This is a genomic window from Nitrospirillum pindoramense (assembly GCF_007827955.1).
Taxonomy (GTDB): Bacteria; Pseudomonadota; Alphaproteobacteria; order Azospirillales; family Azospirillaceae; genus Nitrospirillum; species Nitrospirillum amazonense_B.
Window position 1 is genome coordinate 226,544 of sequence record NZ_VITR01000010.1, and the last position, 57,671, is coordinate 284,214.

Genomic DNA, 57,671 nt, shown 5'->3' on the forward strand with positions numbered 1-57,671 from the left:
GTCGCCTGGTCGGACAGCAGGTGGTCACGGAACCCGCCCACCGTCAGGTGCGACACCGGGGCGAAGGCCGCCGCGTCGTGCCGGTCCAGGATCAGGCGGGTGACCTCATCCGCCTCATAAGGCACCAGCGCTTCGGTCAGGAAGGTCTTCAGCGGCAGGTCGGCCAGGCACATCTTGGCCGCCACGTTCTCCTCCGCGCTGGCGGCGGCGATACCGGCCAGCCGGTCGCCGGACCGGGGGGGCGTCGCCTTGGCCATCAGGTCCTTCAGATCGGCGAAGGTCCAGGTGCGGGGCCCCACGGTGATGCGGTACGGCGCGCGTCCAACCAAACCCGTCTCCCCCAAGCGACATCACCCACGACGTGATCATGACATCGAACATGGACGCCGAGAAGCGTCGAGCACCGCCTCGCGACTACTCGTTAAAGTTATATTAATGATGATTTTTTTCTCTATAAGTTGATAATGTCACGCATACACCCGCAAAGCCTGGCCCTGGTTCGCCGGCCCATCCACAAGTGACAGGGGGAAAGCATGCGTGTCCATTCTTCAACCGCCACCTTGGCCGTGCTGCTCGGCATCGGCTTGATGCCCACGGCCGCGATGGCGCAGATCGTTCCTGTTGATATTCCAGCCTCTTACGCCATCGGCACGCAGGGGGCCACCCTTCAAGGCTGGGTGACCAACAACAACCAGGACCAGCTGCGTCAGCACAGCTGGACCGTCTGGGCCGGTCTGAATGCGGCGTCGGGCACCACTTATGATGGCAAGGAACTGCCGGTTTGGGAAACCTGGCTGGGCACGGAAGAGGTGTTCGCCACACCGCAATCCAAGCTGACGGCGTCGGGCGGCGACAAAATGGCGGAACCGGCGCGGCATTTCAGGCGCCCTCATCAGTTCGCCCACCTGGCCCTGTTGCGCGGCAACGCCCTACCCAACGACCCAGCCAGCAGTACCCAAGTGGTCTCGTTCAATAAGTTCAGCCCCGCCGCGGCGAAATTCATCCGGTCACCGCAGTACATCGCGGGCCTGCAAGGGACCTATGAGGTCAACTCCCAAACCGCGTTGAACAAGATCAACGCGGCTTGGCCCAGCGGCACGCCCACCGAGAACCGCAGCATCAGCGAATTCCCGGTGGAGGCCCTGGAACTGAAGCCGGTGATGAGCGTGGTGAAGGCCTCGGGCCTGACGCCGATGCCGCTGTGGCAGGGACCGGCGCAATCGACCGATGCGAAGAACCCCACCCCGGAGACCTGGAAAGTCTGCGTCGCCATCGACCCGGCCGCCACGGGGGATGAGATCATCCCGGCCGGCAAGAAGCTGAGCAAGGAACAGATCGCCGCGTTGGATGCCTCGGCCAAGGCCGCCAAGCTGTCCTGCACCGTGCAGTACTACGCGCCGGTGACGGTGCTTTATAACTTCAAGCTGACTGAGGAAGAGGCGCAGTCCTTGAGCAAGGCCCAGCAGGTCAAGGCGGCCGCAGGCGACTATGGCGTGCTGGTGGCCATGCATGTCAACACGAAGGAAGTGCCGTTCTGGGCCTGGCAGACATTCTATTGGCAGCCGGGTGCCGATACGCCCAACAAGTACCCGGGCAGCAAGCAGGGGCAGCCCGCCAGCCTGCCCGCACCGTACCGCAACTACGCCATGTGCACCAACTACAGCCAGCAGGTGCCGGCCGTGGCCGCCAGCGGGCAGAAGCAGAAGATGGACGTGTGCTTCAACCCCTATCTTGAGACCGATCCGGGTATTCCCGATGGTATCCAGTCGAATTGCATCAGCTGTCATGCCTTGGCCGGCGTGGGCAAGGGGCCGACCTATCCCGCCAACTACAAGCAGCCCATCAACCTGTTCGCCGACAAGCAGTACTTCACCGACCAGGCCACCCGCGCCGACTTCTCCTGGGCCATCGCCGACGCGCCGAAGTAATCAGACGACAATCGGGGGGATTCGGGGGCGCCAACGGCGCTCCCGGCCCCAGCGGCGCAAGTGGTCCTGACGTGGCGCGGGGCGAAACGGCCGCGACAACCGCGATGTTATTGTGTACCAATCCCTTGGTAGACATGACATTGCCCGAGGATAGCCGCCCATGACGATCCATGAGGATGAAGCGCCGGCCCCGGCGGCGCGTTTTCCTGCCCTCATCCTCTTCATCGTGCTGGTTCTGGGCATAGGCCTGACCCTGGGCTATCTGACAGCGCCGGCCGAGTGGTATCGTAACCTGGCCAAGCCCGGCTTCACCCCGCCGAACTGGGTGTTCGCCCCGGCCTGGACCCTGCTGTATGTCTTGATCGCCGTGGCCGGCTGGCTGACGTGGCGGCGGGATCGCGATAGCCGGCCCATGCGCCTGTGGTGGATCCAGATGGTGCTGAACTTCTGCTGGTCCCCCATCTTCTTCGCCGCGCATTTGCCCGGCCTGGCCCTGGCCATCGTCCTGGCCTTGCTGGCCAGCATCCTGGCCTTCATCGGCACCGCCTGGCGCCAGGACCGCACAGCCGCCCTGTTGTTCCTGCCTTATGCCGCCTGGGTCACCTTCGCCAGCGCGCTGAACGCAGGTATCTGGTTCCTGAACTAAAAGCCCGGCCACCGGCGGGAGCCTCCGCCGCCCGTGCGACAAATTCTCCCGCCCGCGCTCCGCGCGTGACCGTCCTTGGGCGATCCATAGGATAGGGGCTGTCCTTCACTTCGGGGTGCAGCGCGGTCCATGCGACGTCTCCTGCCGCTTCTTCTTGGTATTGGCCTGATTTGCGCGACGGGGCGGGCGGCGGACATCGGGGAGGCGCCCCTCCCATCCGCCCAGGTCGCCGAGGTTGTGGCCGCCATCAGCCGGCTGCTGCACGACCACTATCCTCTGCCTGACATCGCGGCACGCTACGAAAGGGGCCTGGAACGCGGACTCAAGGCCGGTCGATTTGAGGGGAAGGGGCCCTGCGCCCTGGCGGAGACGCTGACCCGCGACCTGCGGACCGAACATGAGGATCGGCACCTGACCATCCGGTGCGGCGCCGGCCATGCCGATGACCGCGAGGTTGAAACGGGCCCTTACCACGGCATCGCCGCCGTGCAGGTTGACCCTGATCTGCCGGTCGCCACCATCCGCTCTCCCGGGCCCTGGGTCGCGAATGAGGATGGCTTCGCCAGCGCCGCCGCCGCCATGGCCCTGGCCGCGCGGTCGCATTACGTCATCATCGACGTGCGCGGCAATGGCGGCGGCAATGGCGAGATCGGAGTGTTCCTGGCCACCTACTTCTTTCCGGTGGGACAGCAGCGCCTGCTGGTGCGGGGCGTCCACCGCGATCCGGCGCGGGAAGAGCAGGAATGGACCTACGGCTATGTTCCCGGACGGCGCCTAACCGACGCGAAGCTCTACATCCTGGTCGACGGCCATACCGGATCAGCGGCGGAGGGGTTCGCCTTCGGCCTGCAACGCGCCGGACGGGCCACCATCGTGGGCCAGACGACGGCGGGCGCCGGCATCGCCGGTCATTGGGAGGATCTGCCCGGCGGCCTGTCGCTATTCCTGCCCATCAAGCTGTTGCGGGCGCCGGATGGTAGCGCAGGCTGGGAAGGGGTGGGGGTGCGGCCCGACGTAGTGACGGAGCCAGGGCAGGAAATGACGACCGTTTACAACCTGATCCGCGCCGATTGGCCCACGGCGCGGGAGAATCCGGATTTCGTCCAGGTGATCACCCTGCCGCCGGAGCGCCGACCGTCCCCGGACACCACGGCCCCACCTTGGGACGCGGGCCAGCCGACCTTGCCCCAGGTGGAGCGCTGCCGGAGCATTTCGCCCGACCCGGAGGACGACACCGTGCGGCTCATGACCAATGTCTGCAACCAGCCCATCCTCCTGGAGGAACGCCGCAGCGCCGCGCCGGCGTCTTTGCGCCTGATCACGCTGGAAAGTGGACAGAGCCTGGCCTCCAAGATCACGCCACCCGGCGGCTGGTGGATCATGGCGGTCTGTCCCCAGGGCTATCGCAGCGGCGTGCCGGTGACGGCGGAGAACATCGGCCCCATTTCACGCGGCGCCTATGCCTGCGTGAAGGAGTAGGTGCTTATAAAAGGTTACAGAGTGTTTCTGTGATTCCCTTTGAGGGTGATGGTACCGTTGGACCGCGACAAAACGACAAGGGGTATGGTCTATGCGCCGTTCAGTCCTTTCCATCCTGGCGCTGACTGCGGCCCTGGCCCTGCTGATGGCGCCGCAGGCGGGCAGGGCGGCGCAATGTACCCCCGTTCCCGGTGTCGACACCTTCCTGGACTCGGCCAAGACGTATTTCGTGGTGGGTGATCTCCACGGCACGGCGGAAATTCCGGCCATGGTCGCCGATATCGCCTGCGCCGCCGCGGTCAAATTCCATAAGGTGGTGTTGGCCTTGGAGTTTCCCGTGACCAACGCGGAAGCGCTGAGCAATTTCAGCCGCCATCCTGAATCCCCGGCGGCGGCCTTGCCGTTTTTCGCGGCGGACCCCGGCGGCATGGCCGATGGCCGCAGCAGTGTGGCGATGGCACGGATGCTGGAGCATGTCCGCACCCTGGCTGGTCCCGACATCGCGGTGTCGTTCGTGCCTTTCCAACCGGTGCCGGCTTCCTCGGACCCGGGCCTTTATGAAAAGGCCATGGCCGTTGGGATCATCGCGGCGCACCAAGCCCATCCCGATGCCAAAATATTGATTTTTGTGGGAAGAACCCATGCTCGCAAGGCGCCCACGGACCGGAACGGCGCATTGCTTCCCATGGCGGCGACTCTCCCGGCAAGGGAAACCGTCAGTCTGGATGTCTCACCAACGGGCGGCAGCGCCTGGAACTGTCGCGGCACGTCCTTGACGTTGACCGATGTGAAATGCGGTCCCAACCCGCTGGGTGAAGCAGCGGACATTCCGCCCGCCGGCATCACGATGATATCCGGCGCGGCTTATGATGGCACCCTATCCGTCGGCAAACCGTTCTCCGCTTCTCCACCCGTGGCCCCGCCGGCGTCATCACAGTCCGTTATCGGCCGGCAGGGCGGCTGACAATTCCAACTTGGGGAGGCTGACATTTTAACTTTGCGCCCACATATGAAAAGCCGATAAGATACGTTATGGAAAAATGATGCATTGATGGATGGCGTACCGGGGCGCTTGAACTGCGGTGGCCTGCGCCCTGGAACCACCTGCGCCTCCAAGCGATTGGACGCGCAAGGATGATTGCGACCAAGGAGCGGCCATGCCCAGTGACATCACCCGATCGACCGTCCAAGGGACGCCGATCCACCTGACAACGGTGGAAGACGCCCCGGTTGAGGTGGTCCGTGCGCCCCTTTATCCCATGCTGGTGCCGTTTCCCAGCGCCTGCTTCATCGGCGCTTTTTTCACCGACCTGGCCTATTGGCGCACGGCGGAGATGATGTGGGCGGACTTCTCAGCCTGGCTGTTGTTCGCCGGCGCCGTCCTGGGCGGCATCGCCCTGATCGCGGGGCTGATCGATTTGGCCCAGCGCCGCTATCTCGTGATCCAGGCACCCGCCTGGGCGCCAACCTGGCCGCATGTTCTGGGCAACCTGTTGGCGCTGGGCTTGGCCGTCCTGAATTGCTTCGTCCACAGCCGCGACGCCTGGACCTCGGTTGTGCCCCAGGGCCTGATCCTGTCAGCCCTGGCGCTGGTCGTGGTGCTGACCAGCAACTGGATCGGCTGGTCCGTGCTGGTGCAGCGGCGCCGTGTCGTGGAGGTGCGGTCATGATCGCCCGCCGTCTTCGCCCCCTCATCCTGGCAGGTGCCGCCGCCTTCAGCCTTGCCGCCTGCGACGATGGCAGCAAAGGCACCGATCCCAACGCCCAGGTCGGCGCCAACCCGACGCTGCCGAAACCGGAGCAATACCTGCTGCCCCCCCTGAAGGTGGCCAAGGTGGTGGATTGGAAGGATGGCGAGAGGCCGGCCGTGGCCCAGGGCCTGAAAATCCAGGCGCTGGCCACCGGCCTGCACCATCCGCGGTCCCTCTACGTCCTGCCCAATGGTGACGTGCTGGTGGTGGAATCGGTGGCGCCGGAAAGTGAGCCGGTCAAGCGGCCCAAGGACCTGATCATGCATTGGGTGGAGTCCATGGCCACGTCCGGCGGCGAAACCAAGGACAGCAACCGCATCACCCTGCTGCGCGACGCCGATGGCGACGGCGTGCCGGAAACGCGCACCGTTTTCCTGGACCATCTCAATTCCCCCTTCGGCGTCGCCCTGGTTGGCGGGGATCTCTATGTCGCCGACACCGACGCCATCCTGCGCTATCCCTATACCGAGGGTGAAACGCGGATGACGGCGGAAGGCACCCCCCTGACGCCCCTGCCCGGCGGCCCCATCGACCATCATTGGACCAAGAGCCTGCTGGCCAGCCAGGACGGCACCCGGCTTTATGTCGGCGTCGGGTCCAACAGCAACATCACCGAAAACGGACTGGAGGCGGAAAAGAACCGCGCCGCCATCTGGGAGGTGGACCGCGCCACCGGCCGATGGCGCATCTATGCCGATGGCCTGCGCAACCCCAACGGCCTCAGCTGGGAACCGCAGACCGGCACGCTGTGGGCGGTGGTGAACGAGCGTGACGAACTGGGCCCCAACCTGGTGCCGGACTACATGACCTCGGTGAAGGACGGGGGCTTTTATGGCTGGCCCTACAGCTATTACGGCCAGCATGTGGACCCCCGGGTGAAACCGCAACGCCCCGACCTGGTCGCCCGCGCCATCGTGCCGGACTATGCCCTAAGCACCCACGTCGCCCCGCTGGGCATGGCCTTCTCCACCGGCACCAGCCTGCCCAGCACCTACCAGGGCGGTGCCTTCGTCGGTGAACATGGTAGTTGGAATAGAAATATTCCAAATGGTTACAAGGTGATCTTCATACCATTCAGCAACGGACAGCCGAATGGCCAACCGATGGACGTGGTCACCGGATTCCTGGATGCGGAGGGCCATGCCCATGGGCGTCCGGTGGGCTTGGCCATCGACAAGACCGGGGCCCTGCTGATCGCCGATGACGTGGGCAACACCGTCTGGCGCGTGACCGCCCAATAGGCCCGAAATGAGAAAAAGAGGGGGGCCGGCAGCGGATGAAACCGGCCCCCCTTCCAGCGGGAGGATTATCGCGTCGCCCGTTGGAACTCATGAACTTCAATGCCTTAAAACGAAACCTTCACACCGCCGTAGAAGGTGCGCGGCGCGCCCAGGGTCAGGGTGCGCGCATCGCTCAGCTGCCGACCCAGCACGTCGCTGGCGCCGCTCAGCTCAAAATAGGTGCCATAGCTGGCATAGCGTCGGTCGAACAGGTTGTTGATGCCGCCGAACACCTGGATGTCCGGCAGGATTTGATAGGACGTGCGCAAATCCATGGTCCAATAGGGCGTCAGCGGCGCGTTCTGGTTGGCGTCGTCACCCACCAGGTACTGGCTGCCGTAGTACTGCACGGCGGCGCCCACGGTCCATTCCTGGGTCACCAGCACATCGCCGCCCAGCTTCACCTGGTGGCGGGGTATGGCCGGAATGCGATCGCCGCTATGGACGGTGATGGTGCCATTGTCATCCGCTGACGGGTTGTTGGCCGAGGCCAGCACGCCGTCGAACTGATAGGTCGCATCCACGAAGCTGTAGTTCAGGTAAACCTGCCAGCGTTCGCTGGCGAAGGTCAGGCCGGCATCGACACCTTGCCGGCGGGTGGACGGCACGTTGGTGTAATAGCCACGGCCCTGGATGCTGCTGGCCAGCGCCACGATGTCGTTGTCGCTGTCGGTGCGGAACAGCCCCACGGTCCAATCCAGGCGCCCATTGGCCACGCCCTGGGTGCCCCGCACGCCGGCCTCATAGGTGTTGGCCACCACCTGGCGCAGCGGCGGATCGGCCACCAGGGAATTTTCCAGCAGGCAGGGGCGCAGCGGGTCGGCGCAGTCCAGTTCCAGCGGCGTGGGCGCGCGGTTGGACTGGGAATAACCGCCATAGACACTGAACCCGCCGCCCAACTGATAGGTCAGGCCGGCTTGGGGATTCCAATGGGTGTAGCGGTGATCACCGTTCAGCTCGGGAGCGGCGCCGCTGCGGTCGCGGGTGCTGATGTCGGCCACGTTGAGGCGCAGACCGGCGGTCAGCGACAGGGCCGGCGTCAGGTCCAGCGTGTCGGTGACATAGGCGCCGTAATAGTCGGTGGTGCCGGACAGCCAGACGGGGGCATAGCCCAGGTTGCCCAGGGTGCGGATGATCAGGCCGGCGCCGGCGATGTCATCCGCCGCGTCGCCCTGGGTGGTGACCGACAGGTCGGGGTTGATCACCCCCAGGGTGCTGGTGGCGGTGAAGCGGATATCACTGTGGTCGATGCTGCCGCCCGCGGCGAAGCGGTTGGGCAGCCCCATCAAGGGCCGGTCGCTGGTCAGTTGCAGCGACCCACCGACCGAGGTGGTGTCCGTGGAGGTGCGGTCGAGGGTGCCGTAATTGGCGTCGCCATCATAGGCGAAGGTGTGTCCGGCCAAGTCGGTGATGACGAACTGATTGCGGAACGCCGTGGTCTTGCCCCCCGCCGGCGTGCCGAACGCGTCATCCTCCAGGCACAATTGACCACCGTAGGAGGAGCGGCGGCTGCAGCCTTCGAAATTGCCGTCGTTGCCATCCACATGCTTCTGACCCAAATGGCGGCCATAGACATTGCCCTGTATGGACCAGCCGGGGGCCACGTCGGCCTTGCCGTTCAAGGCCAGCATGCCGCTGTCGTTCTTGGTGGTCTGCGGCCAAGTGTAGACCGATGTCTGGTCCGCCTGGATCATTTCCAGCGGCGTGGGGCCGACGACGCCCAGGCTGGACCGCGCGGCGGCGGCGACCAGATGCACCTCCGCCACGTCGCTGCGCCAGCCGGCGTCGGCGTAGAAGCGCTCCACATCCGAGGCGGACTGCTTGCGCCAACCATCGTCGCGCGTCGCTTCCGCCGCCATGTAGAGCCCGAAATTGCCGGACTGCCATCCGAACTCCGCGGAGCCCTGGGCACGGCCGTTGCTGCCGCCCAGCAGCTCGGCGCTGCCGCCCTGGACGGTGAAGCCGTTCTTCATCTCCAGGGTCACCGCCCCGCCCAGGGCGTTCAAGCCGTAAGCCGGGTTGTTGGTGGCCAGCGTCAGGCGGTTGATCGCCACCTCCGGCGCCAGATCCCAGTTCACGGTGTCGCCGAAGGCCTCGTTCAGGCGCACACCGTTCTGATAGACGGCGATGCCCTGGGGCGTCCCCTGAAGGGGGGAGACGGTGAAGCCGTGATAGTGGATGTCCTGGAACAGGGCGTTGCCCTGCGTGTCCGACAGCGCCAGCCCGGGCACCCGCTGGGCCATGCCGTCCAGGATGGAGACGGAATGGATGCGGGCCAGATCGTCCGCCGACAGGGTGGCGGCCGCCGCCGGCACCTTGTCCAGCGGCACGTTGGCCCCCGGCAGGGGCGTCACGCCGATGACGATGATGTCGCTGAGCGTGGGTGGCGCGCCGTCGGGCGCTGGATCGGCCTCAGCCGCCAAGGCAAGGGTGGAACAGGTGGCGCACAGCAGGGCCAGCAGACCGGCCGGGACGTTTTTCATTATGGGGCGCACCGGAAGGATGGAGCTGATGAAAGGCTAGTCGCAAGTATCCGGCCCGGCCATAGGCCCCCTTCCCGATTTTCCCGGGAAAAATTCCCGATATCGCGGCGACTGTTGCATGAGAGCGGCAAGCGCCTGTTAGATAGGGTTGGGAGGCGCCGTCCAACGCTGGGCGGCGACATCATCACGGGACCGCTGGGGAACCAACCTCATGTCGCTACGCATCCGCCTGGTCCTGAGCATCGCCCTGCTGTTGCTGGTCAGCCTGGCCACCGGGGCCACCGCCGCATGGCTGCGGGCCGAACATTCCGTGCGCACGGAGATGGAGGCCGCCTTGTCCGTGGGGCAGCACACGGTGGGCAGCGCGCTGGCCCATCTGGCCGGCCGCGCGGCACCGGCGGACCGCAGTGATGAGGAGGTCACCGCCCTGCTGACCCGCCTGGTCGGTGCCTTCAACGGCGACCGCCATCTCAAGGTCAGCCTGCACCAGCCCGGGGCGGGCCTGATCGCCTCCTCCTCCCTGGCCGTGCCGGACCACCCCGCCCCCGCCTGGTTCGTGGCCTCGCTGGACGTGCCGCAATTGAGCGCCGAGGTGCCCTTGCCCGGCTTTTCCGGCCAAGGCCTGTGGCTGCGCCTGGAAACCGACCCAGCGGGCGAGGTGTCGGAGGTGTGGGGGGAACTGGGCGACGACGCCGTGATGATGGTGCTGTTCAGCGCGCTGGCCCTGCCCATGGTCTACTGGACCCTGGGACGGGCGCTGCGCTCCGTCGACCGCCTGTCCAAGGCCTTCGCGCATGTGGCCCAGGACGCCAGCGCGGAAGCGGCGCGGCCGGTGGCGGAGGCTGGTCCGCCGGAGTTGCGCCGCCTGGCGGAGGGCTTCAACCGCATGATCGAGCGCCTGGCGGCGGCGGAGGCGCGCAATCGCCGCCTGCACGAGCAATTGCAGACCATCCAGGAGGAGGAGCGCGCGGACCTCGCCCGCGACCTGCATGACGAGGTTGGGCCCTATCTCTTCGCCATCAACGTCGACGTCACCGGCCTGCTGGCCGCGGCGGAGCGGGCGGGCGACCCGGTCATGCGGGACCAGGCCCGTTCAGCCCGCGAGGCGGTGGCCCATGTGCAGCAGGAGGTGAAGGCCATCCTTGGCCGCCTGCGTCCGCCGGGCCTGAGCGACCTTGGCTTGGGCGCCGCGCTGGAAAACCTGGCGGCGTTCTGGCGCGCCCGGCGGCCCGATGTCGCCATCACCGTGGCCGTAACGCCTGGCCTGCACCTGGGCGAGGCCGGCGACACCGCCATCTATCGCATCGTGCAGGAAAGCCTGAGCAACGCCATCCGTCACGGGCGGCCCCGGGACATCACCGTCACCGTCGCCCCCCGCGTCGATGGCCTCACCGTCGAGATCGTGGATGACGGCGAGGGTCTGCCCGCCGACTCCCCGTCTCACTCCAGCGGCACCGGCTATGGCTTGCGCGGCATGGCCGAGCGGGTGGCCGTGCTGGACGGCACGCTGGAGGTGGGCAACCGGCCGGAAGGCGGCGTGCGGGTTCGCGCCCTGCTGCCCTTGGCTGCTGGGCATACCACCCTGTCGGCCCGCGAGGCCGCCTGAATGACCCTGACTGCGGAAGCCTTGGCATGAAACTGCTCCTGGTCGATGACCACGCCATCGTGCGCTCCGGTCTCAAGCGGCTGCTAGCCCCCCTGCCCGGCGCCATGATAGCGGAGGCCGCCACCGGCCGGGACGCCCTGGTGCGCTACCGGGAGGACCGGCCGGACATCGTGCTGCTGGACCTCAACCTGCCCGGCGTGGGCGGGCTGGAGCTGCTGCAGCGCCTGTTGATCGAGGACCCGTCGGCCTGCGTCCTGGTCTTCAGCATGCATGCGGAGGCGCTCTACGCCTCCCGCGCGCTGGCGGCCGGTGCCAAGGGCTATATGAGCAAGAACGCCGATCCCGACGAACTGCTGGCCGCCATCCGCCGGCTGGGCGAAGGTGGGCGCTATGTGGAGAACGAGATCGCCCAGGAACTGGCGGTGCATGGCATGGCCGCCGGCAACCCCACCCAGCGCCTGACGGAACGGGACCTGGAAATCCTACGCCTGTTGGGCGAGGGCCGGGCGCTGGCGGAAATCGCCACCGAGCTGGGGGTGGGCTACAAGACCATCGCCAACACCTGCACCGCCATCAAGGCCAAGCTGGGCGTCGCCCGCACCGCCGACCTGATCCGCCTGTCCATCGAGATGGGGGTGAGCTGAACGCCCCCTCCGTGCGTATCCTGCCATGACAGCCGGCGTGATGGAGGCCGGTATGATGGAGGAAAGCACGATGCTGACGCGGCGACAGGTGGGGATTCTGCTTCTGCTGGGCGGCGCGTTCTGGCTGTCGGCCCTGGCCTACCTGCGCGGGTTGCCCCAGTTGCTGACAGACCCGCTGTGGAACCCGCTGAATTTCGCCAGCACCGTTTCAGTCGCGTGGACCAGCGCCTATCTCATCCGCCGCCTGGCCGGGCTGGCGCCGGACCAACTCATGGCCGGGGTGGGCCTGGTGGGTGCCGTGGTCATGGTCGCCGACGGTGTGGCCTTGAACTGGTTCCCCCGCGCCTATGGGCCCGACGACACAGTTAGCCGCCTGGCCGGCGCCTGGCTGCTTTGGGGTTATGGCTTCAGCCTGGGCGCCGCCCTGCTCATGGCGCGGCACGCCGCAGTCAAGCATCGCTGATCACGCCCGCCAGGGGGTCGGGCGGTTCCAGCGAGGCGGTGTCGGCCACCGGCCAGTCCGTCATCAGCCGCTGGCGCCAGGCGCGGGGAGACTCCCCGCTTTGCCGCTGGAAAAAGCGGGAGAAATAGGCCGGGTCCTCGAAGCCCAGCTCATAGGCCACGACGGCGATGGTCCGGCCGCTGTAGAGGATCAGCCGCTTGGCTTCTGTCATCAGCCGATCCTGGATCAGGCCGATGGCCGGCCGCCCGGTCACCGCCAGGCAGGCGGCCCGCAAGGTGGAGGAAGAAGTGCGCAGCTCCGTCAGGTAGGCGTCGAGCGGGCGGTGGCTGCGGTAATGCTGGTCCACCAGCGCGCGGAAGGCCGCGACCAGCGCCACCTGCCCCGACCGGCCGCCACCGCCGCCGGAGGCCAGGGCCGGCCGCGCCACGCGCAGCAGGGCGGCCATCAGCACCAGCATATTCCCCTCCGCCGCCACGCGGTGGCCAGGGGCCTGCCCGCGCAATTCGGCCAGGACGCCATCGGCGGCGGCCAGCACGGCGGCGAACGCCCCCTCTTGCCCCGCCATGGCCAGGCAGGCAGCCTCACCGCCCAGGGCGGCGAAGGCGGGATCGCGCCGCGCCAGGCCGCGCAGGATGCGGTCGGACAGGGTGACCACCCAGCCGATGGTGCCCCGGGCGAAGGCGAAGCCATGCACCACCCCGGCGGGCACCAGGATCAAGGTGGGGCCGTCGAAGGTCCAGGTGCGCTGGTCCGCCTGTACCTGCCCGGCCCCCTCGCGGATGGCCAGAAACTGGACCAGGTCGCCATGCTGATGGGGGCGGATGCGCCAATCCACCAGGCTGCTGCGGTCCTCGATCAGCTCCACATGCAGGAAGCGGTCCTCCGCCGTCGCCGGCGCCTCGCCGTACAGGGAGAAGACGGGGATGTCCGGTCGGGTCATCGCCCCGCCCCTGCCCATCGCGGACTGGCGGAAAAATGCCCATCCATGATCAATATGGTCAATAACATGTATTGCTCTGGCCGTTACATCGCATGGCACCTGATGTGGGCCGTTGATGGATACCCTGCCCAATCATTGCGAAAAAATCCAATTTTTGTGGGGCTGCGTCCATTCCGGGACGGGGTCCCCCGCCCCTATCGTTCCGGGGTGGGCCGCCCCGGCGTGGGGTGCGGCCCGGAATAAGAACGCTTCAGGCTCGGGAGGGCCATTTCCATGTCAACCACCCCGTCCATCCGCACCCAAGTCGGCATCATCGGCGCCGGCCCCGCCGGGCTGTTCCTCTCGGAACTGCTGCACCGCCAAGGCATCGACAGCGTCATCCTCGAATCCCGCACCCGGGAGGAAATCGAAGGCACCATCCGCGCCGGCGTGCTGGAACAATGGACCGTCGACCTGATGCACCAGCTGGGGGTGGGGGAGCGCATGACGCGCGATGGCCATTTCCACACCGGCATCACCCTGCGCTTCAAAGGCCAAAGCCATCACCTGGACATGGTGGAGCTGACCGGCGGCAAGAAGGTCACCGTCTATCCCCAGCATGAGGTGATCAAGGATTTGGTGGCCCACCGCCTGGCCCAGGGCGCCCAGATCCATTTCGGCGTGCGCGACACGCGCCTGCACAATGTGGAGACGGAGCGTCCGTCCATCACCTTCGCGCGAGCCGACGGCACCCCGGCCGTGCTGGAGTGTGACTTCATCGCCGGCTGTGACGGCTTCCACGGCCCCAGCCGCCAGGCCATACCGGCGACGCAGCGCCAGGAATTCCAGAAGATCTACCCCTATGGCTGGCTGGGCATCCTGACGGAGGCGCCGCCCTCCCACCACGAACTGATCTACGCCCGCCACGACCGGGGCTTCGCCCTGCTCAGCACCCGCTCCCCCGAAATCCAGCGCCTGTACATCCAGTGCGATCCCAAGGACGATATCGCCCAGTGGTCGGACGCGCGCATCTGGTCGGAACTGCACCAGCGGCTGGAAACGACAGACGGCTGGAAGTTGACCGAGGGGCCCATCATCCAGAAGGGCATCATCGCCATGCGCAGCTTCGTCTGCGAGACCATGCGCCATGGCCGCCTGTTCCTGGCGGGCGACGCCGCCCACATCGTGCCGCCCACGGGCGCCAAGGGCCTGAACCTGGCGGTGGCCGACGTGCTGGTGCTGTCGCGCGCGCTGGAGAAGTTCTACGCCCGGAACGACAGCAGCGGCATCGACAGCTACGCCGCCACCTGCCTGGCGCGCATCTGGAAGGGCGAGCGCTTCTCCTGGTACATGACCACCATGCTGCACACCGACGAGGCCGCCGGCGCGTTCGAGCACCGCATCCGTGAGGCCGACCTGGAATACGTCGTCAGCTCCCGCGCCGCCGCCACGGCGCTGGCGGAGAATTACGTCGGCTTGCCCATCTGAGTGGAGGGGGCCGGTGGTACAACCGGCCCCTTGCCCACCAGGCCTTTCCTGCGGCTATCATGGCCCTCGCCATCATCATAGCCGCATGGGGCCCGCGCGCATGGATATCGACACGCTGGAAAACATCCTTGCCACCGGCGAGGTCCGCGACGGCCGCTTCACCGCCGCAGACTGGCGCGACCTGGACGCCACCGGCTGCCGGTTCGATAACTGCGTGTTCGAGGATGTGCGCTTCACCGCCGTGGACTTCAGCGACGCCCGGTTCCGGGAGTGCCGCTTCGTCCGCTGCCGCCTGTCACATGTGAAACTGCGCGACGCGGTGCTGGAGGATTGCCGCTTCGTGGACCCTGCGGACAAGACCGCTGGCTGCACCCTGGCCTTCAGCGATTTGCGGGCGGCGCGTCTCACCCGCTGCGACCTGTCGTTCTGCACCCTGGACCGCTGCACCCTGTTCGAGGTGGAGGCGGATTCCTGCGTCTTCTTCGCCGCCCGCTTCCATCTGGTGGAGTTCCACCACGCGCTCAGCCGGGCGCGCACGGTGCACCGCGCCATCTTCCGCGACTGCACCTTCGAACTGGCCGACCTGTCGCGCCTGTCCTTGAAGGACGCTGTGATCACCCGTTGCCGCCTGCGGGAAACCGACCTGCACGCGGCCGACCTGACCGATGCGGATGTGCGCGGCAGCGACCTGTTCCAGGCCACCCTCACCGATGCCAAGCTGGACGGTGCCGACCTGCGCGGGGCGGAGATCAGCGGCCTGGATCTGAGGCAGCTGGCGGGATTCCACGGCCTTAAGATCGGGCCGGAGCAACAGCCCATCCTGCTGGCGGCCACGGGCATCGACGTGTGCGGCGACGACGCCTGAACCAAGCCCCGCCAAGTTCCCCTCGATATTTAAACGCGTTAACCTACCCACGGATATGGTAAAACGCCCCCTGGGGAAAACGGCCGCGACGGGGAACCGCGCGGCTGATGGGGGAAAGAATTGCAGACGAAGAGCTTTCACTTCGGTGAGTGGCTGGTCGACGCGCAGGCCTGCACGATACGTCATGAGCAATCGGCGCAAACGCTGAAGGTTGAGCCGCGGGCCATGGACGTCCTGCTGGCGCTGTGCGACCGCGCCGGCCAGATCGTCAGCGCGGAGGACCTGCTGCACCTGTGCTGGGATGGCCTGGCGGTGGGGGAAAACCAGGTCCACAAGGCGATCACCCAGTTGCGCAAGCTGCTGGGCGACACCGCCGGCGACCCGCGCTACATCGAGAACATCCGCAAGCGGGGCTATCGCACCCTGGCGCCGGTCATGCCCGTCGCCGCCGATGGCACGGCCGCGACCGTGGACAGCTGGATCGACGCCTCCCCCTTCGTCGGCCTGGACGCGTTCGACGAGGCGCACGCCGCCGTGTTCTTCGGCCGGGACGCGGCCATCGCCCAGTTGCGCGATACCGTGGCCGCCCAGGCCGCCGCCGGCCAGGGCATGGTGGTGGTCCTGGGCCCCAGCGGCAGCGGCAAGACGTCGCTGGTGCAGGCGGGGCTGTTCCCCTGCCTGCGCGCGGCGGGCGCGCCCTTCCCCTTCCTGGGCGCCAGCATCCTGGATCTGGGCGATGTCGACGGCATGCCCCTGCCCACCGCTCTGGGCGGCGCGCTGCTGGATCTGGAGGTCGACGGCCGGCCGCTGCTGGAGGGGTTCAGCGCCGACGCCATCGGCGCCGCCTTGTCGGGGAATGACCGCCCGGCCTTCCTGGACCCGGTCACCGCCACGGCGCAGCGGGGCCGCGCCATCCTGTTCATCGACCGGCTGGAGGCCGTGTTCGCCATCGATGTGGCGCGGCGGCGGCAGTTCTTCACGGCGCTGGGCCACCTGGCGGGCAGCGGCGCCATCCTGGTCATCGCCGCCTGCCGCAACGACTTCTATCCCGACGTCGCCCGCGAACCCCTGCTGCTGACCGCCAAGGCCCAGGGTGGCCATTTCGACCTGGCGCCCCCCACGCGCGCCGAGATCATCCACATGATCCGGCTGCCCGCCATCGTCGCCGGGCTTCGTTTCGGAACCGATCCGGAAACCGGCGCGCAGTTGGACGACATGCTGTGCGAGGCGACGGCGGACCAGCCGGACGCCCTGCCCCTGCTGCAATACACCCTGCATGAACTCTACCTGCAACGCAGCACCAGCCGGGAACTGACCGTGGCCGCCTACCGCGCCCTGGGCGGCCTGGGCGGCGCCATCGGCAAACGGGCGGAGGCCACGCTGGACGGCCTGCCGGCCCCGGCCCGCGCCGCGCTCAGCCGCGTGCTGTCGCTGGTCGTCACCGTGGGCGCCCAGGATGAGGCGGCGCGCAGCCGCCGCATCCCCTGGGGCACCCTGGCCACGGCGGAGGAGCGGACGCTGGTCGACACCTTCGTGCGGCAGCGCCTGTTCGTCGCCCAGGTCTATGAGGGGGAGCCGGTGTTCGGCGTGGCCCACGAGGCCATGCTGCGCCAATGGCCCCGCGCCGCCGCCTGGATCGCCGACCACCGCCGCTTCCTCCAGGCCCGCAGCCGGATGGAGGAAGCGGCGCGGCGCTGGCTGGCTGACGGGCGCCGCAACGACCTGCTGCTGCCCCGGGGCCGGCAGTTGGAGGAGGCGCGCGACCTGGCCGGCTTCACCCCCATCCCCTTGGACACCGACGTCCGCGCCTATATCGACGCCTCGGTCCGGCGGGAACGGCAGGCCGAGCGCCGCCGCTTCGGCCTCACGGCCGGCTTCGCCGCCATCGCCGTCCTCGCCGGCGGCCTGGGCCTGGTCGCCCGCCAGGCCGAGAAGACGGCGCAACAGCGCAAGCATCAGGCCGAGGACCTGATGAACTTCATGGTCGGCAACTTCGCCGATAAGCTGCGCCCCCTGGGCCGGCTGGAGCTGCTGTCGGACATCGGCGAAAAGGCCCTGAGCTATTTCAGTCAAGAACCCTTGTCCGACCTGACGCCGGAGGACCGCGCGCAGCAGGCGAAAGCCCTGCAGACCCTGGCGGAGGTGGCCCGGTCGCGCGGCGACCCCAAGTCCGCGCAAGCCGCCCTCGCCAAGGCGAAAAGCCTGCTTGACGCGAACCTGGCCCAAGGCCTGGAAAGCCCGGAGTTGCTGAAGGATCTGGGCGCGGTGGCCTTCTGGATGGGGCAGATCAGCCTGGACCAACGCGACATGGGTAAGGCCGAGTCCTATTTCCGAGACTACGAGCGCTACAGTAACCGCATGCTAGACCTAGCCCCCGACAATGTCGATGCATGGGTCGAGTTGTCATACGCACGCACCAACCTGGGTTCAGCGCTTAAAGCACAAGGCGACAGCCGTTCCGCCATAGCGCTGTTTGAATCTTCATTGACGCTAAAGCGGCGCGCATTAGACCGGCGTCCGCAAGATCGCAGCCTACGCAGCGGTATTGCCAACACCCTGTCATGGTTGGGATCAGCGCATGAAGCGGAGGGGAATCTGCGTGTCGCCCTCACTTTTTTTGATCAGGAGAAAGAACAGTACCAGTCTCTGAGGGCCATCGCTCCATCAGAGTTGCTATGGACATTTCGTTTGGTCACGTCATTGTATCGACACATGCAATTGCTCTACGCGTTAGGTGAAACTGATACTGCTGCAAGGGATTTAGAACAGGCGCAAAGTCTTATCCAGGATCTGACAGCACGTGATGGAAGCAATCAGCTTTGGCAGCAAACCGAAATAAAGATCAGTGTATTTTCAGCCGAAATTCATAAGGCGCGCGGTAATCTTCGAGAAGCCCTATCCACAGAACGTGCACTTGCCTTAAAATTATCCAAATTCAATGCACAATTTCCCGGAAATGCCGAGTGGCAACTCGCAGAAACGTCAAATAATATATTTATAGCCGACACTTTACTTCGCATGAGGCAGCCAGAGGAGGCTGATAAAATTTTGAATTTAACTATTCAAAAATTAAATTCCATGCCAGGTGGCATACACGAAAGTTTGGACTATCGACAACAACTAGCGCGTAGCCTATTTCAGCTAGCCATGTCCCATAGAATTAGGAATGAAAATGTTGCAATGGAAGAAATTTGCAAAAAAGCCGCGCCAATTTCCCATTTAGCAATTGAAATGTCGCCTAATGATTACTATAATATAGACACTTGGGTGCGCGTCAATTTGTGCATTGGAGAGGTTGGCTCTGTCTCAGGGTACATCTCGAAGCTCAATGAAATTGGATATCGTTCCCCAAGCTACGTTCTAACCTTGCGAGAATTATTAAAATGAGGGGAAAATGGCAACATACACTATATATGTCAATATAACGCAAGATGGTGAAGATTATATTTGGACCTATGATGGTTCCGGGGTTCATAAAAATACCGGTAATTTGCACATACCCAATCAGGACCCCGCTACAATCATCTATCAACTCGATGACAGTTCCCGAGAGAAATTCAATCTTGTTTATGCAAATCTGTCACCAACTCGGTGCATAACGGCTCAAATATCGGCAATTACCTATGATGATTCAAAAATAACTATCCATGACTTAAATATTCCTGGCAACACAGGAACCACTCCATTTGGATTCATATTGGTCGCCCGTCCAAAGAATAATATTATTCACGCTATTCTGAGTCCAGACCCTGAGGTTGACAACAACCCGCCAATCAGGCCGCCGATGTGCTAAGTGAATTAAGTCACGGGTACCTTTGTCGTTCAATCAGCCTAAAATCCGCCCCCTGGCGTCATAGCCGGGGGGCTTTCTATTGGAAGTCCAAGCCAGCAAAAAGAAACGACCGCGCCCCATTAGGGGCGCGGCCAAGAGTACGACTTAAGAACGCTTTATTGTCCAGCGGAGGAGCGCGATGGCGGAAGTCTCACCTCCAACCGGGCCAGGGTGTCGGCCCAGGCTGACACGGGCAGGCGCCGGGTCAGGTTGGCTCCGAGCCCGGTGGTCTGGCGCCCTCCACCCGGAACACCGCGCGGTCCCTCATCACCCGGACCGTCTACGCCCAAGCCGTGACAGATGTCCTTGACGGCGGCGATGGCGGTCAGCGCCGCCGTTCCCGGGCCGGTCACCTCCGTCAACATATCGATCATCAACGCCAACTGGCCGGCGCGGCGGGTCGCGGGGTCGGCCGTCCGCCACCAGTCGAGCAAAGGGCGCGTGGCCGCGCGCAGGGCCGGCGGTGGTGACACGGGGGCGGGCCCCGGCAGGGACACCGCCCAGGCCAGGCCCAGCGTGGCCGCCCCCTCCCCGCCATCCGGCGTCGCGTCCCCCGCCATGGCCAGGACATCGACCAGGGTGACCACCAGGGCGCCCGTGCCGCCCGCCGTCGCCGCGTCCACCGGCGGCGGCAAGGCCGCCAGGGTGGCGCGCAGGGTGGCCGCGATGGCCTTCAGGTCCAGGGCGGCGCGGATGTCCGCCTCCGGCAAATCACGGGCCAGGGCCTGGAGCTGGCGGATGTAGCTGGCGCCCAACAGCAGTTGGTTGGCCAGAACATCGCAAAGCGCGCACAGCGCCGCGACCGACAGATCGCCCCGCTGGGGTGGCATCAGCCCCCGGCACCGCCGCGCCAGGGCGACCAGGCCGCCGGTGATCAGGCCGTCATAGAGGCTGCGCCACAGCGAGGATTGCCACAACCCATACTCAAGGGCCAGGGCCGGCGCCTGGCCCGCCACCCAGGCCGGCAGGGGGCTGAACCGGATGGCGAACAGGCCGCGCGCCAACAGGATCAGGTGATTACACAGGGCGACGACGCCGGGCGCCGGTTCCTGTCCCGCATTCCGCGCCAGGTCCGGGTGGCCACGACGGACGTCGGCGTGCGCATCCTCCCCCCGCATCGCCCTCACACCTCCGGCAGCGGCGGCAGGGCGACGGTGTCGCCGTCCGGCGTGACGCGGTGCAGGCGGCCTTGGCCGTCGCGGTAATGGACGACATCGGCGTCGCTGGCGAAGACGGCGGCGGCATCGGACGCCAGATAGGTCCGCCAGGCCGGCTTGGCGCTGGTGTCGGTGTACCACAGCGCCCCCGGCGCGGGACTGGCGATGCTGAACTGGTCGCCATTGGAAAGTTGGGCGATGGCGCCGACGCCGACCCCCAACTGCCGCGGCGCCCCGCCGGCCACCGGGTCATAGACGAAGGCCCGGTTCTCGACATCCACGATGCCCAGCTTGCCGCCATTGCCCCGGATGGACAGGCAAGTGAGGCGGCCGACGCGGACCCAGCATTGCCGGCCGGGATTATAGCGGTACAGCGCCTGGCTGTTGTTGGCGAGGGCGAAGACGACGCCCCCGGCCACGGCCAATTGCGCGGCGATGTCTGGCCCGGGCAGCTCCGGCAGCGCCGCCCAGCCCCGCCCCCGTCCGGAATAGCGGTGCACCCGCCCCTCGCCCACGCCATCGCCCGCGGCCTGGCTCACCGCGTAAAGGTCCCCGCCGCCGATGGCGATGCAGGACGCCGGAAAGGTGGAGATGACCCGCCAGGCCCGGGTGAACCTGTCATAGAGTTTCACCTGCCGGCTGGCGGTGGCGGCCGTGCCAAAGGCGACGGAGGCCACCGGCGCGCCATCGATGGCCGCCACGTCATAGCCATCGCTGACACAGCTGAGGGCGCTTTCGCCCATGTCGGCCCACGCCGCGTCACCGCCGGCGTGCTGATACAGGCGCCCGGAGGAGGCGACGCAAAACACATCGTCACCCGCCACCGCCACCAGGGACGGGGCGCTCAGCCGTGTGGGCGAGGGCCACAAGTGCATGGCGAGGCCATCGCCGAACGCCGTGTCGGCCATGATGCGGCTCCATTCCGCCCGCTCCACCGCCAAATCCTCGGCCGACACTTCGGCCAGAACGGACGACACCTCGGCCGGCAGGTTGCCCAGCAACCAGGCCAGGGCGGCCAGTTCCTCCTGAACCGCCTGGACCATGGGGGCCACGCCCTGCAGCTGCGCGCGCATGCCGGCCAGCACCAGGGCCGCCGACTGTTCCTGGCGGTGCCGGTTGCCCTTCAGCTCGATCAACGCCTCCAGCCGGCCCAACTGCCCCTGCAGGCCGCTGACATCGGCCGTGCCCTCGCCCGCCCTCAGCACGCCGCCCGGCACCATGGACCACCCCAGGGAATTCCAGCACAGGGTCAGGCCAACCACACCCGCTGTCAGTCTGGCCTGCCCCCGCCCCGCGAGGATGCGGGCGCCTTCCGCCGCGACACAGGCCTGGGCGTGGTCCAGGGCCTGGGCCATGGCCTGCACATCCTCCCCACTGCCCGCCAGCAGCGGGGCCAGCGCCCCACCACGCAGGGAGGTGAGCAGCGCCGCGGCGCCGTCCGTCAGAAGCTGCCCCTGCTGGCCGGCGGCCCCCAACAGCGCGGACACCCTGTCCACCTGGTGTCGGGCGGCGCGCTGGCAGGCTTTCAGCGAATAGGTGCAGGAAACCCTGCCCCCGGAATGGGCGGTGGCCCCGGCCAGGGCATCGCCGACCAGCCGGGCGACATCGGCCAGCACCGCTACCGGCGTGGCCAACTGGGAAAACAGGCTGGGCACTTCCGCCCCCCGGCGGGGGGTGACCCAGGTTTCCGCCTGCGTCTGGAACAGGGTGAATTGCGCTAGGAAGGCGTCGCAGTCCGTCTGCGCCACGCGGGCGGCGGCGGACAACGGCAGGGACGGCAGGTCCTCGAACCGGAGGGGGGGAACGGACAGTTGGGCCAGGGAGAACAAATAGGCGCTGGCCGCCGCCAGGCTGAACGTCACGGCGTCCGTCTGCTCCACCAGCGCCCCGGCCAGCTTGGCCAGCCTGGTCGCCCCCATCTGGGTTCCCGCCACCTGGGTTCCCGTCATCGGGCGCGCGGGCATACGGACATAGACGCCCGGCGCCGCCAGGACGCGGCGCCGGGTATCGGCCGCCCCGGTCCCCGCAGCCGTCTTGGCGGCAGCCGGCAGTGTCGCGCTCATTTCCTTTTCCTCCGCTCAATGGCCCGCCCCTGTTCACTCAAAGGTCACGGGCCGCGTCGGCGAAGGGTAAGATCCGGGCGCGCCGGATCACTCTTCCAATATTCTTCTGCCAATCAAGATGCTGATTTATACCGATTTACAGACCGATTAACGAAAAAGGCCCGGCACAGTCGGCCGGGCCTTTCCACCAGTTCCGACAGGGAGTGGTCAGCAGTCGAAAAACACCGTTTCCCGGGCGCCCTGCAGATGGACGTCGAAGCGGAAGGTGGGCACGTCCGGTCCCCCTTGGCCCTCGGCCTGCCGCGTGGCGATCAGCGTCTGGCGCCGGTGCACAAGTTCGATGGAAAGCAGGGCCGGGTCGGCGGCATTGGCATCCGCCCGGTCATCGAAATAGATGCGGGTGTGCAGGTGGATATTGATGCCGCGCGCGAACAGCAGCAGGGAGCAGTGCGGCGCCTGCGGCCGGCCGTCGATCCAGGGCGTGGCCCCCGGCCGCACGGTCTCGAACGCCCACAGGCCCGTCTCCGCGTCGGCGCCCACGCGGCCCCAGCCGCGAAAGCCGGGGGCGTTGTAGGCGCCGGTGCTGTCGGCCTGCCACAGTTCCAGCATGACATCGCGCAGGGGATGGCCGGAGCCGTCCCACACCACGCCCTCGATGCGGATGCGCTCACCGGGCACACCGCCGCCCGCCAGGATGTGCGGCTTATCCTGGGTGCGCAGGTTCAGGCCGGCGAAGGACGGCAGGCAGCCGATATGGACATACGGCCCGCCGGTCTGCGAGGGGGTTTCCTTCAAATAGTCAACGGGCATGGCTCAGTTCCCCTCCGGCCGGTTCTCAAAGAAGGTGGAGCGGCGGCCGCGCAGCACCAGATCGAAGCGGTAGACCAGGCTGTCGAAGGGCACCATCTCCCCCATGTCCAGCTTGGCCACCAGCATGTCCACCGCCGCCTTGTCGGGGATGGTGCCGATGATGGGGCAGCGCGCGATCAACGGGTCGCCCTCGAAATACATCTGGGTCACCAGGCGCTGGGCAAAGGCGTTGCCGAACAGCGAGAAATGGATGTGGGAGGGGCGCCAATCGCTGTTGTGGTTCATCCAGGGATAGGGTCCCGGCTTGATGGTGCGGAAGAAATAGCGCCCGTCGTCATCGGTGACGCAGCGGCCGCAGCCGCCGAAGTTCGGGTCCAGCGGCGCCATGTAGCGGTCATGGCGATGGCGGTAGCGGCCGCCGGCATTGGCCTGCCACACCTCGACCAGGCTGCCCCGGACCGGGCGCCCCATCTCATCCACCACCCGGCCGTGGACGATGATGCGCTCCCCCATCGCCTCCTCGCCGGTGGTGATGTAGTTGCGGATCAGGTCGTTGTCCAAGGGGTCGAGGTCGCCGTGGCCGAACACGGGGCCCGCGCGCTCACCCACCGATTGGCGCAGCGACACCAGCGCCTTGCCCGGCGAGCGCAGCACCGACGTCTTGTATTGCGGCGTGAAGGCCGGCGGATGCCAGGCGCGGTCACGCCGGACGAATTCTCCAGTATCGTTGCTCATCTCTGGACCCGTCCTCCCGGGATTTGTTTTGGAATTGACTTTGGGATGGGGCTTCAAAGGTGCGGCGCCCACATCTTTCGCCCCACCCTAGACCAATCGACGCTTCTGAAAATCCCATGCGTCACCATATAATCCATCGATAATATTCATGGATGGGAACGGCCTTGGGCATCCTGGATCATCTGGCCGTCGACGGTCACCTGCTGCGCCTGTTCGTAACGGTGTATGATGAAGGGTCGGTTTCCGCCGCCGCCCGCCGGCTGGACATGGCGCAGTCGGCCGTCAGCCACGCGCTGAACCGCCTGCGCCGCCTGGTGGGCGATCCGTTGTTCGTGAAGTCCGGCCGGCGCATCGTCGCCACCCAGCATGCGGAGCGGCTGGTGCCCCAGGCGCGGGCGATCATGGACGGCTTGAAGGCGTTGACCGCCGGGGACGGCTTCGACCCCGCGCAGTCCCGGCTGTCCTGGACGGTGGCGGCCAACGATTTCCAGCGCGACCTGCTGCTGCCCCGCCTGTATGCCCGGGTGGCGGCCCAGGTGGCGGACTTCCGCCTGCAGATCGTCCCCTCCGGCCGGCCCACCAGCGAGATGCTGCGCGAGGCGCGCTGTGACCTGCTGATCTCCCCGGCCCCGCCCGAGGGGCTGGACATCATCCAGAAGCGCCTGTTCGACGACCGTTATGTCTGCGTCTTCGACGGTACCCGCCGCGCCGGCCCCGGCAGCGCTGCCGACTTCCTGGCCGGCCGCCACCTGACGGTCGTGCACCCCTCCGCCGACCCGCTGAACTTCGACAAGGCGCTGGAGGGGCTGGGCATCCGCCGCGACGTGGTGGTGTCGGTGGCCAACTTCTCAGGACTGGCGCCCTTCCTGCGGGGCACCGACCTCATGGCCTGCGTGCCCGGCCGGCTGCACGCGCTGGAACTGGCGGACTTCCAGGCCGCGCCCCTGCCCCCCGACCTGCTGGCCTCGGCCCCGCCCGGCACGGACGCCCTGCGCATGTACATGGCCTGGCACCTGCGCGCCCAGCACGATCCGGCCCAGGCCTGGCTGCGCGGACAGTTGGAGGCCGTGGCGCGGGAGACGGCGGATAATGGCTAAGCGGCGGTCGCGTCCAGGGCCTCGAACACCTCCGCCGCCTGGTGGAAGGCGGTGTTGGCCGCCGGCACGCCGCAATAGATGGCGCTCTGCAGGATCACTTCCTTGATCAGGTCCCGCGACACGCCGTGCTGCACGGCGGCGCGGACATGCATCTTGAACTCCTCCCCCCGGTTCAGGGCGATCATCATCGCCAGGGTCAGCAGGCGGCGGGTGGGATGGTCGATGGCGGGCCGCGTCCAGATCTCCCCCCAGGCGTAGCGGGTGATCAGGTCCTGGAACTCGGTGTTGAATTCGGTGCGGCTGGCCAGGGCGCGCTCCACATGCGCCTCCCCCAGCACGGACTTGCGGGTTTTCAGGCCGAACTCGTAACGCTCTTGCTCATCCATGGATCGGCTCCTCAGGCCAGGAAGGTCAGCAGGGCCTCGGTGAAGGCCTCCGCCTGCTCGACGTTCGACAGGTGGGCGGCGTTCAGCATCACCAGCCCGCTGTCCTTGATGGCGGCGTGCAGCTCCTCCGCCTTCTCCGGCGGGGTAGCGGGGTCCTGGGTGCCGCCGATGACCAGCGTGGGCACGGCGATGGCCGGCAGTTGGGGACGCTGGTCCATATCGCGGATGGCGGCGCAGCAGCCAACATAGCCTTGCGGCTGAGTGGCCAGCAGCAAGCGGCGCACCCGGTCCACCGCCGCTGGCTGGGCGGCGACGAAGCCGGGGGTGAACCAGCGCTCGATCACCGCCTCGGTCACGGCCCCCATGCCCTGGGCGGTCACCAGTTCCATGCGACCCTGCCAGCCCTGTGGCGGGCCCATGTAGGCGGCGGTATTGGCCAGCACCAGACGTTCCAGCCGCTGGCCGGCGTTGATGCCCAGCCACTGCCCCACCATGCCGCCCTTGGACAAGCCGCAGAAGCGGACGCGGTAGATGTCCAGCTCATCCAACAGGCCCAGCACGTCCTGGCCCAGCCGTTCCATGGTGTAGGGGCCGGCGGGGGCATCGCTGGCACCATGGCCCCGGCTGTCATAGCGGATGACGCGATAGTGCCGGGTCAGGGCCGCCAACTGCGGCTCCCACATCGCCATCGCGGTACCCAGCGAGTTGGACAGCACCAGCGGCGGGGCGTCGGCGGGACCCTCGATGCGATAGCTCAGATTACAGCCATCATCCAATGTGATCAGTGGCATGGCGTATGTTCCTCATACATCACGGGAAGGCGTGCGGGCCGCCAAGGCCCGGGCGACGAAGTGCGGGGCCATGCCCAGATAGTGGGCGGGGTCCAGCGCCGCCGCCAATTGCTCCGGCGACAGGTGGGTCGTGACCTCCGGCAGGGCGACCAGCACCTCCCCCAGCGACCGGCCCTCGGCGACGGCCTGGCGGCTGGCCTTCTCCACCAGGCTGTGCGCCGGGCCCCGGCCCAGGGCTTCCCCCAGCGCCATGACAACGGATTCCGACATCAGCAAGCCATGGGTGATGTCCAGGTTGGCGCGCATGCGCCCGGCATCCACCTCCAACCCGGCCATGGTGTCCACCATGACCCGTAGGCTGCCGCCCACCAGGCGGAAAATTTCCGGCAAGGTCTCCCACTCCGCATGCCAGCCGCCCAGGCCCCGCTCGTGTTCCTGCGGCATGGCCGCGAACAGGGTGGCCACCAGGGGCGGCACGCGGTTGGCGGCCGACAGGGCCACGGCGCAGGCGACGGGATTTCGCTTATGCGGCATGGCGGACGACCCGCCCTTGCCGACCTCCGCCGGCTCGAACGCCTCCCCCACCTCGGTCTGCATCAGCAGCGACAGGTCGCGGGCCATCTTGCCCAGCACACCGGCGACCAAGCCCAACGCGGCGCCCAGCGCCACCAGCCGGTCGCGATGGCCGTGCCAAGGCAGGTCGGGCAAGGCCAAGTCCAATTCGTGGGCCAGAGCCGCCGCCACCTCCAGCCCCCGATCGCCCAAGGCGGCCAGGGTGCCGGCCGCGCCCCCGAACTGCACCACCCGGCAATCATGGCCCGCCGCCGCCACAGCCCGGCGGACGCGGGCCACCGCGGCCATCCAGCCGGCCGCCTTCAGGCCAAAGGTGGTGGGCAGCGCCTGCTGCATCCAGGTACGGGCGGCCAGCGGCGTTTCGGCATGGCGCTCGGCCAGCCGGGCCAAATGCCCCTCGAGGGCCCCAAGATCGTGATCCACCAGGGCCACGGCCTGGCGAATCTGCAGGACCAGGCCGGTATCCATGACGTCCTGGCTGGTGGCCCCCCAGTGGACGAAGCGGCTGGCATCACGATCCGCCGCCGCGACACGGGCGGTCAGGGCCTTGACCAGGGGGATGGCGGTGTTGCCGGCCTTCGCCGCCGAACGGGCCAAGGCGTCGAGATCGAAATGGCCGGCCTGGCACTGGGCCGCGATGGCGCTATCGGCGCCGGGGGGAATGACCCCCAGTCCCGTTTCCGCCCGCGCCAGCGCCGCCTCGACGTCCAGCATGCCCTGCACCGTGGCGGCGTCGGTGAACACCGCATCCACCGGGCTGCCGCGAAACAGCGGGTCCAGCATTCCAGGCATTGATCATCCTCCCGCCTTCTTCACAGGGCGTCCGCACGATAGCATCGGATCGTTCGGAATGAGCCATGCCACGCGTTCCAGACAGCCAAGCGTTTTCGAACAGATGTTCGTCTGCCGCACAAACCCCTTCCATCACGTCCAGGTGCACGTCGATGCCGCAGCCCCCCTCCGCCACCGGCGTTGTTTGACTGGGCCACCTGGGGCATAAAGGGGCGGCTCCGGCCCATGAGAGGGCAGGCGGACGGTGTGCTTGGGATGTGTTTGAGTGCGTGAATTCTTTCGTCGGGTTGCCAGGCAAATCTCCTACCGCGGCCGGTTGCTGGTCAGCCGCATAGCGGACTACGCCGAACTGCTGTTCTATCCGCCGCGCCCCGCCACGGGCATGATCGAAAGACGCTGGACGGGGGGCGTCCCGCTGGACGGGGCCGCCCGGGTGGCGGTGTTCATGCACTACGCGCGCACGGACAGCATCGCGCCCTATGTCCGCTATCACGTGCGCAAGCTGCGCGAGGCGGGCTTCGCCGTCATCTTCGCCAGCAACACGTCGGCGCTCAGCGACCAGACGGTGGCGTCCTTGCTGCCCGACGTGGCGATCGCCTTCACCCGCCGCAACATCGGTTGGGACTTTGCCGCCTATCGCGAGGCCATCGCCCTGGTTCCATCCCTGGAGCAGCGGGAGATGCTGCTGATCACCAACGACAGCGTCTTCGGCCCCCTTTACGACCTTGAGCCCCTGATTGCCCGCGCCAACCCCGACGAGGCCGATATCTGGGGCAGCACCGACAGTTGGGAGCGCCATTACCATCTGCAGAGCTTTTTCCTGATTTTCCACCGCGCGGCCTTGCGCTCCGACGCCTTCCGCCGGTTCTGGAACGGTGTCCGCTGTTTCCGGCGCAAACACTGGATCATCGAGAAATATGAAATCGGCCTGACCCGGACCTTGCAAAGCCAGGGCCTGCGCTGCAAAGCCTTGTTCCCCTACAACACGGTCACCGAAACATTCATGCGCTCGCATCCGCCGCGACCGACACCGGTGAAAGCGGACCGCACATCGCCTACTGGCTATGCGCAAATGCTCGCAAGCCGCGTCAAAGCGTCGATACCCATCAACCAAACCCATTTTTTCTGGTATGAGCTGACGGTCAGCCTGGGTTTTCCTTTCATAAAGCGCGAATTGCTGCAAAAGAATCCGGCAAATATTCCCAATGTCAGCGATTGGGAGCGGGTGGTATCCGAGGTGTCCGCCTACGACACCAACCTGATCCGGGAGCACCTGTCAGCACGATAGCGTAGAAGTGGTGCTATTTCCTCGATACCGGCGTACACGGGACGTGACGCCTCCCATTTGTATAAATTGCGTTGTTTCCAGAACTGCGGCGTATGGCTTATAGTTGATATTTGAGGCGGGGGAATTTACGGTTTCATGTCTGACACTTTCCTCAAAATGCTCAAGAAGGGTGTCGGATTGCCGATGCTGGTGGTCGACGCCGTCGATCTGGGGCTGTGCTTGGCGGCACCCGTTTTGCCCGGCCGCGCCACCGTCAAGGCCAGCTTCCCCGGCCAGGTCCCACTGGAAGGCGCCCGCCGGGTCGCCGTATTCAATCATTATGACCAGCGCGGCATCGTCCACGACTACGTCATCTATTTCGTGGCCAAACTGGCGGAGGCTGGCTATGCCGTCATCTTCGCCAGCAACTGCCCCAAGCTGTCGGCCAAGGAAACCGACAAGGTGCTGCCGCATGTCGCCTGGGTCCTGAAGCGACGCAACATCGGATGGGATTTCGGCGCCTTCAAGGACGCCATCGCCCTGATCCGCGACCCCGGCGCGTTGGATCAGCTGCTGATCACCAACGACAGTATCTATGGGCCGTTGCAGGACCTGGGCGATGTCATCCGCCAGGCCGATCCAGCGCAGGCCGGCATCTGGGGCCTGACCGACAGCTGGGACCGCCACTTTCATCTGCAAAGTTATTTTCTCATCTTCCATCAGCCTGTCCTGAAGCACCCCAGCTTCACCAAGTTTTGGAACAGGGTGAGGTACTACCGCCGCAAGCGCTGGGTCATTCGCGATTACGAGATCGGGATGACCCGCTTTTTCCTGCGCGCCGGTATTCAATGCCGCGCCTTGCTGCCCTATCGAAGCGTGGTTTCCGAGATCGAGAAGCCCCTGAACGAAGCCCTGGACAAGTCGAAGAAAGAGGACGCTGTGATCGACACCCATGGCAACAGCCAAGGGCAGATCATTCCCTATCTGCGGCAGTTGCAGAAAGCCATCAACCAGGGGCGCCCCTTGAACCAGACCCACTACTTCTGGGATTACCTGGTGGCGCGCAAGGCCAGCCCCTTCATCAAGCGCGACCTGCTGCAGCGCAACCCCGTGGGCATTCCGTGCGTCCAGCGCTGGGAAGAGGTCATTCGCGCGTCCTCTTCCTCCTATGACACCAGCCTGATCCTGCATCACCTGCAATTGTCGATGCGCAACCGGGTGCATTGAGTCCCCGTCAGCGAGCCCCCATCAGCGAGCCCCGTCCGCGCTACCGGACAGCCCCCTGGAAGGCGCGCGCCTCCAGCGCCGCGACGACTTGCGGTCCGTGTGGGTCCCCCGCCTCCACCGCGCGGCGAGCCCAGGTCAGGGCCGTTTCCAGCGCCGCGGGGCCGTCGTGGCTGGCGATCAACTCGGCCATGGAACTCATGGCCTCGCCGCTGCCGGCAGTAGCGGCACGGTCCAAAAAGGCCCTGGCCTCCGCGACGGCGACAGCAGTGTCGCCCCCCTGCTCCCCGGTCAGCAGCATACGCGCCAGGTTCACTTGCGCGGGCACATGCCCTTGCTGTGCCGCACGGCGTGTCCATGATAGCGCCGCGCCGATGTCGTGCGGCAAGCCAACGCCGGTGGCGTGGGCACGCCCCACCCGGAACTGAGCGGAGGCGCTGCCCCGTTCAGCGGCCTCGACGTAGAGGCGCATGGCATGCGCCTCGTCCTTATCCAAGCCGTGGCCGTGGTAATGCAAAACGCCCAGGTTGTAGAGGGCGTCGGCATCGCCGGCATCGGCAGCCCGGCGGAAATACCCGGCGGCCTTGGCGTAGTCTTGGGGAACCCCGTCGCCCCCCAAGTGACAAATCCCGAGGCGAAACAGGGCGGGCGCAAAACCAGCGTCGGCCGACCTGGCAAACCATCGCACCGCCTCGAACATATCCTTGGGTACGCCACGGCCGTCCACATAGGCCAGGCCCAGGGCCATCTGGGCCCCGGCGTGGTTGCGGTCGGCGGCCGCCTGGTACCATTGCGCGGCCTCGACATCGCTGGGAACGCGGGCCAAACGCCCCGCATGCAAATCCCCCAGCAGCGCCATGGAATCGACGTCCCCCTTGATGGCGGCGCGGCGCAGCCAGGTTTCCGCCTGCGCCCCATCCCGCGGCAGGTTTTGTCCGCGCATATACATCACCCCCAAGGCCCGCTGGGCCCCAGGGACTTGGAGGTCCGCCGCTTGTCTCATGGTGGCTAAGGCCCGCTCAAGGTCAGGCGCCGTGCCTTCCCCCAGCAACAGCGCCATGGCCAGGTAATAGATGGCGGTGGGATTGCCGGCCGCGGCCGCCTCCTCGTACAGGCGCACGGCGCCGGCCGCGTCCTTTTCCCCCAAGTCGCCATTGGCCAGGATCATGGCCAAGCCAACCTTGGCCCCGTGGTTGCCGGTTTCGGCGGCCCGGCGATACCATTCGGCGGCCCGCACAGGATCAGCGTCCGCGCCGCTGCGCCTGGACAGCAGCCAACCCAGCAGCACCTGGGCCTCGACATGCCCCTGTTGCGCCGCTTTCTCGGACCAGAAACGAGCCTGTCCGATATCAATGGGCAGGTGGAAGACACCCCTATCGTCGCCCTCCTCGGGCGGACGCCCCAGGCCATTGGCGTAAAGCGCCCCGAGACGCGCCTGGGCATCGGCACTGCCTGCCTCCGCCGCGGCGGTGATCCACCGTATCGCCGCCGCGCCATCGGGAAGGACACCACGCCCCTGCATCAGGGCGTCGGCCAATTCCAGCATGGCCTCGATCGAACCGCCCCGGGCAGCGGCAACCAGCGCGCGGGCCGCCGCGACGAGGTCGCCGCGGTCGGCCAAGCGACGGGCCATAGCCAGTGACCACTCGGCGGATGATCGCCCAATCCGCCAGGTGACCGCCCGATCAATCAGCGTCGAAAAGCCGGCCATGATCCATCGCGCGTCAAGTTGGACACCGGGATGCCGCTCAAGGCTCGCGCATTCCCTCGGACGCCTGCCGCAGCACCGTTTCCATCAGGTACATCAGGATGGTCCGCCGGCCAACCATGATGTCGGCGTTCAACGGCATGCCCGGGATGAGGTGCACGCCCTCACTGCCGATATTGTGCAGCTTCACCTCCGTGATCTCGACGCGCCCCCGGAAGAAGCGGCGCGACGTCGGCTGGCCATTATCCTGCCGGGTGAAGCTGTCGTCGCTGATGCTGCGCAGGACGCCCTTGGCCGTGCCATGCTCAATGAAGCGATAGGCGTCCAGCTTGATCTCGACCTTGTCGCCGATTTTGACGTGGCCCTGGTCGGCGCCGTCCAGGTCGACCTCCGCCTCCAGCGGGGCGTTGGCCGGCACCAAGGTAAGCAGCATGTCACCCGTCTTGGCCACGGAGCCGACGGAGATGTCGCCGAGCGACAGGACGGAGGCGTCGTCGATGGCGCGCATCTCCACCAGATCATTCCGCCGCTCAGCCTTCGACAGGTCGTCCTTGGCCTTCTGCAGATCCGTCCGCTTGCTGGACAGGTCCTGCGCCAGATCCGACTGCCACTGGTGTTGGAAGGACTCCCGCTCCGACCGCACGGCCTCCAGGTCGTGCGACGCGGTACGCGCCTGCTGTTCGGCGCTGGCCAGGTTCCGCATCATTTCGGTGCGGCTGTCCTGGGCCAACAGCGTGTTGAGCCGGCTGCCGTATTCCTTCTTTTCCAGCTTGGCGCGCATGTCCTCGATCTCCGAGGTCACGGCGACACGGGACTTGAAGTACTCCATGTCACGCTGGCTGCGCACCATGGTGGACTGGGCGGACTCAATCTTCTGGTCGTAGTTCGCCAGCTTGGCCTTGTACTCGGCCTGGCGAGACTGCCAAACCGACAGCTGCAGGGCCGCCTGCGTCGATGGGTTCGGGCCCGGATCGTAGGTCACCCGGGCCTGCTCCGCCTCCAGGCGGGCAACCTCAGCCGTCAACGACGCCACCTGGTCGCGCAATTGCGAGGCATCGGCCGACGCGAAGGTCGGGTCCAACGTCACCAGCAGGTCGCCCTTCTTCACCTCCTGCCCCGGCCGAACCAGGATGGAGCGGACGACGGATGTGTCCAGCGGCTGGACCACGATGCTGGGGGTGCGTGACACCACCTTGCCTGGGGCCGTGACCACCTCGTCCAGTTTCACCACGGAAACCAGGGTGAGGGCCACGGCCACCATGGCCGCTAGGGTATACAGCGTGCCGCGCACCGGCTTGGGGTACGGGGCCCCCACCACCGCCGCGATCTCGGACTGGAAGTCGTTGATCGCCTGGGCGACGGCAGCGTCACTCCCGCGGGGCGTCGGGACCAGAGAGCGCACGCTCATTGGGAACTCCGGAAGATTGATGGCGATTTTGCTGGAACCAGAGGTGACGGTAAATATCGCACCGCTGGAGTAATTCTTCATGGGTGCCGACGTCGTAGACCCGTCCGCGCTCCATGACCACGATCATGTCGCAATCGACCAGCGAGGTCAGACGATGGGAGATGACCACCATCGTCCGGCCTTCGGAAATGCGCGACAAATTGCTGTTGATGATGGCTTCGCTGTCCGGGTCCAAGGCGCTGGTGGCCTCGTCCAAGATCAGGATGGGAGGATCGACCAAAAGCGCACGGGCGATGGCGATGCGCTGACGCTGGCCGCCCGAGATATTGGTTGACCCTTCCGCCAGGTAGGTGTCGTAACCACGCGGCAGGCGCTCGATGAATTCCTCGGCGCCAGCCATGCGGGCCGCTTCGATGATCTCCTCGAACGAGGCGTCGGCACGGGCGGCGCCAATGTTCTCGCGCACGCTGCCGCTGAACAGGAAATTGTCCTGCAGCACCACACCCAGGTTGGAGCGCAGATGACTGATGTCCATCTGCCGCAAATCGACACCATCAATCTTTATGAGGCCGTCGTAGTCCTGGTGCAGGCCCTGCAGCAAACGGGTCAGGGTGGTTTTGCCCGAACCGCTGCGTCCCATCACGCCAACGACGCTGCCCCGTGGGATATCCACCGTGACGCGGTCCAGCGCCTTGTTCTGCGCGCCGGCGTAGCGGAAGCTGACGTCCTCGAAGCTGATGTGCCCGCGGAAGCGCGGACGCAGCCCATGGTCAGCGCGCAGCTCTTCTGGCGGGATGTTGACGATGGAGGCGACCTGGCCGATGGCGCCCCGAACCTCCTGCACCTGCTGCAACATGGTGGCGATCTGGACCAGTGGCTGTGTGGCCCGGCTGGCCAGCATGGTGAAGGCCACCAGGGAGCCGGCCAACGCCGCCTGGTCCGTCGACAACGCGATATAGCAGCCCAGCAGCAGGGTACCGGAATAGGTCAGCTTCTCCAGCGGCTGGAGGATGGTCTGCGGCTGGTTGGCGATCATCGCCAGATCGCGGTTGGCCTTCACGGCCTGCGCCCCCCGGCTGTCCCAACCGCGCCGCTTGCTCGCCTCCAGGGCGAGCGACTTGACGGTCCGCATACCGTGGATGGTTTCGATCATGAAGGAATTCTTGCGGGTTTCCGCTTCCACCACCTTGCCATGGTAGCGGCCGATAATCGGCATATAGGCGAGCACCACCAGGAACATGATACAGGCGATACCCAGAACCCACAGGCTGAGGGACACGCTCATGAAGAACATGGCGGGGATGATGATAATCAGCGTCAGGCTATCGAGCGCGGTACCGAACAGCTGCCCGGTCAAGAAGTTACGGATGCGCCAGATTTCGTTCATGCGGTGATTGATGAGACCCGTCGGCAGGGATTCGAACACCTCGATGGGCAAGCCCAACAGCCGGTCATAAATGAACGCGGTCAGGCGCCCGTCGATACGGGCGGCTCCCTCCGCCACCAGGTAGCGGCGCAGCCAGCCGAATGCCGTGTCGAAGATGATGACGAAGCCCACACCACACGCCAGGACCACCAGGGTCGACATGCGCTGGTGCACCAATATCCGGTCGACAACGACCATATAGGCCAGTGGCGGGACCAGGGCGAACAAGCTCATGATCAGCGCGGCCAAGCCCACATCGCGGAAAATCCGGCGTTCCCGCAGAACCTCGCCGATCAGCCAGCGCAGGCCGAACAGGCCCCGCTCCTCCTCCTCCGCGTTCTTGGGCTTGATCAGGATGATGTCGCCCGCCCAAATCTCATCCAGCGCGATCTCATCCACCGGACGGACCTGCGTCGGCGTGGCCGGGTCGCGGACATAGACGATGGGCGGCGAGACGCTGGGCGACACCCCGGTCAGGACCAAGGCGGTGCCATCTTTCAGGCACAGGATGGCGGGAACCGCGCGGCCCAGGCGCATCAGCTGGCGCCAGGACATGCGCACCGCCCGGGCCTCGAAGCCCTTCTCATCGGCGGCATGCACCAGGACGGCCCGCTGAACCTCACCCTCGCCGGAAGCGTATGTGCGAACCAGCTGTTCCCGGGACAAGTGGACGCCGTGATGCTGCGCCACCAGCAGCAGGGCGGTGAGCATCGTGTGATCCACGATGGCCCCATTCATGGTCGAAGAATCTGCGCTCACGTCATCCGCCGTACAGAACCCCATTGTGCCGGCCTGTTCGCCCTGGCGGGCAGGAGCCGGTCCCCCTTTGCGCGCGACCTTAGCGCACTCATAAAAGAAACGGCAAATTCTACATATGGCCCCCTTGGATTTTCTCGCCGGTTAATGCGTCATTTAAATGAAACAAGGAATTAAACCGCTGGCAGCATAGGGCAGCCAAACTGGGAGAGGGCCTGACGCCAGGCGGGAACGGCGCGCGAACGGGCGTCGAATCGCGAAACGACGGTTTCCCGCGCCTGGCGGCGCAGCACCGCTGATTGGGGCTGGCGCCCCAACGCCTCCACCACCCGGTCCGCCAGCAGCGCCGTATCGAAAAAGGGGAACAACAGGCCGTTCACCCCGTCCCGCACCACCTCCTCCACCGGCGGGGTGGCCGAGGCGACGACAACCGCGCCACAGGCCATGGCTTCCAGCATGGACCAGGACAACACGAACGGATAGGTCAGGTAGACATGGGCGCTGGACAGACGCATCAGGTCCAGGAAGCGGCCATGGTCCACAGGTCCCAGGAAATGGACCCGTCCCGAATCGAGTGACGGCCCAACTTCCGCCATCAAATGATCGCGCCAAGCCCCCCCGCCGGGGGGTGGCGGGCCATAGCTGACACCATCCCCGCCGGCCACCACCACCTGAGCTGCCGGGCGGCGGCGCAGGATTTCCGGCAGGGCGCGCATGAAGACGTGAAAGCCGCGATAGGGCTCCAGGTCGCGGGCGGCATAGGTGATGACCTCATCCCCCTGCCGGAGGAGGGTGCCGTCGGGCAGCGAGAAGGCCGGCACGGGTCCCGGGCGGGCGAGATCCGTGTCGATGCCCTCATGCATTACCCGCAACCGATCGCGGAACGGCGCCGGATGCAAGGCGCGTTGCCATTCGGTGGGACAAACACCCAGATCCGCAGCCTCAAGCCCCAGCAGATTGACGACGTTCAAGGTACGCACCCGGGCCAGGTCGTCCAGGGTGACGGGGTATAGCGGATCGAAACCGACGTCCGCGCCACGGCCGTGGTAGTAATATTCAAAGTATCCGACGAGCGGCACGTCCGGCCACAGGTCCTTGAGGTACAGGGTGTCGCCGAAGCCGCAATGACCGACGATCAGGTCGGGACGATACCCCTGCTGCGCCATCCCCACCGCATCCCGCAGGGCGCACTGCCCCCGGATGATGTAGTCGGCGGCGTTGCCCAGGTAGGGGTGGGTGCCCGGGTCCACGGCGGGCATATCCTGGTAAAGGTGGGGTCGCAATCCGGAGACGACCGCCTCCTCCCGCTGCCCCATGCCGCGCAGTTCCACACGCGCGTCGGCCATCAGCGACCGGGCCAGGGGGCGGAACTGTCCCGGAAAATCCTTGTGCAGCATCAATACGCGAAACATGCCCGTCCACTTACCCCTGACTGCCTCCGCCGCCCGGCCCAGTCCTCAGCATCCCGGGCGCCGGACCGGGACGGCGCGGCATTGTTGGGGATGGGGCGCCGGCTTGTCCACCACCGGCATTCTCCGCGGGGTTGGCACCAGTTTGGGTTGGCGCCAGTTCGGGTTGGCGCTGGACAAGTCCGCCGGCGCTCGGGCACAACCGAAGCCGATCCGCGCCAGGGAACCGGGGCGCCGCCTTTCAGCACGGGAATCATCTCGCATGGACATCCGCTGGCCCTCCGCCGACGCCCCGACCATCGCGGCCCCTTGCCCGGTCTGTGGCGACGCCGGCCCCCATGCGCCGACCCTGACCGTTCCCTGGGGGGGACCGCACGATCCAGACTGGGTGCTGTTGTGCTGCCAGCGATGCACCGTCCGTTTCTCCACCGACCGAACGGTCGGCGACTACAGCCACGACACCGGCATCTTCATCGCCGCCACGGACCTGTACCTGGAAATGGGCGCAGGCCTGGACGTGATGCTGGAGCCCATGGGCTGGCTGAAGCCGGGTGAGGGCCGTCTGCTGGACATCGGTGCCAACATCGGCTTCATCAGCGACTATGTCGAGGTGGCGCTGGGCTGGAAAGCCAAGGGCTACGACCCTTCCCGCGCGTCGGAACTGGGCCGCCAATGGCTGGGCCTGGACATCGTTCCGGACTATTTCACCGAAGACACCCCCCTGCCCGTCACCTATGACGTGGTGGCCGCCTTCGAATTGCTGGAGCATGTGCCAAATCCTGTCCCCTTGCTGAAAACGCTTAGCCGGGGCCTGAACGACACGGGCATCCTGGTCCTGACGACACCGGACGGCGGTGTGCTGAAGCCGGAAACGCCGGTTTCCATGATGTGGCCCATCATCAGCCCCGGCTCGCACATGACCCTGTTCACCGCCGCCTCTATGGAAACGGCGCTGCGCGCGGCGGGCTTCACCCATGTCAGCGTGGCGCCCGTCGCGGGCATTCTGCGCGTCCATGCCTCACGCGTGCCGCTGCCCGCCGGGGTGAAGGACGGCTGTGACCGCGCCCTGCTGCGGGAATACCTGCGCCGGCGCCTGACGCCTGAGCGCCTGCCCAAGTACGACAGGCTGGAGAACGGCTTCCGCTATCGCCTGTTCAAGGAATTGGTCAACTTCGGTTTCCCCGAGGAGGCGCAGGAGGTGTTCAAGCGGATGGTGGAGCAGGTTCGCGCCCGCTTCGGCATCGACCTGGACGATCCGGAAAGCCTGATGGTGCCGCCCAACCCGGTCGACATCGAGGAATTCACCCGGCGTGAGCCCGGCAACCTGATGACCTCGCTGCATTTCAAGGCCATCCTGGTCAATAACACCGACAATGATGCCGCCCGGTCAGCCTGCTACGCCGCCGCGGCCGTCCTGGCCGGCGTGACGTTGCGCCGTGTTCTGCAGCGCCTCAGCATGGATAACGGCGAGGCCGGCACCGCCATTCCCGCCGCCTTGCGCCTGGCCCTGCAAAACCTGGCCGTGCAGGGTGCGGACATCCGCCCCCTGCTGACCTTGGTGGAAGCGACGGATTCCACCACCGGCTTCATGTTGACCCCCACGGACCGGGATGCCCTGCGCGACGACATGAAGGTAACCCTGGCCACGCTGGGCATGCGGCAGGCTGAGACCCTGGAGCAGCCGGTCGTGGTGGCGCCGGGCGATGATTGCATCACCCGCTTGATCAACCTGGCCCGTCCCACCGCCTACCAGGCGGCACGGCAGGCGGCCATCGACACCATCGGCAGCAATCGTAAACCAGCCAAGGTTCTGGCCCTGCTGGACCAGGCCGTGAACGACCCGCTGCTGCGCGACTGGCCGGACACGGTGACCCTCTGCGCCAAGGTAGCCCTGATCCGCCTGGTGCGGCTGCGGGCCCATCGCCTGGCCGCCCGCGTTTACGAGCGCTGGGGCGACGCGTCCTGGAACGGTGACGCGCCGGTCGCCGCCGCGCTGGCGCTGATGGCCGAATCCCGCTACCCGCTGCCCATCCGGCTGTACCGCCGGCTGCGGCAGCGGCTGGCCGCCTGACGTCAGAGGGGCGGCCACAACTCCGCCGGGCGGCGGACGGACCAGCGCCGCCCGGCCAGAATGAAGCCGTCAAGGACGCGGCGGGCAACGGTCCCAGAACCCGGATAGAACCAGCTTGCCCCGGGTAGCGCCGCTTTCAACCAGGGCATGGGCCTTGCGCAGGTTGTCGGCGCTGATGCGTCCAAGGTCCTGGGTCATCGTCGTGCGCAGCACCCCCGCATCCACCAGGCGCGCAACCTCGCTCAGCAGCCCATGCTGGGCGATCATGTCCGGTGTCTGGAACATGGAGCGCGTGTACATGAACTCCCAATGCAGGGAGATGCTCTTGCGCTTCAGCAGGGTGATGTCTACCAGCTGGACCGGATCGTCGATCAGGGCCAGCTTGCCCTGCGGCGCCATCAGGGCGGCAAGGGCGGGGAAGTGCTGCTCCGTCGCCGTCAGGCTCATGACATGGGTAGCGCCGCCGGGCGCGATGGCCCGCAGCTGGGGTTCCAGGGGCTGGCGGTGGTCGATGACGTGATGGGCCCCCATGGCCAGGCTCCAGTCCCGCGTCTCGGGACGCGAGGCCGTGGCGATGACGGTCAGGCCGGTCAGTTGACGCGCTAACTGCGTGGCGATGGAGCCGACGCCACCCGCACCGCCAACGATCAGCAGCACGCCGGCCGTGCCGTCATTGCCGGCGCCGGCCGGCAGCCGCGCCACGCCCATGCGGTCGAACAGCATCTCCCAGGCGGTGATGGTGGTCAGCGGCAGGGCCGCGGCCTCCGCCACCGTCAGGCTGGCGGGTTTGGAACCGACCAGCCGCTCGTCAACCAGATGGAATTCGGCGTTGGTGCCGGGGCGCTCCAGCGCGCCGGCATAGAACACGGCGTCACCGATCTTGAACAAGGTCACCTGCGGACCGACCGCCACCACCGTGCCTGCGGCGTCCCAGCCCAGGATACGCGCGGTGCCTTCGACAGGGGCGGCGTTGCGGCGAACCTTGGTATCCACGGGGTTGACCGAGACGGCCTCCACCCGCACCAGCAGGTCCCGGCCGGTGGCCACGGGGGTGGGAACCTCCAGATCCACCAGGCTGTCGGCCTGGTCGATGGCTTGGTTCTGATAATAACCGATGGCTTTCATGGGAAGTAACCTCGCTTGTTTCGAGCCGCCGTCAGCGGCGGCATACACTTCCCAAAGGTTCCCTATTCCGTTCTGATCATCAATTGACAGGATTAAAGATACATTATTCAATTATGAACAGATACCGATGGGAGAAGTCCGGGTGGATTGGGACGATCTGCGCTATTTCCTGGCGATCGCCCGGCACGGCACCCTATCGGGCGCCGCCCGCCACTTGGGCGTCAGCCAGCCCACGGTGGGACGGCGGCTGGAGACGTTGGAGACCCGGCTGGGCACCCGCCTGTTCCAACGCACGCCGGCCGGCTATATCCCAACCGAAGCGGGCACCGGCCTGGTGGCCGGGGCGGAGCGCATGGAGACGGAGGCCCTGGCGGCGGAACGGGCCGCCACCGGCCTGGACGTGGGGCTTGAGGGCACCGTGCGCGTCACGTCCCCGGAATGGGTGGGGCAGTGGCTGCTGGGCCCGCAGCTGGCGGGCTTGCACAACGCCCACCCCGGCATCACCGTGGAGCTGGTGACTGACGCCCGGCTGTATAGCCTGACCCGGCGTGAAGCGGACGTGGCCTTCCGCTTCCACCGCTTCGACCAGAACGAGATCGTGCAACGCCGGGTGGCCATGGTGGGCTTCGGCCTTTATGCGGCGCCGGCATACCTGGCGCGCCATGGCGCACCGGATTTCACCCAGGGGGCCGCCGGCCATAGTCTGATCCTGATGAACGAAAGCTTCGGCGGTTTGGCCGATCTGCCCTGGCTGCTGGCGCTGGCGCAGAACGCCCGACAGGCCCTGCGCACCAACAGCCGCGACCTGCAAGCCGTGGCCTGCGCCGGTGGGGCGGGCCTGGCCGCCCTGCCCCATGTCATGGCCCAGGCGCGCGGATTGATGGCCGTGGACACGCCGACGCCGGCCCCACCGCGCGAAATCTGGGCCGGCGTGCATCGCGACGCCCAGCGCATCCCCCGCATCCGCGCGTTTTTCGACCACATGGCGCAGGCGTTGGGTCGCTAGGCCTCAACCATCCCGGTCGGCCGGGCCCAGGTTGGCCGCCAGGCCGGCGCGCAGTTCATCCACCTGCGCCTTCAACGCCTTCAGCCCGTCCAGGTTAAGGCCGGTGGCGCACAGGATGGCCTCCTGCACCGGGCCCAGGTTCTCCTGCAAGGCGCGGCCGGCCTCGGTCAGGGTGACGCGCACCAGGCGCTCGTTCTGCGGATCACGCTGACGACTGACAAGGCCCGCCGCCTCCAGCCGCTTCAGCAAGGGCGTCAAGGTGCCGGAATCCAGATCCAGCTGCTCACCAATGGCCTTCACCGTCAGCCCGTCCCCGGACCACAGCACCAGCATCACCAGGTACTGCGGATAGGTCAGGCCCAGCCGGTCCAGCAGCGGTTTATAGGTGCGGTTGAACAGGTGGGCGGCGGAATAGATGCTGAAGCACAGCTGACTGCGCAGCAGGGCGGCCGTATCGGAGGAGCCGGCCCCGGCCAGTCCCATACCTTGCCGCGTGGTGTCCTGTCGGTCCTGGGCCATGACGACGCCCTCACTTCTCCAGCGGCGCCCGGGGAAATGGACGCACGATTTGCGGCAGGCTAGCATTCCGTGACAGATTGCGCACAATCTATTTGCGCATAGCGATCATGCCAACTGACGAATTGTGCACAATCTGTTATCGCGCAATTCTCACCTCACCGGCGCCGATGCCCCAGCCGAACCCCGGCGGGACCGGCCCCCGAAGTTGATCCAACCAGTTGAACCACGGAGATGATCATGCCCATCCTCTACACCACTTCCGCTACTGCCACCGGCGGCCGTGAGGGCCAGGCCAAGTCCGTCGACGGCGTTCTGGACGTCAAGCTGACCACGCCCAAGGAATTGGGCGGCGCCGGCGGCAATGGCACCAACCCCGAGCAGTTGTTCGCGGCCGGCTATTCCGCCTGCTTCCTGGGCGCGCTGAAGTTCGTCGCCGCCAAGGCCAAGGTGAAGGTTCCGGACAACGCCACGGTGAGCGCCCAGGTGGGTATCGGCCCCCGCGAGGATGGCACCGGCTTTGGCTTGGACGTCGCCCTGACTATCACGCTGCCGGGCATCGACGCCGAAACCGCCAACAGCCTGGTGCAGCAGGCCCACATCGTGTGCCCCTATTCCCACGCCACCCGCGGCAACCTGGACGTTCGCCTGAACATCGCCTAACGGCCGCTCCATCTGCCGCCAGCAGGTAAAGACAAGGCCGGCGCCGCCAGTGGCGGTTCCGGCCTTCTTCTTTTATTATGAATACTTTACAGACCTATTCGTAAGCGATGTCGCAGGACAACCCAGGCTGGCCCGCCGCCTCGATGGCGCGGTGGACCAGGGTCAACGCCTCGAACGCCGGCTCTGGCCCGAAGGCCAACGGCGCACGGCCGGCCAAGGCCTCCGCCACATTGCGATAGAAATTCTCGTACCGGCCGGCCTCCAGCGCCACCGCCTCGCGCACCACGGCGCCATCACGCTCGGTATGCAAGAGGGCCGGCGTGGTGACGACGGCCCAGCCGGCGTCGCCGGGCTTGAGCCCCGCCGCCATCTGTCCTTCCTGAACATCGCCCTTGGGAATGACCAGCGAGCCCTTGTCGCCGTGGGCCACCAGCACCGGCCCGGGTTCGCGTACATACGTGCTGGATCGCAGGATGACCCGGTGATCGGGATAACGGAAACGGACGTCGAAATAGTCGGTCGCCCCCTGCGGCCGGCGCAGGGACCGCATCTCCGCCATGACCGACAGGGGCCGACCGAACTGGCGCAGCATGCCGTCCACCAAGTGGACGCCGAGGTCGAACCAAGTGCCGGCACCAGGCCCCTCATCCTCCTTCCATGCCTTGTGGGTGACATGGGCGCGGTAGCGGTCGTAGTGCCACTCGACCTCGACCAAGCGCCCCAGATCGCCGGCGGCCAGATGGCGGCCCAGGGTCAGATATTCGGCGTCCAGCCGCTTGTTATGAAAGACAGCCAGCAGCAGGCCCGCCGCCTTTGCCTGGCCCATGAGGTGGCGGCCCTCTTCCAGCGTGATGGTCATGGGCTTTTCCAAGACAACGTGCTTGCCCGCCGCGAGAGCCGCGCGGGCCATGGGAAAATGCAGGGCATTGGGGGTGTTGACCACCACCAATTGAATCGCGGGGTCGTCCAGGATGGCCTGAAAATCAGTCGCCACGCGCGCCATCGCCGGTTCCGTCCCATCGGGTCCCGAACGGCGCAGGATGGTGCGCAACGACAGGGCCGGTTCGGCCTGGATAAGGGGAGCATGGAACACCCGGCCGGACAGGCCGTAGGCGCACAGCGCGGTTGCGATCATGGGCTTCATCCCTTCCTTCATCTGGCCATGCCTGGCCCTTCGCTGGTCCCAAACCGTGACGGTTATCGTCAGCGCGACCATATATTAATGTGCGATTTACAGTCCTGAAGTGAGGGCACGCAAACAAAAATTACCCGTTAATAGATTAATATTGCAACCTAACCCATAATTTCCGATTAAATTTCCCAAATCAGGTGGCGCACGGGAGGGTTTGCCCTATATGACTTTCGCCGGTGGCGTCTCTTGACCATCGACTCCGGATCGCCAGACGCCATCCTGGCCGCCAACCAGGATTTATATTTAAAACCATATTACTCAATGACTTTCTGAAATCGACAATTCTGAAGCCGTGACATACCAAGGAACGCGTGATGAGCTTTGCCGGCACCCCCGCCTCCTCCTCCGCCCAGGAAGACAAAGCCCGTTTATGGTCCATCCTTGTCCATTTGCTTTACTTGATGGGCGCGTTCCCGCTGGGCTTGGTCATGGCTTATATCAAGCGGCCTGATTTCGCCGGCACCATTTACGAAGGCCACATGACCTTCGCCATCCGCACCTTCTGGATTTGCGTCATGTTCGGCATCGGCGCCCTGGCCCTGCGGGGCGTGGGCATGGAACTCATGATCCTGTTCATCGGCAGCATCTGGGCCATCGTGCGTGTCGTGGTGGGGCTGGTCCGGGCGATTGACGCCAAGCCGATTCAGAAACCGCGGGGCTGGACCATCTGAACACCCCGGCTGCTCCCGGCCCGCCCTATCCGTCCGGGCATGGCCGTTATGGGCGGCGCCGGCGGAGCCCCTATTTCGAACGGTGATGCCTTACAGGCGCGATGGTATAGTCACCGGGCGTTTTTCCGGTCAAACCGCCAGATCGCTGTGTCGGACGCCAAAACACACCGTCGCGCGGGCGTTGGGGGCATGTCTATGCGGGTGGTCTTCCCCGGTTTGTGCTTTAGCATCGATGATTCCGGCGTCGCCTTCAGCCATGAGCCGTGGCTGGTTTTTCTCTCCTACCTGACCGCCGTCTTCGCCTCCTTCGTCGCCCTGAACATGACGGAGCGCATGGTGGGCGCCAACGGCCGCTCGCGCCTGGCCTGGCATCTCGGCGCCGCCTGCGCCTTGGGGGGCGGGATCTGGTCCATGCATTTCATCGGAATGCTGGCCCTGCGGGTGGCGGTGCCTGTGGCCTGGGAACCGCGGCTGACACTGGCGTCGCTGGTGACCGCCATCCTTTTCGTCGCCCTGGGCATGGAGGCGGTCCGTCACGGCCGCACCAGCGTCAGCCGGTTCACCGTGGCCGGCGCGGGCGTGGGGCTGGGGATCGCGGCCATGCACTACACCGGCATGGCCGCGATGGAGGTCCCTGGCCAGGTGGCGTACCGCCCCGGCCTTTTCGCCCTATCGGTCCTGATCGCCATGGGTGCCGCCACCGTGGCCCTGATGCTGTCGGTCAGCTTGAAGCAAGGTTGGCATCGCGCACTGGCCGCCATCGTCATGGGCTTCGCCATCTGCGGCACCCACTACACCGGCATGGCGGCCACGGTGTTGACCCTGGACCCGCTGGCACCCGCGCCCGCCGATGTGGATCGCGGGCCCTTGGCCATCATCGTGGCCGGCGCCACCTACGGCCTGCTCATGCTGGCATTGGTGACGGCCCTGGCCGACCGGCGCCTGAACGCCGCAACCGAACGCGAGGCGGAGCGGCTGAAGGTCATGAACCGCGCGCTGGAAGCGGAGGTGACGGAGCGTCGCCGTGCCGAGGAGGAACTGTTGCGGGCGCGCGAGGGGCTGGAAGAGGCGGTTGCGGAGCGCACCCGCGACCTGGCGGCGGCCCGGGTACGGGCGGAAGCCGCCAACCAGGCCAAATCCGAATTCCTGGCCAGCATGAGCCATGAATTGCGCACCCCATTGAACGCCGTCTTAGGCTTCGCCCAGCTGATGGATTACAACAAGGCGCGGGAGCCGATGACGCCCAAGCAGGAACGGGGCGTCCAGCAAATCATCAAGAATGGCAACCACCTGCTGCGCCTGATCGACGACGTGCTGGATCTGGCGCGCATCGAGGCGGGCCACTTGACCCTGTCGCTGGAGCCAGTCGATCCCAGGCAGGTGGTGGAGGATGTGCTGACGACCTTGCAGCCCGTGGCGGAAAAGGCGCGGGTGGCCATTGTCACCGCCTTGCCCGAGGCATCGCCACCCGTCCTGGCAGACCGCACCCGACTGGTCCAGGTGATCAGCAACCTGACGTCCAACGCCATCAAGTACAACCGACCCGGCGGCACCGTGCGCATCACCCTGGGCGCGGCGGCGACACGAGGCCGCCTGGCGTTGAGCGTGGGGGATACCGGCAATGGCATCGCGACCGACAAGCTGGGCGACTTGTTCCAGCCCTTCAACCGTTTGGGCCAGGAGTACAGCGACATTCCCGGCACCGGCATCGGCTTGACCATCACGCGTCGGCTGCTGGACGCCATGAACGGCACCATCGAGGTGGCCAGCGTGCCGGGCGAAGGCAGCACCTTCACCATCACCCTGCCCGGCGCCTTGGACATGACGGCCGAGCCGATCGTCCCCGCTACTGACGGCCTTCCCCCGGCCCAGACCGGGAAACGCACCATCGTCTATGTCGAGGACAACCCGTCCAACATCGAACTGATGCGCGACCTGATGGAAACCGTGCCGGGGACCAAGCTGCTGGTGGCGGCCGACCCGGTGACGGGCCTGGGCCTGGCCATCGCCCATAGGCCCGATGTCATCGTGCTGGACATCAACCTGCCAGGCATGAGCGGCTTTGACGTGCTGGCCCGCCTTCGCGATCGTGAGGAGACGCGGGCCATCCCCGTCCTGGCGCTGAGCGCCAACGCCCTGCCCCGCGAAATAGAGAAAGGTCTGCGCGCCGGATTCCGGCGATATCTGACCAAGCCCCTGAATGTTCAGGAGTTCATGGAGGCCCTGGCCGACGCGATGATCCCCGCCGACGTCGCTTAACACCGGCGGCCGAGGGCAGGAAGCTGCGGACCGTTCACGGCTCCTGCGAAGGCCCCTGGTCCAGCACGTCGGCGCGCGACAACCGGCTGGCATGGCCGGGCACGTCCACCCAAGGGCCTATCAGGTCGCCCATCATGAAGGCGCAGCCCGCCTCCTCCGCCATTCGTTCCATTTCGGGCGTATCGATGCCGTCGGCCATCAGGTGCAGGCCCCGGCGCCGGGCTTCGGCCGCCGCCAGATGCAGGTCGGGGATCAGACGCCCGCGGGGCACCGCCGCCCCCAAGGACACGGCGACACCCTTGACGCCGCCAGCGGCGAAGGTGGCATAGGCCTGGGGCGCCAAGTCGGCGCTGACGGTCACGCCGCGCCCTAACGGCTTCAACGCGCTGACCAGCTCCGTCAGCCGTCCCAGCGGAACGCCATCGGGCACGCCCATCAATTGATAGGTGATGAAGGGCAGCAGATGGGCGGGGATATGGCCGGCAAGATCGAGGTAAGCGCGGCGCCTGACAGTTCCCGCCAGCGTCTCGAAATGCACCGGCAAGGCCAGGTAATAGCGGAACCGATTATCATACAGCTCCAGATACGCGTCGACGGCCTGGCGCAGGGTTTCGCGATCCAGGTCCAGAATCTCTTGCAGGCCGTTGGCGGTTCCGGCGGAAACGACACCACCGGCGGCATCCGTCAGGGTCTCGTAGCCATACACGTATTGCCGCCCCCCGATCCGCTGGCGGCGGGGGCTGGCGACATAGAGGCTCAACGCCTGTCCGCGTACGTCCCAGACCGGTCGGTAAGCAAACTCCAGCGGCCCCAGCACGGGACGCAGATGCAGCCATGGATCGTCGGCACCGAGGGGGGGCGTGGTAGCGACCGTCCCCCGGCCCAGCTCCACCAATGCCGCGGCCGCCTGCGACAGAGGAGTCTGCACGGAAGAAAGGGACGGCAGGGGCGCGGACGACAGGGATGCGGTCGAAGGCGGCCCTGAAGCATCCCGCACCGAAGCATCCTGGCCTGCGAACGGCACCGCGGGCGGGGAAGCCTGAGAGGCCCCATCGGGATGCGCGGCAGAGGTTTCCGTCATCGGCCCCTCCGTGGAGGCATCCCCCGGCGAGGGACCCGCGCGGGACGCCAAATCTGCCAGCAGGTCGGCCAATCGCTCGGGCTTGAGGATCAAATTGCCCGAAGCTTCCCGCGCCGCCGTGCGGACCACGATGCTGGACAAATCGGGCTCCCCCAGCAGCATGCGCTGCAGTTCCTGCACCACCTTGGCGCAGACCAGGCTGGCCTGGAGAGCGTTCAAGCGGGCGAAGACGATGACGTAGGTTTCGCTGCCATACCCGTAATAAACATCTCCCGCCCCCAGGGTCTGGCGCAGCAGCCGCTCGACCATGGCATGCACCCGCGGCTGGACGGCCCCCCACCGGGACCCCAGCCTCTCCTTGAGGCTGTCAAGCCCGACAAACTGGACGCATCCCGCCGCGGCGGAAGAGCGCGGGCCCAACACCGCCTTCAGCCGCTGGCGGAACATGGTTTCGTCCGGATTGCGTCGGGCGCCACGCCGGTTGCCGGAACCAGCGGGGGCCCTGGGTTCGCGCCCACCGGCGGCGCGCTCCGGCTCCTCTGAGAACCAGTCGATGATGCGGCGCAACAATCCGGACATGGGTCGCCTCAACGCTCTTTCGATCCGATTACCAGGCTAGAGGGCACATAGTTAAAAAAAGCCTAAAGTCGAATCGAAATATGGGCGCTGGACTGTAAACGGCATGTGAACTGCGAATTATCGGGGATGGTTCCGACGTCCACCGATGATATGGCGTCACGGAAATGAAGAAGGCCGGCCCCGATGGGGCCAGCCTTCCTTTTTCAAAAGGCCATCCTGATAACGAATACGCTATCGAAATCAGGTGAATTCCTGGAAGAAGTCGTTGCCCTTGTCGTCAATGACGATGAAGGCGGGGAAGTCTTCAACCTCAATACGCCAAATGGCTTCCATGCCCAAATCCTCGAAGGCGATGCATTCAACCTTCTTGATGCAATCCTGGGCCAGGCGGGCCGCGGCGCCGCCAATGGAACCCAGATAGAATCCGCCGTGCTTCTTGCAGGCCTCACGCACCGCCGGGCTGCGGTTGCCCTTGGCCAACATGACGAAGGAGCCGCCCGCCGCCTGGAACTGGTCGACGAAGCTGTCCATGCGGCCGGCCGTGGTGGGACCGAAGGAACCGGAGGCGTAGCCGGTCGGCGTCTTGGCCGGGCCGGCGTAATAGATGGGGTGGTTCTTGAAATAGTCCGGCAAGGGCTGCCCCGCCTCCAGCGCGGCACGCAGGCGGGCATGGGCGCTGTCGCGGGCCACGATCAGCGGACCGGTCAGGGAGACGCGGGTACGGATCGGATAACGGGACAAGGTCTCGCGGATCTCGGACATCGGCCGGGTCAGGTCGATCTTGACCACCTCGCCCGCCAACTGGCTGTCATCGATCTCCGGCAGGAAGCGGGCGGGATCGTGCTCCAGCTCTTCCAGGAAGATGCCGTCGCGGGTGATCTTGGCCAGCGCCTGGCGGTCGGCCGAGCAGGACACGCCGATACCGATGGGCAGCGAAGCGCCGTGGCGCGGCAGGCGGATGACCCGCACGTCATGGCAGAAGTACTTGCCCCCGAACTGCGCGCCGATGCCCATGGTCTGGCTCAGCTTGTGGACGGCGGCCTCCATCTCCAGGTCGCGGAAGGCATGGCCGCTTTCCGAGCCCTGGGTGGGCAGACCATCGTAATAGCGGGCCGAGGCCAGCTTGACCGTTTTCAGGTTCATCTCGGCGCTGGTGCCGCCGATGACGATGGCCAGGTGATAAGGTGGGCAGGCCGAGGTGCCCAGCGACTTGATCTTCTCTTCCAGGAAGGGCAGCAGCCGATCCGGCGCCAACACCGAGGGCGTGGCCTGGAACAGGAAGGTCTTGTTGGCCGAACCGCCGCCCTTGGCCATGAACAGGAACTTATAGGCGTCCTCGCCCTCGGCATAGATGTCGACCTGGGCGGGCAGGTTGGTGCGGGTGTTCTTTTCCTCATACATGGACAGGGGCGCCACCTGGCTGTAGCGCAGGTTGCGCTTGGCGTAGGCGTCCAGCACGCCGCTGCCCAGCGCGGTTTCGTCGCCGCCCTTGGTCCAGACGCGGCGGCCCTTCTTGCCCATGACGATGGCGGTGCCGGTGTCCTGGCACATGGGCAGGATGCCGGACGCGGCGATGGACGCGTTCTTCAGCAGATCGAGCGCCACGAAGCGATCGTTGGGCGAGGCCTCGGCATCATCGAGGATGGCGCGCAGCTGGGCCAGATGGCCGGGGCGCAGCAGGTGATTGATGTCGATGAAGGCCTGCTCGGCCAACAGGCGCAGCCCCTCGGGCTCAACCTTCAGAACCTCTTCCCCGTCGAAGGTCGTGGTCGACACATGGTCGCTGGTCAGCTTGCGGTAGCTGGTGGCGTCCTTGGCCACGGGGAACAGCGTGAACTCCCGGCTTTCACCGCCGACGTCTGGCATTGGGGGCACTCCCGACTATTGGGCCCAATTGATCTGGCCCGACTGGCCTGGCCACGGGCGGCTCCCGCGGCCGGCCGGGACCTTACGCCACCCACCCTGCCCTGTCATCTGCGCCGCGCGCGCACCATCCACCCCAAGATTCGCTCGCCTTGCCGCCAAGCCGCAACCTTAAGGGGCAAAATATGCGTTTTGGTTCTCGGTTATAGGCGGTTCCGTGACCGTCATTCCAAACCCGAGCCAACGCATCAGGATAGGTTGATCAAAAAAATGTGGATTCCGCCGCGGCGCGTCCCCTGTCACCCGAAAGGTGAAGAAGTTAAGAAACGATAAAATGTGACGCTGCCTACTCCGGTATTTTTGCCAATATACCGATTCCAGGATGCGCGAATCGAGAGGTAAATATCGAAAACACACCAAAACGGCGCAACTCGTATGTTAAATGTGATAAGCGGTGACATCAGATAATGGTTAAGAAGCGTTAACCAAATACTTTTGCACCCACCACGATAGTTGAAGTCCCGGAAGATACAATTGACAGGTATTGGCCATCTATCTCAGAAGACGGTAGCGACCCTGCCTCCTTTGGGCAGGTCCGGGCCGGGGCGGGGAAGCCTTGGTTTCTGGCAAATCGACGGTTGGGCTGACTGAAAAAAGCGGATTTGGGCGTGGGGGCGGTTTCCCCCAACGGCATCCCAAAGGCCGCTTTCTTGGTCTCCCGACGTGGCGATGCGCAAACCAGTGGTTGGGAGTCAGGTGGCATGGCGAAGTACACGAACACGCGCGCTCACGGGAACAAGAAGACTCAACAGGTCATCCTGCTGGGCGCGTCGGCATTGGCCATCAGCGCGGGCCTGGCCGCGCCACGCCCCGCCCAAGCGTCCAATTGCGGCAGCTTCTCCACCACCTCCACCGTCGGGTCGGCCGCCAACTGCACGTCCTTCGTCTGGACAGGCACCCTGGGCACGGTCATCAACAACGGCACGCTGGTGGCCAACAACACCGGCAGCACCAGCAATTACGCCGGTTTCAGCATTCAGGGCGGCAAGACCCTGACCGCCCTGATCAACAACAACACCATCGGCGGCACCGGCGCGGCGGGCGGCATCGCCGCCATTGTCCTGACGGGCACCCCCACCTACACCACCACCAGCGGCACGATCAGCTACGGCATCAGCGCCTACACCACCATCGGTTCCATCGTGAACAACGCCGCCGGCACCATCCGGTCGGATGGCGGCTACGGCGCCATCCGGATGATGAATGGCGTGAAGGTTGCCGGCTTCACCAACGCCGGCACCATCCTGGCCAATGGCAACAGCGCCTTGAACCTGACCGGCGCCAGCATCGGCACGCTGACCAACAGCGGCTACATCTACAGTTCGGTTGGCGGCGCCATCGACGTCGACGTCATCACGACGATCAGCACCGTCGGCACCATCATCAATAGCGGCATGTTGAGGGGCAACAGCGGCGGCACCGGCGCCGTGAACGTGTTCGGCGTGGTGGGCTCGGTCAGCAATTCCGGCACCATCCTCAACGATTCCGGTCCGGGCGTGGCGGTTAGGAACTACGGCGGCTTCGGCCCCACCGCCATCTACCACAGCCATGTCGGCCAGGACGCCACCCTCTCCACCCTGACCAATTCGGGCATGATCAGCGGCACCGTCGGCGTTTCCATCGGTGCCGGCGGCTCGATCGTCAGCTTGGTGAACGCCAACACCGGCACCATCCAGGGCGGCATCGTCATCGCGAAGACGACCGGCAATGCGTCGGTGACGCACAATGGCTATCTGGGCGCCTTGTCCAACGCCGGCGTGATCATCGGCAACGTCGTCAACAATTCGTCGACCCCCTTGAGCATCACGGGCGGCACGGGCACGACGCTCGGCACCTTCACCGGCGCGTCGGGCAAGGGCTCGATCATCAGCACGCTGGGCAACATCGTGATCACCGGCGGCAACCTGCTGCTGAACGACAATATCAACGTCGGCAGCGGAACGGTGATCAGCCAGGGCACCAACCTGACCATCGCCGCCGGTTCCACCATCACCGGCAACTATTACAACACACTCTCGACCAACACCCTCACCACCAGCGGCCTCACGGTCACGGGCCGCGTGACCCTGATCACCGGCACCATCGTCCCGTCCTTCAGCAGTGCGGGCAACTACATCGTCGGCACGGCCGCCAGCCTGATCTATTCCCCCACCGGCATTTCCAACCTCGGCTCGGCCTTCGCCGCCGTGCAGGCGCCCACCGGCGCCCATTTCTCCAATATCGGCGCCAGCGGCACGACGCTGATCTATTACAACCCGCTCATGGACTACGTGGGCGGCGCCGTCGCCTCGGTGAGCATCGGCAGCACGGCGCTGGCCGGCATATCGACCATCTATCCCACGGCGCTGTACATCGCCAGCACGGGCACCCTGGGCACACTGACCAACACCGGCACCATCCGCGGCGATATCGTCAACCTCAGCGCTAACGACCTGTCCATCCGCGGCGGCACGCTGACCACCATCGGCACCCTGACCGGCTATTCCAACTCCATCGGCACCATCAACAACACCAACAGCAATGTTGTGCTGGCGTCCGGCAACCTGCGCATCAACGATATCCTGAACGTCGGCACCAACACCGTCATCAACAGCGGCGCCAACCTGACCTTCGGCACGCTCGGGACCATCAGCCTGACGGGCAACTTCGCCCAGACCTCCGCCACCGGCACACTGGCGCTGGGCACCAACCTGCTGTCCATTTCCGGCGCGGCCAACATCGCCGGCACCGTGCTCAGCAACTTCACGACCACCGTGAACCACACCGTTGGTGAGGCCATCACCCTGGTTTCCGCCGCCGGCGGCCTGAGCCTCAGCTATGGCACGCTGACCGGCGTGGTCCGGGGGTCGGGCACCGGCATCAACGTGACGGGCACCACCACCAGCAACAACCTGCTGGCCATGGTGCAGAACTATTATATCGCCGGCACCTACGGCACGATCACCAACGCCGGCACCCTGACCTCCACCTCGGCCGTCTACGTCGCATCCACCGGCACGCTGGGTGCCGTGTCGAACACCGGCGTCATCCAGGGTAATTTGATCAACAACAGCGTCCGCGACCTGACGCTGCTGGGTTCCAGCGGCGCCGGCTTCGGCACCTTCACCGGCCTCTCGGGCACGGCCACGGGTTCCATCGTGAACACCGCCAGCAACGTGACCTTGTCGGGCAACGTGCTGCTGAACGACCATGTCAACGTCACCGGCCACACCTTGGTGAACAGCGGTGGCAACCTGTACCTGACCACCGGCATCAGCGTCACCGGCAATTACAGCCAGACGGGCGGCACGCTGGCGGAGCTTTCGGCCCTGGGCGGCGGGCAGCTGATCGTCAGCGGCGCCGCCGTGGTCAACGGCGCCAACTACACGGTCGTTGGCGCCACGGGCGCCTATCACTACCTGCAGGGCCCGGCGGGGGGCACGCCCATCATCTCCGGCGGCGTCGGGTCCAGCTACACCAGCATCACCTACGACAGCGGCATCACCGGCCTCACCCTGGGCGGCTATACCCAGGGGACCAGCCTGTGGGGCACCATCCTCAACGATTATGTCGGTGACAGCCTGGGGTCCATCGCCATTGGCGGCGGCACCGTCCTGGCGGCCCAGGCCGGCGTCCAGACCCTGATTTACATCAGCGGCGCCGGCACCCTGGGCACCCTGTCCAACAGCGGCACCATCCAGGGCAATATCGCCAACAACGGCGGCGCCGACCTGAACATCCGCGGCGGCAGCGGCGCCACCGTCGGCACGTTCACCGGCGTCGGCGGCAGCATCGGCACCATCACCAACACCAATAGCAATGTGGTGCTGAGCGGCGGCAATCTGCTGCTCAACGACAACGTCAACGTCGGCAGCCACCTGCTGTACAACACCGGCGCCAACCTGACGCTGGCGAACGCCCAGACCGTGACGGGCGGCTATCTGCAGAACAACGCCAACGGCACGCTGACGCTGAACGCGGGCGCCAAGCTGGTGGTCACCGGCGGCGCCACCATCAGCGACGGTTATATCGTCACCAGCAGCTTCAACGCGTTGGCCAACCATACCATCGGCGAGTCCCAGAACCTGGTCGAAGGCGGCGCCGGCTCCAGCTACGCCACGATCAACAGCGGCAACGTATCGGTGGTCCGTTCGGGCGTGTCCGGCCTCGCAGTGGGCGCCGCCGTGTCCGGCAACACCCTGTCGGCGGCTGTGCAGAACGACTATTTCGGAACGACGACGGCGGCCTTCACCAACAGCGGCGCCCTCGTGCTGAGCAGCATCAGCGCCGCTTCCGCTGCGCTGGTGGTGGCCAGCACCGGCTCGATCGGCCACCTGACCAACACCGGCACCCTGAACGCCGAGGCGGTCAACGGCTTTGGCGTCTATCTCCTGACCAGCGGCACCCTGGCGGCCACCATCGGAACGCTGAGCAACAGCGGCCTGATCGCCGGCCGCAACGGCATCGCCAACTTCGGCGGTGTCATCGGCACCATCGACAACAGCGGCCAGATTCTGGACAGCCTGCCCAACTCGGGCATCTACAACGGCAATATCATCAGCCTGGTGAACAACCAGGCCGGCGGCACCATCGCCGGCGCCTACGGTGTCGCCAACAACGGCACCATGGGCGCGATCACCAATGCCGGCCTGATCCAGGGCTCCGTCAGCAGCGGGTCGACCACCGCCGTGGGCGTGGCCAACTTCGGCAGCCTGGGCAGCCTCAGCAACAGCGGCACCATCCAAGGTACCTCCACGCACACCGCGTTTGGCGTTCAGAACAGCGGCACCTTGAACGCGCTGGCCAACACCGCGGGCGGCACGATCACTGCCACCGGCGCCATCACCAGTGGCACCAGCAACGTCGTCGCCGGCGTGCGGAACGGCGGCAGCATCGGCACGCTGGCCAACAGCGGCCTGATCACCGTCTCCGGCGCCAACACCGTCACCGGCTTCAACGTGATTGCCGGCATCGCCAACATGGCCAGCGTCATCGATACCTTGTCCAACGCTGGGACCATCGCCGCCTCGGGCACGGTGTCCGACCTCACCCTCTCCCGCCAGGCGGGCTTGTTCAACGCCGCGACCATCGGCACTCTCTCCAACAGCGTCGGCGGCCTGATCAGCGGCCAGGTCTATGGCCTGGACAACTTCACCGGCGGCACCATCACCCAGCTGCTGAACGCCGGCACCATCACCGCCAGCGTCCACACCGCCCTTTTCAACGAGGGTGTGATCGGCACCCTGAGCAACAGCGGGACGATCCAGGGCCAGACCGCGCTGCGCCTGGGCAGCAGCGGCACCATCGGCACCTTCACCAACAGCGGCACCATCGCCGGCTCCATCCTCAACGGCGCCTCCACCGCCCTCACCATCGGCGGTGGCGCGGGCACGGTGGTGGGCGTGCTGACGGGTGCCGGGGGCGGTTTGGGCAGCATCGGCAAGGGCCGGATCACCAGCACTGGTGCCAACCTGGTGTTCAGTGGCGGCAATCTGCTGTTGAATGACGACATCACCGCCACCGGCCAGACGGTGGCCAATAGCGGCGCCTCGCTGCGGTTGGCCAACAGCGTCAGCATCACCGGCAACTACACGCAAGGCGCCACCGGCACCCTGCTGCTGGGCAGCGGCGCCATCCTGACGGTCAGTGGCGCCGCCGCCATCACCGTGGGCACGGTCACGTCCAGCGGCTTCAACGCCAGCGGCAACTACCTGGCCGGCGGCAGCAACGTCACGCTGGTGGCCGGCGGCGTCGGTTCGTCCTACAACACCACCGTCGTCGCCGGCGGCGGGATCACCGGCCTGGGCCTGACCGGCAGCGTGTCGGGCAACAACCTTCTTGCGGTCGTCGGCAACGATTATGTCGGTGGCAGCCTGGGCAGCATCAACAACACTGGCTCCCTGTCCTACAACGGCGCCCAGACGGGCGCGGTCTACGTGGCCGGCACGGGCAGCCTGGGAACCCTGGTCAACAGCGGCACCATCGCCGGCTCCATCGCGGTGGAGGTGGCGGCCGGCGGCACGCTGGGCCAGGTGGTGAACAGCGGCCTCATCAGCGGCAACCTGGTGAACCTGTCGACCAACGTGCTGACCCTGGCGGGCGGCACGGTCACGGGCACCTATTCCGGCGGCACCATCGTCAGCACCCTGGCCAACATCGCGCTCACCTCGGGCAGCGTGGCCTTGAATGACGCGGTCAATGTCGGTGCCGGCACCTTGGTCAACAGCGGCGCCTCGGTCCTGCTGAACACCGTCTTGGGCATCACCGGTAATTACAGCCAGACCGCGGGCACCCTGACGCTCAACGGCACCGGTCAGTTGGCGGTCAGCGGCGCCGCGTCCCTGACCGGCGGCACCATCGTCACCACCAACTTCGTCAGCACGGGCAATTACCTGGCCTCCGGCCCGGGCACCACGCTGGTGTCCGGCGGCGTCGGGTCGAACTACGCCGGTGTCAGCATCTCCAGCGGCGCCATCTTCGGCCTGGCCGTGGGCGGCAGCACGAGCGGCACCAACCTGGTGGCCGTGGCGCAGAACGATTACGTCGGCGGCAGCTTGGCCAGCCTGGGCAACACCGGCAGCATCGGCGGCGTGCTGTACGCGGCCTATGTCACCTTTGGCGGCACGGTGGGCACGCTGAACAACAGCGGCACCCTGGCGGGCGTGGGCGGCAGCACCACGGCGGCGGGCGTGCGCAACGCCGGCAGCATCGGCACGCTGTCCAACAGCGGCGTCATCCGTGTCACGGGCGCGCATTTCAGCGACGCCGTCTTCAACACCGGCACCATCGCCACGCTGCTGAACGCCGGCGGCACCATCGCCGCCACCGTCAGCGGCGCCGGCGTGGAGAATATCGGGTTGATCGGCAGCCTGGGCAACAGCGGCACCATCATCGGCGCCAGCTATGGCCTGGAGAACACCGGCACCATCGCCACGCTGAACAATAGCGGCCTGCTCAGCGGCAACACCGCCCTCAACAACACCGGCACCATCGGCGTCCTGGTCAACAGCGGCAGCATCGGCGGCAACCTGGGCCTGTACCAGCACGGCGCCGTCATCGCCACCCTGGTCAACAGCGGCGTCCTGGGCCGCAACGGCGGCGTCTTCGCCAGTTCCAGCATCGACACCCTGATCAACAGCGGCACGCTGCTGGGCACCCTCAACAGCACCGGCGCCCTGATGCTGTCGGGCACCGCCACCCTGGGCACGCTGGTCAACAGCGGCGTCATCAACGGCAACATCACCAACAACGGCGGCGGCGACCTCACCATCGGCGGCGGCGGCGGCGGCACGGTGGGCACGTTGACCGGCGGCATCATCAGCAGCCCGTCGCACAATGTGGTGTTCAGCGGCGGCGCGCTGGCGCTGGGCGACGCCCTCAATGTCGGCGGCAACACGGTGGCCAACACCGGGGCCACGCTGACCCTGGCCTCCGCCATCAGCATCACCGGCAACTACAGCCAGTCGTCGGGCACGCTGGTGATCAACCCCGGCACCGGGCAACTGGTGGTCAGCGGGGTCGCCAGCATCGGCGGCGGCAAGATCAGCGCCAGCCTGTCCAGCACGGGCAACTATCTGGCGGGGGGCAACTACACCCTGGTGCAGGGCGGCGCCGGCTCCA

At 66.2% G+C, this 57,671-nt stretch carries 40 protein-coding genes (2 of these 40 running past the window's edge); 21 read left to right on the forward strand and 19 right to left on the reverse strand.

Annotated elements, in window-relative coordinates:
- Positions 1–257, reverse strand: the 5' end (the start) of a protein-coding gene (locus tag FBZ90_RS17960) for an ethanolamine ammonia-lyase subunit EutB (protein ID WP_246130484.1). It extends 1,060 nt beyond the left edge of the window; only the first 257 of its 1,317 coding nucleotides appear in the window; its start codon is at positions 255–257; the stop codon falls past the left edge of the window.
- Between the two features lie 276 nt (positions 258–533).
- Between FBZ90_RS17960 and FBZ90_RS17965 the strand changes: the two genes are divergently transcribed.
- The 6 genes from FBZ90_RS17965 (at position 534) to FBZ90_RS17990 (ending at position 7,045) form a co-directional block, all read left to right on the forward strand.
- The gene (locus tag FBZ90_RS17965) at positions 534–1,928 is read left to right on the forward strand and encodes a hypothetical protein (RefSeq protein WP_145734227.1); all 1,395 of its coding nucleotides are present in this window, start codon (positions 534–536) and stop codon (positions 1,926–1,928) included.
- A 160-nt stretch (positions 1,929–2,088) separates the two neighbouring features.
- Positions 2,089–2,574 (forward strand): TspO/MBR family protein, encoded by a 486-nt coding sequence (locus FBZ90_RS17970; RefSeq protein WP_145734228.1) that lies wholly within the window; start codon positions 2,089–2,091, stop codon positions 2,572–2,574.
- 129 nt (positions 2,575–2,703) lie between these two features.
- Positions 2,704–4,053: a S41 family peptidase gene (locus tag FBZ90_RS17975; protein ID WP_145734230.1), complete on the forward strand. Its 1,350-nt coding sequence runs from the start codon at positions 2,704–2,706 to the stop codon at positions 4,051–4,053.
- Positions 4,054–4,198: 145 nt separating this feature from the next.
- Positions 4,199–5,017 carry a hypothetical protein gene (locus FBZ90_RS17980; protein ID WP_145734233.1) on the forward strand — a complete coding sequence of 273 codons (819 nt, stop codon included), beginning with the start codon at positions 4,199–4,201 and terminating at the stop codon, positions 5,015–5,017.
- 193 nt (positions 5,018–5,210) lie between these two features.
- On the forward strand, positions 5,211–5,723 hold the full coding sequence (locus FBZ90_RS17985) for a DUF2231 domain-containing protein (protein ID WP_145734235.1): 513 nt from the start codon (positions 5,211–5,213) through the stop codon (positions 5,721–5,723).
- Positions 5,720–7,045, forward strand: a complete 1,326-nt coding sequence (locus FBZ90_RS17990; protein ID WP_145734237.1) for a PQQ-dependent sugar dehydrogenase — start codon at positions 5,720–5,722, stop codon at positions 7,043–7,045. The genes FBZ90_RS17985 and FBZ90_RS17990 overlap by 4 nt, the downstream gene beginning before the upstream one ends.
- Positions 7,046–7,149: 104 nt before the next feature.
- On the opposite strand, the gene FBZ90_RS17995 is transcribed toward FBZ90_RS17990, so the two are convergent.
- Positions 7,150–9,567: a TonB-dependent receptor gene (locus FBZ90_RS17995; protein WP_145734238.1), complete on the reverse strand. Its 2,418-nt coding sequence runs from the start codon at positions 9,565–9,567 to the stop codon at positions 7,150–7,152.
- A gap of 211 nt (positions 9,568–9,778) precedes the next feature.
- On the opposite strand from FBZ90_RS17995, the gene FBZ90_RS18000 reads away from it, so the two are divergent.
- Genes FBZ90_RS18000 through FBZ90_RS18010 form a run of 3 tightly spaced genes read left to right on the forward strand, consistent with a single transcriptional unit; the run spans position 9,779 to position 12,280 of the window.
- Positions 9,779–11,173 carry a HAMP domain-containing sensor histidine kinase gene (locus FBZ90_RS18000; RefSeq protein ID WP_145734239.1) on the forward strand — a complete coding sequence of 465 codons (1,395 nt, stop codon included), beginning with the start codon at positions 9,779–9,781 and terminating at the stop codon, positions 11,171–11,173.
- A gap of 26 nt (positions 11,174–11,199) precedes the next feature.
- Complete coding sequence (locus FBZ90_RS18005; RefSeq protein WP_145734241.1) at positions 11,200–11,817, forward strand: response regulator; 618 nt, start codon at positions 11,200–11,202, stop codon at positions 11,815–11,817.
- 52 nt (positions 11,818–11,869) lie between these two features.
- Positions 11,870–12,280 carry a hypothetical protein gene (locus tag FBZ90_RS18010; RefSeq protein WP_145734243.1) on the forward strand — a complete coding sequence of 137 codons (411 nt, stop codon included), beginning with the start codon at positions 11,870–11,872 and terminating at the stop codon, positions 12,278–12,280.
- Here the strand turns inward: FBZ90_RS18010 and FBZ90_RS18015 are convergent.
- Positions 12,267–13,220: a helix-turn-helix domain-containing protein gene (locus FBZ90_RS18015; RefSeq protein WP_145734245.1), complete on the reverse strand. Its 954-nt coding sequence runs from the start codon at positions 13,218–13,220 to the stop codon at positions 12,267–12,269. The genes FBZ90_RS18010 and FBZ90_RS18015 overlap by 14 nt on opposite strands.
- A gap of 273 nt (positions 13,221–13,493) precedes the next feature.
- Between FBZ90_RS18015 and pobA the strand changes: the two genes are divergently transcribed.
- The 3 genes from pobA (at position 13,494) to FBZ90_RS18030 (ending at position 18,939) form a co-directional block, all read left to right on the forward strand.
- A complete protein-coding gene (pobA, locus tag FBZ90_RS18020) occupies positions 13,494–14,687 on the forward strand; it encodes a 4-hydroxybenzoate 3-monooxygenase (RefSeq protein ID WP_186455883.1) in 1,194 nt (397 codons plus the stop codon).
- Positions 14,688–14,787: 100 nt separating this feature from the next.
- Positions 14,788–15,552 carry a pentapeptide repeat-containing protein gene (locus tag FBZ90_RS18025; protein ID WP_186455884.1) on the forward strand — a complete coding sequence of 255 codons (765 nt, stop codon included), beginning with the start codon at positions 14,788–14,790 and terminating at the stop codon, positions 15,550–15,552.
- A 120-nt stretch (positions 15,553–15,672) separates the two neighbouring features.
- Positions 15,673–18,939, forward strand: a complete 3,267-nt coding sequence (locus tag FBZ90_RS18030; protein WP_145734249.1) for an nSTAND1 domain-containing NTPase — start codon at positions 15,673–15,675, stop codon at positions 18,937–18,939.
- Positions 18,940–19,500: 561 nt separating this feature from the next.
- Here FBZ90_RS18030 and FBZ90_RS27905 read toward each other — a convergent pair.
- The 4 genes from FBZ90_RS27905 to pcaH all read right to left on the reverse strand — a co-directional run bounded on the left by FBZ90_RS27905 (position 19,501) and on the right by pcaH (position 24,149).
- Positions 19,501–20,502: a hypothetical protein gene (locus tag FBZ90_RS27905; protein ID WP_186455885.1), complete on the reverse strand. Its 1,002-nt coding sequence runs from the start codon at positions 20,500–20,502 to the stop codon at positions 19,501–19,503.
- A gap of 5 nt (positions 20,503–20,507) precedes the next feature.
- A complete protein-coding gene (locus FBZ90_RS18045; RefSeq protein ID WP_145734253.1) occupies positions 20,508–22,604 on the reverse strand; it encodes a hypothetical protein in 2,097 nt (698 codons plus the stop codon).
- Between the two features lie 207 nt (positions 22,605–22,811).
- Complete coding sequence (gene pcaG / locus FBZ90_RS18050; RefSeq protein ID WP_145734255.1) at positions 22,812–23,414, reverse strand: protocatechuate 3,4-dioxygenase subunit alpha; 603 nt, start codon at positions 23,412–23,414, stop codon at positions 22,812–22,814.
- A 3-nt stretch (positions 23,415–23,417) separates the two neighbouring features.
- Positions 23,418–24,149, reverse strand: a complete 732-nt coding sequence (pcaH, locus tag FBZ90_RS18055) for a protocatechuate 3,4-dioxygenase subunit beta (RefSeq protein ID WP_145734257.1) — start codon at positions 24,147–24,149, stop codon at positions 23,418–23,420.
- A 164-nt stretch (positions 24,150–24,313) separates the two neighbouring features.
- On the opposite strand from pcaH, the gene FBZ90_RS18060 reads away from it, so the two are divergent.
- A complete protein-coding gene (locus FBZ90_RS18060) occupies positions 24,314–25,246 on the forward strand; it encodes a LysR family transcriptional regulator (RefSeq protein ID WP_246130474.1) in 933 nt (310 codons plus the stop codon).
- Here the strand turns inward: FBZ90_RS18060 and pcaC are convergent.
- Genes pcaC through FBZ90_RS18075 form a run of 3 tightly spaced genes read right to left on the reverse strand, consistent with a single transcriptional unit; the run spans position 25,243 to position 27,788 of the window.
- Positions 25,243–25,632, reverse strand: coding sequence for a 4-carboxymuconolactone decarboxylase (gene pcaC, locus FBZ90_RS18065; RefSeq protein ID WP_145734261.1), 390 nt, complete (start codon positions 25,630–25,632; stop codon positions 25,243–25,245). The genes FBZ90_RS18060 and pcaC overlap by 4 nt on opposite strands.
- 11 nt (positions 25,633–25,643) lie before the next feature.
- Complete coding sequence (gene pcaD / locus FBZ90_RS18070; RefSeq protein ID WP_145734263.1) at positions 25,644–26,423, reverse strand: 3-oxoadipate enol-lactonase; 780 nt, start codon at positions 26,421–26,423, stop codon at positions 25,644–25,646.
- A 12-nt stretch (positions 26,424–26,435) separates the two neighbouring features.
- The gene (locus tag FBZ90_RS18075; RefSeq protein ID WP_145734264.1) at positions 26,436–27,788 is read right to left on the reverse strand and encodes a 3-carboxy-cis,cis-muconate cycloisomerase; all 1,353 of its coding nucleotides are present in this window, start codon (positions 27,786–27,788) and stop codon (positions 26,436–26,438) included.
- A gap of 265 nt (positions 27,789–28,053) precedes the next feature.
- On the opposite strand from FBZ90_RS18075, the gene FBZ90_RS18080 reads away from it, so the two are divergent.
- Both FBZ90_RS18080 and FBZ90_RS18085 read left to right on the forward strand, forming a co-directional pair.
- Complete coding sequence (locus FBZ90_RS18080; protein WP_186455886.1) at positions 28,054–29,076, forward strand: rhamnan synthesis F family protein; 1,023 nt, start codon at positions 28,054–28,056, stop codon at positions 29,074–29,076.
- A 135-nt stretch (positions 29,077–29,211) separates the two neighbouring features.
- Positions 29,212–30,282 carry a rhamnan synthesis F family protein gene (locus FBZ90_RS18085; protein ID WP_145734268.1) on the forward strand — a complete coding sequence of 357 codons (1,071 nt, stop codon included), beginning with the start codon at positions 29,212–29,214 and terminating at the stop codon, positions 30,280–30,282.
- Positions 30,283–30,322: 40 nt separating this feature from the next.
- Here FBZ90_RS18085 and FBZ90_RS18090 read toward each other — a convergent pair whose 3' ends face one another.
- From FBZ90_RS18090 to FBZ90_RS18105, 4 genes are all read right to left on the reverse strand, one after another.
- On the reverse strand, positions 30,323–31,912 hold the full coding sequence (locus FBZ90_RS18090; protein ID WP_186455887.1) for a tetratricopeptide repeat protein: 1,590 nt from the start codon (positions 31,910–31,912) through the stop codon (positions 30,323–30,325).
- A gap of 115 nt (positions 31,913–32,027) precedes the next feature.
- Positions 32,028–33,395, reverse strand: coding sequence for an HlyD family type I secretion periplasmic adaptor subunit (locus FBZ90_RS18095; protein WP_246130475.1), 1,368 nt, complete (start codon positions 33,393–33,395; stop codon positions 32,028–32,030).
- Complete coding sequence (locus FBZ90_RS18100) at positions 33,355–35,544, reverse strand: peptidase domain-containing ABC transporter (RefSeq protein WP_246130476.1); 2,190 nt, start codon at positions 35,542–35,544, stop codon at positions 33,355–33,357. The genes FBZ90_RS18095 and FBZ90_RS18100 overlap by 41 nt, the downstream gene beginning before the upstream one ends.
- A 206-nt stretch (positions 35,545–35,750) precedes the next feature.
- Positions 35,751–36,989, reverse strand: a complete 1,239-nt coding sequence (locus FBZ90_RS18105) for a glycosyltransferase (protein WP_145734272.1) — start codon at positions 36,987–36,989, stop codon at positions 35,751–35,753.
- 259 nt (positions 36,990–37,248) lie between these two features.
- Here FBZ90_RS18105 and FBZ90_RS18110 point away from each other — a divergent pair, with 259 nt between their 5' ends.
- Positions 37,249–39,057: a class I SAM-dependent methyltransferase gene (locus tag FBZ90_RS18110; protein WP_186455888.1), complete on the forward strand. Its 1,809-nt coding sequence runs from the start codon at positions 37,249–37,251 to the stop codon at positions 39,055–39,057.
- Between the two features lie 69 nt (positions 39,058–39,126).
- Here the strand turns inward: FBZ90_RS18110 and FBZ90_RS18115 are convergent, their stop codons facing one another.
- Complete coding sequence (locus FBZ90_RS18115) at positions 39,127–40,182, reverse strand: zinc-binding alcohol dehydrogenase family protein (RefSeq protein ID WP_145734276.1); 1,056 nt, start codon at positions 40,180–40,182, stop codon at positions 39,127–39,129.
- Between the two features lie 127 nt (positions 40,183–40,309).
- Between FBZ90_RS18115 and FBZ90_RS18120 the strand changes: the two genes are divergently transcribed.
- On the forward strand, positions 40,310–41,188 hold the full coding sequence (locus FBZ90_RS18120; RefSeq protein WP_145734278.1) for a LysR family transcriptional regulator: 879 nt from the start codon (positions 40,310–40,312) through the stop codon (positions 41,186–41,188).
- A gap of 3 nt (positions 41,189–41,191) precedes the next feature.
- On the opposite strand, the gene FBZ90_RS18125 is transcribed toward FBZ90_RS18120, so the two are convergent.
- Entirely contained in the window at positions 41,192–41,707 is a 516-nt protein-coding gene (locus FBZ90_RS18125; protein ID WP_338121734.1) for a MarR family winged helix-turn-helix transcriptional regulator, read from the reverse strand.
- A 237-nt stretch (positions 41,708–41,944) separates the two neighbouring features.
- On the opposite strand from FBZ90_RS18125, the gene FBZ90_RS18130 reads away from it, so the two are divergent.
- Complete coding sequence (locus FBZ90_RS18130) at positions 41,945–42,367, forward strand: organic hydroperoxide resistance protein (RefSeq protein WP_145734280.1); 423 nt, start codon at positions 41,945–41,947, stop codon at positions 42,365–42,367.
- Between the two features lie 94 nt (positions 42,368–42,461).
- Here FBZ90_RS18130 and FBZ90_RS18135 read toward each other — a convergent pair whose 3' ends face one another.
- Positions 42,462–43,502, reverse strand: a complete 1,041-nt coding sequence (locus FBZ90_RS18135; RefSeq protein WP_186455889.1) for a Gfo/Idh/MocA family oxidoreductase — start codon at positions 43,500–43,502, stop codon at positions 42,462–42,464.
- 371 nt (positions 43,503–43,873) lie between these two features.
- On the opposite strand from FBZ90_RS18135, the gene FBZ90_RS18140 reads away from it, so the two are divergent.
- Together FBZ90_RS18140 and FBZ90_RS18145 are read left to right on the forward strand one after the other, a co-directional pair.
- Positions 43,874–44,230, forward strand: a complete 357-nt coding sequence (locus tag FBZ90_RS18140; protein ID WP_145734284.1) for a DUF4870 family protein — start codon at positions 43,874–43,876, stop codon at positions 44,228–44,230.
- Positions 44,231–44,419: 189 nt separating this feature from the next.
- Positions 44,420–46,489, forward strand: a complete 2,070-nt coding sequence (locus FBZ90_RS18145; protein ID WP_186455890.1) for an MHYT domain-containing protein — start codon at positions 44,420–44,422, stop codon at positions 46,487–46,489.
- A 34-nt stretch (positions 46,490–46,523) separates the two neighbouring features.
- Here FBZ90_RS18145 and FBZ90_RS18150 read toward each other — a convergent pair whose 3' ends face one another.
- Together FBZ90_RS18150 and FBZ90_RS18155 are read right to left on the reverse strand one after the other, a co-directional pair.
- Entirely contained in the window at positions 46,524–48,149 is a 1,626-nt protein-coding gene (locus tag FBZ90_RS18150) for an EAL domain-containing protein (RefSeq protein ID WP_145734287.1), read from the reverse strand.
- 240 nt (positions 48,150–48,389) lie between these two features.
- Positions 48,390–50,015 (reverse strand): fumarate hydratase, encoded by a 1,626-nt coding sequence (locus tag FBZ90_RS18155; protein WP_145734289.1) that lies wholly within the window; start codon positions 50,013–50,015, stop codon positions 48,390–48,392.
- A gap of 758 nt (positions 50,016–50,773) precedes the next feature.
- Here FBZ90_RS18155 and FBZ90_RS18160 point away from each other — a divergent pair.
- On the forward strand, positions 50,774–57,671 hold part of the coding region annotated (locus tag FBZ90_RS18160; RefSeq protein ID WP_145734291.1) for a hypothetical protein (this coding region is incomplete at its 3' end). The annotated region continues 1,232 nt past the right edge of the window; 6,898 of 8,130 annotated nt are visible.

What these genes read in the sequence shown, in the direction of transcription:
- pcaD (WP_145734263.1), bottom strand. Translation starts at nt 26,423, where the DNA reads ATGCCACTGATCACATTGGATGATGGCTGTAATCTGAGCTATCGCATC.
- FBZ90_RS17965 (WP_145734227.1), top strand. Translation starts at nt 534, where the DNA reads ATGCGTGTCCATTCTTCAACCGCCACCTTGGCCGTGCTGCTCGGCATC.
- FBZ90_RS18075 (WP_145734264.1), bottom strand. Translation starts at nt 27,788, where the DNA reads ATGCCTGGAATGCTGGACCCGCTGTTTCGCGGCAGCCCGGTGGATGCG.
- pcaC (WP_145734261.1), bottom strand. Translation starts at nt 25,632, where the DNA reads ATGGATGAGCAAGAGCGTTACGAGTTCGGCCTGAAAACCCGCAAGTCC.
- pobA (WP_186455883.1), top strand. Translation starts at nt 13,494, where the DNA reads ATGTCAACCACCCCGTCCATCCGCACCCAAGTCGGCATCATCGGCGCC.
- FBZ90_RS18000 (WP_145734239.1), top strand. Translation starts at nt 9,779, where the DNA reads ATGTCGCTACGCATCCGCCTGGTCCTGAGCATCGCCCTGCTGTTGCTG.
- FBZ90_RS18105 (WP_145734272.1), bottom strand. Translation starts at nt 36,989, where the DNA reads ATGTTTCGCGTATTGATGCTGCACAAGGATTTTCCGGGACAGTTCCGC.
- FBZ90_RS17995 (WP_145734238.1), bottom strand. Translation starts at nt 9,567, where the DNA reads ATGAAAAACGTCCCGGCCGGTCTGCTGGCCCTGCTGTGCGCCACCTGT.
- FBZ90_RS18135 (WP_186455889.1), bottom strand. Translation starts at nt 43,502, where the DNA reads ATGATCGCAACCGCGCTGTGCGCCTACGGCCTGTCCGGCCGGGTGTTC.
- FBZ90_RS18115 (WP_145734276.1), bottom strand. Translation starts at nt 40,182, where the DNA reads ATGAAAGCCATCGGTTATTATCAGAACCAAGCCATCGACCAGGCCGAC.
- FBZ90_RS18110 (WP_186455888.1), top strand. Translation starts at nt 37,249, where the DNA reads ATGGACATCCGCTGGCCCTCCGCCGACGCCCCGACCATCGCGGCCCCT.
- FBZ90_RS17970 (WP_145734228.1), top strand. Translation starts at nt 2,089, where the DNA reads ATGACGATCCATGAGGATGAAGCGCCGGCCCCGGCGGCGCGTTTTCCT.
- FBZ90_RS27905 (WP_186455885.1), bottom strand. Translation starts at nt 20,502, where the DNA reads ATGCGGGGGGAGGATGCGCACGCCGACGTCCGTCGTGGCCACCCGGAC.
- FBZ90_RS17990 (WP_145734237.1), top strand. Translation starts at nt 5,720, where the DNA reads ATGATCGCCCGCCGTCTTCGCCCCCTCATCCTGGCAGGTGCCGCCGCC.
- FBZ90_RS17975 (WP_145734230.1), top strand. Translation starts at nt 2,704, where the DNA reads ATGCGACGTCTCCTGCCGCTTCTTCTTGGTATTGGCCTGATTTGCGCG.
- FBZ90_RS18145 (WP_186455890.1), top strand. Translation starts at nt 44,420, where the DNA reads ATGTCTATGCGGGTGGTCTTCCCCGGTTTGTGCTTTAGCATCGATGAT.
- FBZ90_RS18015 (WP_145734245.1), bottom strand. Translation starts at nt 13,220, where the DNA reads ATGACCCGACCGGACATCCCCGTCTTCTCCCTGTACGGCGAGGCGCCG.
- FBZ90_RS18150 (WP_145734287.1), bottom strand. Translation starts at nt 48,149, where the DNA reads ATGTCCGGATTGTTGCGCCGCATCATCGACTGGTTCTCAGAGGAGCCG.
- FBZ90_RS18125 (WP_338121734.1), bottom strand. Translation starts at nt 41,707, where the DNA reads ATGGCCCAGGACCGACAGGACACCACGCGGCAAGGTATGGGACTGGCC.
- pcaG (WP_145734255.1), bottom strand. Translation starts at nt 23,414, where the DNA reads ATGCCCGTTGACTATTTGAAGGAAACCCCCTCGCAGACCGGCGGGCCG.
- FBZ90_RS18005 (WP_145734241.1), top strand. Translation starts at nt 11,200, where the DNA reads ATGAAACTGCTCCTGGTCGATGACCACGCCATCGTGCGCTCCGGTCTC.
- FBZ90_RS18095 (WP_246130475.1), bottom strand. Translation starts at nt 33,395, where the DNA reads ATGAGCGTGCGCTCTCTGGTCCCGACGCCCCGCGGGAGTGACGCTGCC.
- FBZ90_RS18130 (WP_145734280.1), top strand. Translation starts at nt 41,945, where the DNA reads ATGCCCATCCTCTACACCACTTCCGCTACTGCCACCGGCGGCCGTGAG.
- FBZ90_RS18045 (WP_145734253.1), bottom strand. Translation starts at nt 22,604, where the DNA reads ATGAGCGCGACACTGCCGGCTGCCGCCAAGACGGCTGCGGGGACCGGG.
- FBZ90_RS18140 (WP_145734284.1), top strand. Translation starts at nt 43,874, where the DNA reads ATGAGCTTTGCCGGCACCCCCGCCTCCTCCTCCGCCCAGGAAGACAAA.
- FBZ90_RS17980 (WP_145734233.1), top strand. Translation starts at nt 4,199, where the DNA reads ATGGCGCCGCAGGCGGGCAGGGCGGCGCAATGTACCCCCGTTCCCGGT.
- FBZ90_RS18085 (WP_145734268.1), top strand. Translation starts at nt 29,212, where the DNA reads ATGTCTGACACTTTCCTCAAAATGCTCAAGAAGGGTGTCGGATTGCCG.
- FBZ90_RS18025 (WP_186455884.1), top strand. Translation starts at nt 14,788, where the DNA reads ATGGATATCGACACGCTGGAAAACATCCTTGCCACCGGCGAGGTCCGC.
- FBZ90_RS18090 (WP_186455887.1), bottom strand. Translation starts at nt 31,912, where the DNA reads ATGGCCCGTCGCTTGGCCGACCGCGGCGACCTCGTCGCGGCGGCCCGC.
- FBZ90_RS17985 (WP_145734235.1), top strand. Translation starts at nt 5,211, where the DNA reads ATGCCCAGTGACATCACCCGATCGACCGTCCAAGGGACGCCGATCCAC.
- FBZ90_RS18010 (WP_145734243.1), top strand. Translation starts at nt 11,870, where the DNA reads ATGATGGAGGAAAGCACGATGCTGACGCGGCGACAGGTGGGGATTCTG.
- FBZ90_RS18155 (WP_145734289.1), bottom strand. Translation starts at nt 50,015, where the DNA reads ATGCCAGACGTCGGCGGTGAAAGCCGGGAGTTCACGCTGTTCCCCGTG.
- pcaH (WP_145734257.1), bottom strand. Translation starts at nt 24,149, where the DNA reads ATGAGCAACGATACTGGAGAATTCGTCCGGCGTGACCGCGCCTGGCAT.
- FBZ90_RS18120 (WP_145734278.1), top strand. Translation starts at nt 40,310, where the DNA reads ATGGGAGAAGTCCGGGTGGATTGGGACGATCTGCGCTATTTCCTGGCG.